Origin of the sequence: Sphingomonas sp. PP-CC-1A-547, from assembly GCF_003610375.1 — a bacterium.
Classification (GTDB): domain Bacteria; phylum Pseudomonadota; class Alphaproteobacteria; order Sphingomonadales; family Sphingomonadaceae; genus Sphingomonas.
Genome location: NZ_RAPZ01000011.1, coordinates 226555 through 283152, shown reverse-complemented (window position 1 = coordinate 283152; position 56598 = coordinate 226555). Strand labels below are relative to the sequence as shown.

Sequence of the window (56598 nt, the reverse complement as noted above, 5' to 3'; positions counted from 1 at the left end):
GCCCGACCGCGACGCTCTCGCCGCCGCGGTTGGCGAACGGCTTCAGATCGGTGATGCTGCCGCCCACGCCGACCAGTCCGCTATAAGTTTTGGCTTCGGAGCCGTTGCTGACGAACACGCGCTCGCCGAGCTTGGCGTTCACGAAGCCGTAGGTGTCGAGTGCGTCCGAGAAGCGCCAGCCGAGATGGTTGGGCGGCCCTTGCTGGACGGTGCGATACGCGGGTAGGACCAGCGAGCCGTCTGGCGAGACATATTCGCGCGGCTTGGGCAGGGCCATGTCGCGCGCGAACATCTCGCCGAGCGTCGTGAACTGGTAGGTCGTCGGATCGATCTGATCCCTGAACTCGCCATTCACCCAGAAATTGCCGGGTAGTGCGACGCTCGCATCGCGGTGCGGGGTGACCGACGTGGGTGGGATCACGGCTATGCTATCGGGGTCGCCGGGCTTGATGCTGTAGACCGTTCCTGCCTCGCCATCGGACGACAGCACCATGAGGTTACCCGAGCGATCGACCGCGAGATTGACCGGATCGACGGGCGCATCGGCGGCGACCGACAGCCCCTCACTCGCCGTCCAGCCATAGATGCGGTGCGTATTATGCTCGACGAAGTAGAGCTTGCCCTTCGCATCCACCGCCGCGCCGGCGATCGAGTAGAACCCGTCTTCCAGCTTGCGGACGGCCGGGCCAGTGGTCGTCGCGACCGGCATGGCGCCGCGCTTCACGTCCAGCACCGCGAACTCGCGTTCGCGCACCTCCGCTCCGTTGGTCATGTCCTGGACCGCGTTCTCGTACGGGAACTTGCTCGCGCGCAGGTCGGTGCCGCAGCCTTCCGCATCGCAGAACGCCAGCCCGCTCTCGCCGTTCACATGCACGTTGCGGAAGCGGATATCGTTGGAATTGTAGATCCGCACCGCCGATGGCGCCGGCTGGAGCGACCGTGTGACCCTGTACGCGTGATAGTTCGCGAACAGGATGTTGCTCGAATTGCGAACCTCGAGCGACAACGCATTGCGGCTCTCGCCCGCCTCTTCCTCGGTCTGCGGCGCGAGGAACTCCCAGTTCTTGACGCCGTCCAGGACGATTTCCGCGCCCGCGTGATGCTCGGCGGACATCTCGTACACATGGCCCGGCGTGCTGGTGTTCGAGACGTGGAGCCCGGCGGCGGCGAAGGTGTTGGGGGTCCACAAATTGTTGAACGTGCCGCCGCCGCCATCGGTGACCGAGAGGCTCGCATATTGCCCGTCCCAGCGCTTGCGCGGATCGGCGTCGCCGGTGTGGTCGGCATTGTACGGATCGATCCGGCTGCCGTCGGCACGGCTGGTGCCGTGGCCACCATGGAAGCGGACGTCGTCGACCAGCGAGTCCGCGCCGGCCTTCCATAGCAACGCCGTCGCGCGCGGGTTGATGCCGCCGGTGGTCAGGCCGATGCCGGAGACGATCGCCGCGCCACCCTTTGCGCTTTCGATCAGCCCCTTGGCGGCACCGATGCCGCGGAAGCTTGGCGTGTCGTCCGCCAGGACGATCTGCGTCATGTCCGGATGCAGGCCGATCAGCACCGTGTCGGACCGCAGCTTCAGCGTAGCGGAAACGCGGTAGAAGCCGGTGGGGAAATAGACCACGCGGTGCGTATCGATCGCGCGCTGGATCGCTGCGGTATCGTCGGTTGCGTCGTCGCCCTTCGCGCCCGCGCTTCGCACGTCGAACCACTGCGCGACGGGCGGCAGCGAGCGGATCGCGGACGGTATCCGCTTGGGCATTGCCCGGATCGTCGCGGCATCGACGCGCGTCTCGTACTTGCCGGTCGCGCCGAGCCCCGGCAGCGTCAGGCCGTAGGTAAACGCCTTGACCCGGTATTTTGCGCCCTGCCCGGCCACGGTCTTCCCGCTGTCACGGAACCGCGCGAAGATCGGCACGGCGCTGGCAGTGGCGTCCTGGAAGCCGATCTGCGTGTAGACATTATCCTCGTTGCTGATGACGACGGCGGCGTCCGAGACGTTCTCGAACCGCACGTCGCGGCCCCATAGCCAGTCGCCATAGCCACGGTCGATCTCGATCCCGACGGGGACGTTGCGGATGCTTGTGTTGACGAGTGTCAGCCCCGCCTCATGCTCACGGATCGCGGCGTCGCGCTGGCCCTCGAACGACGAATCCAGCAAGGTGTACTGCCATGCGGGCGAGGTCTTCTCGCTGAGGATGCCGTAGCGCCCGCCGAAGAAGCGCAGGTCCTGCCCGACATTGCCGACCTGATAGATACCGGCCAACCCGGAGCCGATGTGGAAGTCGACATGGCTCAAATATGCGTGCTGCGCCAAGTGGAACCGGACCGCGGTCGCCGCGGGATTGCCGTCGCCGATCTCGAAATCGACGTTGCTGAGTGCGGAGTAGAATGTCCCCGAATTGGCGTCGGCGATGGTGGCGTCGAACGGTACGCTGGTCGGCGGTGGCACCGGTACCTTTGGCGGTGCGGCGCGGCTGTCGGCACGCGAACCGGTGAAGAACAGCATGTTCGCCACGCCGGTCTGGAACCCTGGGGTCGCAGCGCCGAGCGTGATGACGGGTCGCGTCTTGCCCGTGCCGAACACGCGCACGCCGGGCCAGACGAAGATGGTTCGCGAGATACGATAGCGGCCGGCGGGCAGGAAGACGATGCCCTCGCCGCCTTTCGCGCTCGCCGCGCTGTCGATCGCGGCCTGGATCGCGGCGGTATCGTCGGATCGGCCGTCACCACGGCCGCGAACCGTCACCGCGCGTGGATCTGCCGGTGCGGTGAGAAATACCGATCGAGAGGGAGAGGCCGAACGGGGTGCCGCAAACGCTGGAACGGTCGTCCCCAGAAGCGCGATCGCTAGTGTCAGTTTCACAGGCTCACCCGAGATTGTTGTGGGACGCACCGAACGATGTCCGCCAGTCTGCACTGGAGGTAGTGGCGCATGCGACCATAGGCGATCACGACCAAGGTCGTAGTAGCCGATCCCGCGCGCACGGACGATAGACGGTGACGAACCGACCGCGCGCAGCTTATGGAGAGCCAGTGCCTCCTTCCTTCCAAACGATCCCCAATCCGGCCGACGCGCCACCCTATGCCATCATCGTGATGGGCGTCAGCGGCAGCGGCAAGTCGACACTGGGTGCCGAACTTGCGCGCCATCTGCGCTGCGATTTCCTCGAAGGCGATGATTTCCACAGTGCGGACAGCGTCGCGAAGATGCGGTCTGGCCATCCGCTTGACGATCAGGATCGCTGGCCCTGGCTCGATAGGATCGCCGCCGGGTTGCATGATGCAGCCCTGATGGACGGCACCGCGGTTGCAGCATGTTCCGCGTTGAAGCGCGCCTATCGCGATCGACTGGCGGATGCCGTCGGCATGCCGTTGCTGTTCGTGTTTCTCGATACGAAGGACAGCGGTGAACTCGCCCGACGGCTGGTCCACCGTGCGGACCATTACATGCCGGCCAGCCTGCTCGCGAGTCAGCTCGATACCCTGGAAGAACTGGGTCCCGACGAGCGCGCCGTCACGCTCGATGCGGAACATGCGCCCGATCGGCTTTGCGCCGAAGCGCTCGCGTGGATCGGACGCGAGATGTCCGGCCCGGCCGAGACGGCCGAAGACGCACGACGAAGGTCGTAATAGCCAAGCCGGCCGACATGGCCGACACTCGGTGGCAGTACTCGCGCAGGAGTGCGGTCGAGGGTCGTTGATGTCGCTACGCGTTGCTTTCGCCCTTATGCTGGTTGCAGCGCCCGTCGCGGCGCAACAGGCCCCCGTCGTGGCGCTCTGGCCGAATGGCGCGCCTGGATCGGAAGCGCGCCGGACCGAGGCAGAGACGGTGAAGGACAGCTATGTCAGCAACGTCCACAACCCGACGCTGACGATCCACCGTCCAGCCCCCAGCCATGCCAACGGCGCCGCAGTGATCATCGCGCCCGGTGGCGGTCACCGCATGCTGGTTTTAATCAACGAAGGCGAGGTGCCGGCTAAGGCGCTCAACCGCTACGGCGTCACGACGTTCGTCCTGAAATACCGCCTCGCGCGTGATCCGGGTTCATCGTACGATATCGAGCGCGACGCGGCGGCCGACCTGCGGCGTGCGGTCCGGTGGGTCCGCGCGCATGCGAGCGACTATGCGATCGATCCTGCCCGGATCGGCGTGATGGGCTTTTCGGCAGGCGGCGAACTCGTGTCGCTCGTCGCTGACAACCCCGCGCCGGCCCAGACGCCGGTGGACTCGGTCGACCGCGTGAGTGCACGGCCGGACTTCCAGGTGCTGGTCTATCCGGGGCCGCTCGGCACGCCGGCCAAGGCCGTCGTAAACGCGCCGCCTGCGTTCCTCATCGCGGGCTCGCTCGACCAGTGCTGCGCGACGTCGGCAATGACCCTGTATTCGCAGCTTCGCAACGCGGGCGTTTCGGCGGAGCTGCACCTTTACGCGGACACCGATCATGCGTTCAATCTCGGCACGCGGTCGGAGCGCATCTCGATCCAGCACTGGCCCGATCGACTGGCGGACTGGCTTGCCGATGGCGGCTGGCTCATTCCGCGCGGATCGGCAAAGATGCTTCCAGTTTCTCGAAAGGAACCCTGATGGAATTCGGCAGGCGTGATCTCCTGGTCGCCGCGGCAACGCTGGCCGCCACATCGAGCGGCGTGGCGCGTGCGGCGCCCGACCGGAAGCTTGGCTATGCGATCGTCGGACTCGGCTATTACGGGTTGCAGACGATCATGCCGCAGTTCGTCAATTGCGAGCATTCGCGCGTGACCGCGTTGGTCAGCGGCGACCGGACCAAGGCGCTCGCGACCGCGGCCAAATACGGCGTGCCCGAGCGGTCGATCTATACCTACGCCGATTTCGACCGCATCCGCGACAATCCCGACGTCGACATCGTCTATGTCTGCCTGCCCAACTCGATGCACGCCGAATACACCATTCGCGCGGCAAAGGCCGGCAAGCACGTAATGTGCGAGAAGCCGATGGCGATTTCGGTCGCAGAATGCGAAGCGATGATCCGGGCGTGCAAGACCGCGGGCAAGAAGCTGATGATCGGCTATCGCTGCCATTTCGAGCCGTTCAACCTGGAAGCGATGCGGCTCGCCAAGTCCGGCGCGGCGGGCAAGATCCGCTACGTCCGTTCGGAGCATGGTTTCGTCCAGGGGGACCCAAACAAGTGGCGCCTCAAGCGCGCCTTGTCGGGCGGCGGGTCGCTGATGGACATGGGCATCTACAGTCTTCAGGCCGCGCGCTACATGACCGGCGAGGAGCCGATCGCGGTCACCGCGCGTGAATCCACCGACCGTCGCGACCCGCGGTTTCGCGAGGTCGAGGATATGATCGAATGGACGCTCGAGTTTCCGTCGGGTGCGATCGCCGGATGCCAGTCGATGTATAGCGCCAACCAGAACCATATCCTGCTGATGGGCGACAAGGGCCGCATCGAGCTGGAGCCGGCGACGCGCTATGACGGCAACAAGATGTGGACCGGCCGTGATGGTCGCGAGACCGCGATCACCAGCCCCCCGCCCGGCCCCAGCAAGACGCAGTTCACGGGGCAGCTCGATCATCTGGCGGAATGCATCCTCGACGGGCGCGAGCCTATCGTCTCGGGCGAAGAGGGCCTGCGCGACATGCGGATCGTCGAGGCGATCTATCGGTCCGTACGCGAAGGCCGGACGGTGAAGCTGTGATGCGGCCGTTGCTTGCGGTCGTGCTAGCTATTGGCGCGACCTCCTCCCTGCCCGCACAGACCGCCAGCGATCCGACGAGCTTTGCCGGATCGGCCGACGTACGGGCGCGGATCGTTGCGTTGGAGAAGACGATGAAGCCGGGCCAGGGGTTCGCCATGGCGCCGCTGGTGCAGGCGGACGGGACGAGCGCCGCGCTCGAATATTGGAAGGCGCCGGGCAAACCTGCTGTGCACCCGGACGAGGCTGAATATGCGACCGTGATGGCGGGTTCGGGAACGCTCGTCTCGGGTGGGACGCTGGTCGCGCCAAAGCTGCGTTTTCCGGGGCTGGTCGAAGGCGACCGGATCGAGGGTGGCACGACGCGGAAGCTCGCGGTCGGCGACGTGTTCCTGATCCCGGCAGGCGTGCCGCACTGGTTCGGCATCGATGGCAAGCTGGTCATGCTCGGGACGAAGATCCGGACGTCAGGTCAGCGGAAGCCCAGCCAGTAGAGCAAGCCGATATTGACCGCGAGCAGCGGGAGTGCGGTCGGTATCTGCGCGCGGATGACGGCGTTCTTATCCTTGAGGTCGAGCAAGGCGGCGGGGACAAGATTGAAGTTCGCCGCCATCGGCGTCATCAGCGTGCCGCAGAACCCGCTGAGCATGCCGATCGCCGCGACTACGGCCGGGTCGCCGCCATAGTGGCGGACGAGCAGCGGGATGCCGATAGCCGCGGCCATCACCGGGAACGCCGCAAACGCGTTGCCCATGACCATCGTGAATAGCGCCATGCCGAGCGTATAGGCGAGCACCGCGCCGATCAGGCTGCCCTCCGGGATCGCATGGCCTGCTAAGCCACCGACGACGTCGCCGACGCCGGCAAGCGCGAACACCGCGCCGAGGCTCGCCAGCATCTGGGGGAGCACGGCCGCCCAGCCGATCGCGTCCATCAGCCTCACGCCCTCTGCGAGCGGCGTGGCGATGCGGGGGCGGAACCATAGGTGCATCGCGACCAGCGCGATCAGGACGCCGCAGGTCAGCGCGACGAGGGTTGCCTGCTTGGGGTCGACGAGGCTCGGGATTGTGCGGAACAGGACCGTTCCGCCGAGTGCTGCGGCCGGGATGATCAGTGCGGGGAGGAATATCCGGTTACCGAGCCGCGCGGCTTCGGCGCGGCGCTCGTCGAGTGTGGTAGTGGCACGCCCACCCCGCCCCATCGCGCCCGAGCCGGCGATCGCGACGAGCGCCAGGACGAGAACGCCGTTGCCGACATCACCGAGCTTTCCACCCAGCAGGAAGCTGATCGCCAGCACCGCGTAGAACGCCGCGTTGCCGAAGCGTTTCGGGTTGGTGCGATCGGTCGCGCTCAGGATCGAGAAGGCCGCAAACATCAGGCCGGAGACGCCGTAGATGAAGCCGGTGCCGATCATTGGGCTCGCGCCAGTCGGCGGTCGAGCAGCCAAAGGCGGAAGCCGTGGATCAGGAATGCGGCGATCGCGGTCGGGATCGCCCACATCGAGAAGTGGAGCGGCTGGATGACAATGCCGTAGCCCTCCAGCACGCCCTTCATCAGCAGGATCGATCCGATCGCGATGAAGATATCCTCGCCGAAGAAGAGCCCGATATTGTCGGTTGCCGCGGCCATGGCGGGGATGCGATCGCCGCCGGGTGGCAGGCCTTGCGCTTCGGCGGCGGCTTCGGCCATCGGGGCGACCAGGGGGCGGACGCTTTGTGCGGGGCCGGCGATCGAGGTCAGGCCGAGTGCCGCGGTGAGCTGACGGAACAGGAGGTAGCCAATCAGCAGCCGCCCTACCGTGGCGCCGCGGAGCTTGCCGATCGCGAGCCGGGCCCGTTCCTGGAGACCGTGGCGTTCGAGCATCCCGATCACCGGCAAAACGATGTAGATCACCGTGACGTAGCGGTTCTCGTTGAATGCCTTCCCGAACGCGGCGAGGATCGCGAGGGGTGCTATGCCGGCGGCGAGGCCGGTAACGAGTGCGGAGACCGCTACGACGAGCAGCGGATTGAACCGGAGCAGGAAGCCGGCGACGATCACCGCGATGCCGCACAGGACCAGCATCGCCGCTCAGCGCGCCTGCTTGGCGAGATCGGCGTCGAACGCGACCTTGGCCTTCTTGACGATCTTCGGAAGCAGTGTTGGATCGACGAACGCGGTCGTACCGCCGGCCTTGCGGCGCTGGCCGCGCACGATCACGTCGGCGAGTTCGGGGTGCGACGGGAGGACGATGTCAGCATGCAACGTGCCGAGCATGGCGATGCTGCGGCGGTAGTCGGCGACGATGCCGGGATAGGCGCGGTTGCCGATCAGGCGGTTGCCCGCGACGCTGACGCTGCACGGGAACACGACGTCGAGGGGGCGCGGCTTGGCCGGGATTTGCATCATCCAGGTCGTGCAACCGGGCGTGTGGCCTGGCGTGGCGCGTGCAGTGAGCGTGACGTTGCCGAGCGTAACCTTGTCGCCATCGCGTACCCCGCGATCGACGTGGACGGGCGGGAAGCGAATCACGCCGTAGCTGGTCTCGCCGGGCGGTGTGCCGGTTTCGAGCGCGCGGACGTCGCGAGCGCCGGCGACCACGCGAGCGCCGGTCGCACGCTTCAGCACGGCAACGCCGGCGGCGTGATCGAAGTGTGCGTGCGTGACGAGGATAAGCTTTACGTCGCGGGGACGGACTCCGGCGTTGGCGATGTTGCGTTCGATCATGCCCGCATTCTCTGCGAGCGTACCGTCGATCAGGATCGCGCCGGCGCTGGTCTTGATGAGATAGGCGGCGATACCTTCGCTGCCGACATAGGTGATCCGGCCGGCGATTAGGAACGGGGCTAGCGGCCGGGTCCAGGCTGGAGGGTCCGCCGCGCCAAGGAGCAGCGGTGCGCTGGCGACGATCGCTAGAGCGCCCATCAACAACCGCACGCGGAAGCTCAGCGATCCTCCCCCGCCAGGGGGAGGTGGCAGGCGTAGCCTGACGGAGGGGGCGGTATGCGATGCCATCTGTTTCGTGTCCTCCCCCTCCGTCTGGCAAGAGCCAGCCACCTCCCCCTTGCGGGGGAGGATCGCAAACTTCCTCTTCTAGCTTATTCCCACTCGATCGTGCCGGGAGGCTTCGAGGTATAGTCGTAGGTCACGCGGTTGATGCCCTTGACCTCGTTGATGATGCGGGTCGCGACGCGCGGCAGGAAGTCGCCGGGAAACTGGAACGCCTGCGCGGTCATGCCGTCAGTCGAGGTGACTGCGCGCAACGCCAGCACATTGTCATAGGTGCGGCCGTCGCCCATCACGCCAACGCTGCGGACCGGGAGCAGTACCGCGAACGCCTGCCAGATCGTGTCGTAGAGCCCCGCCGCGCGGATCTCCTCGAGGTAGATCGCGTCGGCTTTCCGCAGGATGTCGCAGCGTTCCTTGGTGACTTCGCCCGGGATGCGGATCGCGAGGCCGGGTCCGGGGAACGGGTGACGGCCGACGAAGATCTCGGGGAGGCCGAGTTCGCGGCCGAGCACGCGGACTTCGTCCTTGAACAGCTCGCGCAGCGGCTCGACGAGCTTCATGTTCATGCGCTCGGGGAGACCCCCGACATTGTGGTGACTCTTGATCGTCACCGACGGCCCGCCGGTGAAGCTGACGCTCTCGATCACGTCCGGGTACAGCGTGCCTTGTGCGAGAAACTCCGCGCCGCCGAGCTTCTTCGCCTCCGTGTCGAACACGTCGATAAAGGTCTTGCCGATGAACTTGCGCTTCAGCTCGGGATCGGTGATCCCGGCGAGGCCGCTGAGGAACAGCTCCTCGACGTTCACATGGATCAGCGGGATGTTGTAGGCGCCGCGGAACAGGCTGACGACCTGCTCGCTCTCGCCCGCGCGCATCAGGCCGTGGTCGACGTACACGCAGGTGAGCTGCTCGCCGATCGCCTCGTGGATCAGCACCGCGGCCACCGCCGAGTCGACGCCGCCCGACAGGCCGCAGATGACGCGGCCCTTGCCGACCTGCGCGCGGATCTCGGCGATCTTGGTCTCGCGGAACTCGGCCATCGTCCAGTCGCCGCTCAGCCCGCAGACGTGGCGCGCGAAGTTGGCGATCAGCTTGCCGCCATCGGGGGTGTGGACGACCTCGGGGTGGAACTGCACGCCGTAGAAGCGCCGCGCCTCGTCGGCGACGATCGCATAGGGCGCGCCGGTCGAGGTGGCGACGGGGGTGAAGCCGGGCGGGATCGCGTCGACCTTGTCGCCGTGGCTCATCCAGACCTGATGACGCTCGCCCTCGGCCCAGAGGCCGTCGAACAGCGCGCAGTTGGACTTGACCTCGATGAAGGCGCTGCCGAACTCGCCGCCGTCGCCCGAGACGATCACGTTGCCGCCGAGCTGTGCGGACATGACCTGCTGGCCGTAGCAGATGCCGAGGATCGGGATGCCCGCCTCGAAGAAGCGCTGCGGCACGCGCGGGGAGTTCTCGGTGGTGACCGAGGCGGGGCCGCCGGAGAGGATGATGCCCTTGGGCTGCATCCGGTCGAATGCGGCTTCGGCGGACTGGAAGGGGGCGATCTCGCTATAGACGCCGGCCTCGCGCACGCGGCGGGCGATCAGCTGGGTTACCTGGCTGCCGAAATCGACGATGAGAATGCTGTCTGGGTGCTCCATGTCGGGCGCATAGCCGGATGAGCCCCGTAACGAAAGAGGCCGCGCCTCCCGGATGGGAAACGCGGCCTGCAATTCGAATACTAGGAGGCGGGGATTATGCCGCTTCGTTGTAATCCTCGTCCGACATCACCGGACCCGAATCCTGGCCCTTCGCCGAGACGTCGCGGTCGACGAACTCGATGACGGCCATCGGCGAGGCGTCCGACATGCGGATGCCGGCCTTGATGACGCGGGTGTAGCCGCCGTTGCGATCCGCGTAACGGGTCGCGAGCGTGTCGAACAACTTGATCAGCTGCGCATCGTCGAGCAGCTTGCCGTGCGCGAGACGACGGTTGGACAGGCCACCCTTCTTCGCGAGCGTGATCAGCTTTTCGACGTAAGGACGCAGTTCCTTCGCCTTGGCAACGGTGGTGGTGATCTGCTCGTGCTTGATGAGCGCGGCGCTCATGTTGCGGAACAGAGCAAGACGGTGGGCCGAGGTCCGCTGAAGCTTACGGCCGCCTACGCGATGGCGCATGTTTAATACCTTTTCGTTCGTTCAGGGGCCGTGTGAGGTACCCGGGAGCTGGTCGCCGTTAAGGCCGCAACCGATCGCCGTAGTTCAAAGGTTAGGATAAGGTTACGCCTGGGACGCTTCCTTAGCTCTTCCTTCCATTGTCTCCCCGCGAAGGCGGGGATCCAGTCTGGGCACCCGCCTTCGCGGGTGAACAAGAGGTCGGGGCCGATCTTACTCGGCCCCGAAACCACTTACCCCATTATCTCTTGTTCAAGCTTCTTGGCCATCTCTTCGATGTTCTCAGGTGGCCAGCCGGGGATTTCCATGCCCAGGCGAAGACCCATCGACGACAGCACTTCCTTGATCTCGTTCAAGGACTTGCGGCCGAAGTTAGGCGTACGCAGCATCTCGGCTTCGGTCTTGCCGACCAGATCGCCGATGTAGATGATGTTGTCGTTCTTGAGGCAGTTCGCCGAGCGCACCGACAGTTCCAACTCGTCGACCTTCTTGAGAAGGTAACGGTTGATCTGCTGCGTGTCGCCTGCCGGCTCCGCACCACCGGCAGCAGGTGCTGCCTGGCCGATCGGGGCCGACGAACGCGTGACCGACGAATCGTCGAAGTGGACGAACAGCGCGAGCTGGTCCTGGAGGATGCGACCGGCATAGCCGACTGCGTCTTCCGGGGTGATCGTGCCGTCGGTTTCGATCGTCAGCGTCAGCTTGTCGTAATCCAGATCCTGACCGACGCGGGTCGGGTCGACCTTGTACGAAACCTGACGTACCGGCGAATACAGCGCATCGACCGGGATCAGACCGATCGGCGCATCGGCCGGGCGGTTTGCGGTCGCGGGCACGTAACCCTTACCGATGTCGGCGGTCAGCTCCATGTTGAGCGTCGCACCCTCATCGAGGTGGCAGATCACGAGATCCTTGTTCATGATCTCGATGTCGCCCGAGACGGCGATGTCGCCGGCCTTGACTTCACCCGGACCCGTTGCCGAGAGCTGGAGGCGCTTGGGCCCCTCGCCCTGCATGCGGATCGCGATCTGCTTTACGTTGAGGACGATGTCGGTCACGTCCTCGCGGACGCCGGCCAGAGACGAGAACTCATGCAGCACGTTCTCGATCTTGATCGAGGTGACGGCCGCGCCCTGCAGCGACGAGAGCAACACGCGACGCAGCGCGTTGCCGAGCGTCAGGCCGAAGCCCCGCTCGAGCGGCTCGGCGATGAAGGTCGCCTTGCGCTTGGTGTCGCCACCGGCCTTTTTCTCCAGGCCGCTGGGCTTCTTGAGTTCCTGCCAGTTCTTTGCGTTGACAGACACATGCTTCCCCTAATTTGGGGGCCGACGGAAAGGACTTCCGCCGGCCATTAAAATGCATCCGCGACGCACGTTCGACCTGATCAGGGACGACCGCGCGCGGACAACGTCGGAGAAATCAGACGCGACGACGCTTCGAAGGGCGCACGCCGTTGTGCGGGATCGAGGTCACGTCGCGGATCGACGTGATCTGGAAACCGACTGCCTGAAGCGCGCGCAGGGCCGATTCGCGACCCGAACCGGGGCCCTTGACCTCGACTTCGATCGTGCGGACGCCGTGCTCGGCGGCCTTCTTGCCGGCGTCTTCCGCGGCGACCTGGGCCGCGTACGGAGTCGACTTGCGCGAGCCCTTGAAGCCCATTGCGCCGGCCGACGACCACGAGATCGCGTTGCCCTGGGCATCGGTGATCGTGATCATGGTGTTGTTGAAGCTGGCATTCACGTGAGCGACGCCAGAGGTGATGTTCTTGCGCTCGCGCCGCTTAATGCGCTGAGGTTCGCGTGCCATGGTGTATTTCCTGACCTGTATCTGCGTGACGCCGGGCGGTCGCTAAGGACCAGCACCGGCGGAGTAATCCATGAAAAAGTGGATTACTTCTTCTTGCCGGCGATCGGCTTGGCCTTGCCCTTGCGGGTGCGCGCATTGGTATGCGTGCGCTGGCCGCGAACCGGGAGGCCCTTGCGATGACGCAGGCCGCGATAGCAGGCGAGATCCATCAGGCGCTTGATGTTCATCGAGGTCTGGCGGCGCAGATCGCCCTCGACGGTGTGATCGGCGTCGATCGTCTCGCGGATGTGCAGGACTTCCTGGTCGGTCAGGTCCTGGACGCGTGCGGTATCTGCGATGCCGAGCTTCGCGACGATTTCCTTGGCCTTGGTCGAACCGATGCCGTGAATATAGGTCAGCGCGATCACCACGCGCTTGTTGGTCGGGATATTAACACCCGCGATACGTGCCATGAACTTGGTTCTCCTGCTCCACGAGGTCCGGCATGGCTGCACAGACCCCATCTCTTAGCGATGAACCGAAACGCACGATAGCGACGAACGCAAACAAGCGCCGCCGGAACCGTCGTGTCGGGGAGAGTTCGAATAGGCGGGCGCTAACGCAGTGTCAAGCGACCGGTTCCGCGTGGGACGGTGCAGCGTGGCGCATCTTGAGCCAGCGGCGGAACGAGACGACCGTCCAGATGAGCTCGACCACCCCGAACGGCCATGCGCCCTGGAGGAAACCGTAGATCGACCCGAGCACGCAGCCGAATGCGAAACCGAGCGTCCACCAGTGCGAGCCGGCTTCCTTGGCGTAGCATAGCAGGGTGAAGGATACCGCGGCTAGGCCGAACAGGGAGAGTGGGTCCATGGGAAGCTTATGCCCCGAACCGGCTCAAGGCACCAGCCTATGCGCGCACCAGAAGCGGTTCTGCGCAACCGCCGGAAACAGTCATGAATACTAGGGATTTGAAGTTTTGCTGACCGACATTCGCTGCGCAAGACGTTTCCACTGATCCCGTGTTCGACACTCACGCTTCTTCGTGGATTTTCGAATGAGACACGTGGTCGGCTCAACCGACGTTCTGTTGAATTCGGAGTTTCTGCCTTCGTAGATGCGTCCCATGTCGATTTGCGATATTCGACCACTATCTACCTGCGATTGCGCATCCGCCGCACCGGTGACTAGCAGACCGATCAAAATAAGTCCCGCGTTCCGCATCGCACTCTCCATGCCAGACGTTTACGAAATTAAACGTAACGTACTGAATAGCCAACGGGCACGCAACGCCCCTAGATATGCTTTGGCTCTCGGCATGATTAATAATCTTACGGCTCTTCGAAAGGTTCTCACTTCCGTCCGAACAGCTTCTCGATATCACCGTGTACGAGTTTCACCCAGGTGGGGCGGCCGTGGTTGCATTGGCCGGAGTGGGGAGTGACTTCCATTTCACGGAGCAGCGCGTTCATTTCAGTTACCGACAATATGCGGCCTGCGCGGACGGAGCCGTGGCAGGCCATCGTACCGGCTACTGCGTCTAGACGCTCTTTCAGGGAGAGGGCTTCGTCGAAGGCGGCGAGTTCGTCGGCTAGGTCGGTTACCAGGCCTTTAGGGTCGCTTTGGCCGAGGAGCGCGGGGGTGGCTCGGACCAGCATGGCGTGGGGGCCGAAGCGTTCGAGGTCTAGACCGAATTCGGAGAGTTCTTCGGCGCGAGATTCCAGGCGGTCGCAGGCGGATTCGTCGAGTTCTACGACTTCGGGGATCAGGAGGGCTTGGCTCGCTATGGTGCCGCCGATCAGGGCTGCGCGCATGCGTTCGAGGACGAGGCGTTCGTGCGCGGCGTGCTGGTCGACGAGGACGAGGCCATCTTCGGCTTCGGCGACTATGTAGGTTTTCGCGACTTGGCCGCGCGCTACGCCCATCGGGAAGGCTGTGGTTTGGGGCGGGGGTGCCCAGGCGGGTTCGGCTCTTGCCTGCGGGGGTGCGGCGAAGAAGGTGGGGCGGGAATCGTTTACCGCGCCGTAGCTTCGGTTTTCCAGCGGGAGCCTTTGGGGCGTGCCCTCACCTTCCCATCCGCTTTGCGGACGGGCCCCTTCCTCTCCCCCGGGGGGAGATGAGTTTTCGGGTTGCCACATCGAGAGGGCGGACTCGCTGGCGCGTTGGCTGCGGTGGCCGGCAGCGTCTAGGGCGCGGCGGAGGCCCGAGACTATGAGGCCTCTTACCATCGCGGGGTCGCGGAAGCGGACTTCGGTCTTGGCGGGGTGGACGTTGACGTCGACCTGGTCGGTGGGGATGTCGAGGAACAGCGCCACCACCGCGTGACGGTCGCGGGGGAGCATCTCGGCATAGGCGCCGCGGATCGCGCCCATCAGGAGGCGGTCCTTTACCGGGCGGCCGTTGACGAAGAGGTACTGGTGGTCGGCGATGCCGCGATTGTAGGTCGGCAGGCTGGCGACGCCGCCCAGGACCAGGCCTTCCCGCTCCAGGTCGATCGCGACCGAATTGTCGGCGAGCGCGCGGTCGGTGAGCGTCGCCACCCGGCCCGGCCGGTCCTCGACCTGCATCGCCGACAGCGCGCGCCGCCCGTCGTGTTCCAGCGTGAAGCCGATGTCGGGCCGCGCCATCGCGAGCCGGCGGACGACGTCGAGGCAAGCGGCGTATTCGGCGCGGGGGGAGCGGAGGAACTTGCGGCGGGCGGGGACGCGGGCGAACAGGTCCTCGACGACGACGCGCGTGCCGGGCGGGAGTGCGGCGGGGCCTTCGCGCTCGACCCGGCCATTGTCGACGGTGCGTGCCCAGCCTTCGGCGCCGCGGATCCGGCTTTCTATGGTGAGGCGCGCGACGCTCGCGATTGAGGGCAACGCCTCGCCTCGAAAACCGAGCGTCACGACCGATTCGATGAACTCGTCGGGCAGCTTGGAGGTGGCGTGGCGTTCGAGCGCCAACGCCATGTCGGCGGGGGTCATCCCGCAGCCGTCGTCGGCGACTTCGATCCGCGACGTGCCGCCCTCAACGAGGAGAATCGCGATGCGTCCTGCCCCTGCGTCGATGGCGTTTTCGACTAACTCCTTCAACGCGCTGGCGGGTCTTTCCACCACTTCACCGGCGGCGATGCGATTGACCAGATGCTCGGGGAGACGCCGTATTGACATGGGTTTGCGTCTAGACCAAGCGACGGCATCCCGCGACCCGCAAACGCAAGCACCCGGTGAGTTAAACACCGGCGGGCCACGCGAGATTTTTGTGCGATGGGCTGCCCGTCCGGCGGCCAAGGATTACGGGACCCTGATTGAATGGCCTTCTACTCGCGTTTCTTCAAGTTCATGTCGCACGACATGGCGATCGACCTCGGCACCGCGAACACCGTCGTCTACGTCCGTGGCCGCGGCATCGTCCTGAACGAGCCGTCGGTGGTCGCGGTCGAGACGATCAACGGCATCAAGCGCGTCAAGGCGGTCGGCGACGACGCCAAGATGATGATGGGCAAGACGCCGGGCAACATCGAGGCGATCCGCCCCCTTCGCGACGGCGTGATCGCGGACATCGACGTCGCCGAGCAGATGATCAAGTATTTCATCCAGAAGGTCCACGGCCCGCGCAAGTTCGCGCGCTGGCCCGAGATCGTGATCTGCGTGCCGTCGGGCTCCACCAAGGTCGAGCGCCGCGCGATCCGCGATGCGGCTTCGAACGCGGGCGCGTCGCAGGTATGGCTGATCGAGGAGCCGATGGCGGCGGCGATCGGCGCCGACATGCCGGTCACCGAGCCGATCGGTTCGATGGTCGTCGACATCGGCGGCGGCACGACCGAAGTCGCGGTGCTGTCGCTGCGTGGTCTCGCCTACACCACCTCGGTACGCGTCGGCGGCGACAAGATGGACGAGGCGATCGTCTCGTATGTGCGCCGCAACCATAACCTGCTGATCGGCGAAGCCACCGCGGAGCGGATCAAGAAGGAGGTCGGCATCGCCAAGCCGCCGGTCGACGGGATCGGCATGATCATCCAGATCAAGGGCCGCGATCTCGTCAACGGCGTGCCCAAGGAGATCCAGATCAACCAGGGCCAGATCGCCGAAGCGCTGAGCGAGCCGGTCGCGACGATCGTCGAGGGCGTCCGCGTCGCGCTCGAGAACACTGCGCCGGAACTGGCCGCGGACATCGTCGACCAGGGCATCGTGCTGACCGGCGGCGGCGCGCTGCTGCAGGGTCTGGACGAGGTGCTGCGCGACGAGACAGGGCTGCCGGTGACGGTCGCCGAGGACCCGCTGACCTGCGTCGCGCTTGGCACCGGTCGCGCGCTCGAGGATCCGTTGTTCCGCGGCGTGCTGATGAGCGGCTAAGGGTTTGTTTTTGCTTTAAGACACGCGGACACGAAATCGCGTCGTCCGAGTCGTGGAGGTTCTGGCCTCCATGCTTCGGCGGCGCCCGAGACAGGGGGACAGGCGCATGGCGCCAGCCCGCGACCGGCGCACGGGGTTTTCCCGGCGTCGGCAATATGGTGTGTTCATGGGCTATGTGCTCGCCGTCGCTGGTGCGGTGGTGGGCCTGGTGCTGCTCGTCGCGTCGACGTTCAATCCGCCCGCCTTTTCCGCGCTGCGGATGGGCGTCGCGGGGGTGACGACGCCGGTGTCGACCGGGCTCGCCACGGTCGGGTCTTCGATCTCGGGCATTCCCGATGCGATCGGCAACTACTTCTTCGTGAAGCAGGAGAACGTCGCGCTGCGGGCGGACCGCGAGCGGACGCGCTCGCTGCTGATGCGCGCGCGGACGATCGCCTATGACAATCGCCGGTTGCGCAGCCTGCTCGCGATCCGCGAACGCTCGACTGTGCCTGTCGTGACCGCGCGGCTGGTGAGTTCGAGCGCGTCGAGCGGGCGGCGCTATGCGTTGCTCAACGCGGGTCGCTGGAACGGCGTGCTGCCCGGCATGCCGGTGCGCGGCCCCGACGGCCTGATCGGTCGCGTGGTCGAGACCGGACCCAACGCGGCGCGCATTCTTTTGCTCAGCGACGGAGACAGCATCGTCCCCGTCCGCCGCACGCGTGACGGCATGCCGGCGATCGCGGCGGGGCGCGGCGACGGTATGATCGACATCCGCTCGGTCAATGCCACCAACGTGCGCTTCAACGCGGGCGACCTGTTCGTGACGACCGGCACCGGCGGGATCTACGCGCCCGGCGTGCCCGTGGCGCGCGTGACCAAGGCGGGCTCGGACTCGGTAATGGCGCGCGCGTTCGCCGATCCCGATACGCTCGACTTCGCGCTGGTCGAGCGGATGTTCATGCCCGTGCCCCCGCCTCGCCCGGTAGCGCAGCAATGAGTCGCGCTCGCGTCGTCGATAGCGTCGACTACAAGCCGTTCGAGACCAAGATCCCGGCGGGCCGGTCGCGTGCGATCCCTTGGGCAACCGTGATGGCGGGATCGCTGATCACGATCATCCCGGTCGTCGCGACGATTCCCCTCCTCCCCCCATTCGGGTTCGTCATGCTGCTCGCGTGGCGCCTGCTCGCACGGTTCGCGTTCAAGCCCTGGGCCGCGGCGCCGCTCGGCTTCTTCGACGACCTCGTCAGCGGCCAGCCGCTCGGTAGCGCGGTGCTCATGTGGTCGCTCGCGTTCGTCGCGATCGACATGATCGAGCAGCGCCTGGCGTTTCGCGACTATTGGCAGGACTGGCTGATCGCCGGCGGGCTGATCGCCGCGTGCATCCTGGTCGGGCGCTTCATCGCGGTGCCGGTCGGCGCGCATGTCGACACCATCCTGATCGCGCAGATCGCGGTCACGATCCTCATGTTCCCGCTGGCGGCCCGCATCGTCGCGGCGATCCAGAACAAGCGCGGCGCCGAATGAGGAATACCCCGCGGATCGTCACCGAGATGTCGCAGGCGTACAGCTTCTCGCGGCGCGCCTGGATGCTGGGCGCGGCGCAAGGCGGCGTCGGGCTGCTGCTCGCCGGACGGATGGCGTGGCTGTCGGTCGCGCAGAACGAACGCTATACGCAAATGTCCGAGAGCAACCGCGTCAACATGACGCTGTTGCCACCGCGCCGGGGCTGGATCGTTGATCGCCACGGCGTGCCGATCGCCAACAACCGCACCGACTTCCGCGTCGACATCATCCCCGACCGCCTCCGCGACAAGGAGCGCGTGCTGCCGCTGCTCGGGCGCATCCTCCAGTTGCCGACCGAGGAAGTCGAGCGGATCGCGATCGATCTCGAACATGCCGCGGGGTTCCAGCCCGTCCAGGTCGCGGAAAATCTCGACTGGGAGCGGTTCGCCGCGGTCAGCGTGCGGTTGCCCGAACTGCCGGGCGTCGCGCCCACGCGGGGGTTCGCGCGCAGCTATCCGGCAGGGGCTGCGGTTGCGCACCTGACCGGGTATGTCGGCGTGCCCAATGCCGAACAGTACAAGAAGACGCACGACCCGCTGCTCGTCACCCCCGGCTTCAAGCTTGGCAAGGACGGGCTCGAGAAGATGCTCGAGACCGAACTCCGCGGCGTCGCCGGCGCCAAGCGCGTCGAGGTCACCGCGCGCGGCAAGCTGGTCGCCGAACTCGCGACCAAGCCCGACGTCCCCGGCAAGACCGCACGGCTGACGATCGACGTGGGGCTTCAGGAATACGCGGCGCGGCGGCTCGGCACGAACTCCGGATCGGTCGTCGTGCTCGACACCCGCACCGGCGAGATGCTCGCGATGGTGTCGATGCCGGCGTACGATCCAAACAGCTTTTCGGACGGGATCAGTCATCTCGAATGGCAGATGCTGAGCGACGACGATCACGTGCCGCTGATGAACAAGGTCACGCAGGGGCTGTATCCGCCGGGCTCGACGGTGAAGCCGATGAACGGCCTCGCGCTGATGAATGCGGGCGTCGATCCGTCGACGCGCGTCAATTGTTCAGGCGCGATGCGGCTCGGGACCAGCGTGTTCCATTGTCACAAGAAAAGCGGTCACGGTCCGCTCGATCTCAAGAACGCGATCATGCAGAGCTGCGACATCTATTTCTACGAGATGGCGCGGCGGGTCGGCTACAACGCGATCGCGCCGATCGCGCGGACGCTGGGGATGGGGCAGAAGTTCGACCTGCCCTTCTCGACGCAACGCTACGGCACGGTGCCCGATCCGGCGTGGAAGCTGAAGAAGTACAAGCACGACTGGACCGTCGCGGATTCGCTGAACGCGTCGATCGGCCAGGGCTATGTGCTGGCGAATCCGTTGCAACTCGCGGTGATGGCGGCGCGGATCGCGTCCGGGCGCGCATTGCAGCCGAGCATCCTCGCCAGTCACGTCCACCGCGACTCCCCTGCCCTCGCGATCGATTCCGAGCATCTCGCGCGCGTCCGTGATGCGATGTTCGGGGTGATCAACCAGGGCGGCACCGGCGGCGCAGCGAAACTGCTGATCCCCGGCGTCGCGATCGCGGGCAAGACCGGCACCGCGCAGGTCCGCCGCATCACGATGGCCGAACGGCGCTCGGGCGTGCTCAAGAACGGGCAGCTGCCGTTCAAGATGCGCGACCACGCGCTGTTCATCGGTTTCGCGCCCGCCGACAACCCGCGCTACGCCCTCGCAGTCGTGCTCGAGCATAACGGCCACACCGTGCGCAATCTCGACACGCCGATGATCGGCCGCGACATCATGACCTACATGCTCGACCGCGAGCGCGCGTTGAAGTCGCTCGCCGAGGTCGAACCGACCTGGGGCGGCGACATCCGCACGCGCATGGCGGCGACCGCGGAGACCTACCGCAAGGCGCAGTCCGCTCCCCCGGCGGCGATCGCCACCAAGACCGACGCGATCGTGCCCAGCGACGCCCCCGCGGTCGAAAACGCCACCGACATGGCCAACGCGACGCAGGAAGCGCTGACGGCACCGGGCGCAACCGTTGCAGAAGACGACTCACGGGACCGCCAGCAATGACCTCAGCCGAGCGCCGCCCATGAACCGTATCGTCCCCGAACCGCTTGCCAAGCTGCCGTGGCGTGTCCTCCTGTTGGTGGTCGCGATCGGCTGTTTTGGCCAAGTCGTGCTGTATTCCGCGGCCGGCGGCTCGCTCAAGCCCTGGGCGCTGTCGCAGGGCATCCGCTTCTTCGTCCTGCTCGCCGGTGCGATCGCCTTGTCCTACGTCCCCGAGCGGACGTGGAAGGCGGGCTCGCTGCCGGCCTATGCGTTGATCGTCGTGTCGCTGGTCGCGGTAGAGATCCTCGGCAAGGTCTCGGGCGGATCGCAGCGCTGGCTCGACCTCGGTTTCATCCGCCTGCAACCGTCCGAATTCATGAAGCCGGCGATCGTGCTCGCCTGCGCCAAATTCTACGACATGCTCCCGCCCGGCGAGACGCGACGGTTCAGCGCGGTCTGGCCCGCGGCACTACTGATCGGCGTCCCCGCAGCGATCGTGATGAAGCAGCCCGATCTCGGTACCGCGCTGATGATCTGCGCGGGCGGCGCGACGGTCATGTTCCTCGCGGGGATCCCGCTACGCCTGTTCGTCGGCGGCGCGATCACCGCCGCAGTGGCGATCCCGCTCGCGATCAACTTCGCGCTGCACGACTACCAGCGCAACCGCATCCTGATCTTCCTCGATCCCGAGAGCGACCCGCTCGGGACCGGCTATCACATCAGCCAGTCGAAGATCGCGATCGGCTCGGGCGGGATCTGGGGCAAGGGCTTCCTCCAGGGCACGCAGAGCCACCTCGACTACCTCCCCGAGGGGCATACCGATTTCGTCTTCGCGACAATGGCGGAGGAATGGGGCCTGGTCGGCGGCTGCCTGCTGATCCTCGCCTTCCTGCTAGTGATCCGCTGGGGCATCGAGGTCGGCCAGCGCGCGCAGACCCGCTTCGGCCGCCTCACTGCTGCCGGGCTGTCGACGACGATCTTCTTCTACGTCGCGATCAACCTGATGATGGTGATGGGCCTCGCCCCCGTCGTCGGGATCCCGCTGCCGCTGGTGAGCTTCGGCAGCTCGGCGCAGATGACGGTGCTGCTGTGCCTCGGCATTTTGATGTCGATCGACCGCCAGAACCGCAAGACGGTCGGCTGGTAGGGCGAAAAACCGAGTTATTTCGCAAAAAATCGACCTGATCGACCAAAACGGACTCGGATCGACGAAAAGGGGGTTGCGGCCCCCGATGAGTCTGCTAACAGCGCGCCTCCAGCAGCGGGGCGCCACACCAGGGCGCCACTCAAAACCGCCCCGGAATGGACGCATAGCTCAGTTGGTAGAGCAGCTGACTCTTAATCAGCGGGTCCTTGGTTCGAGCCCAAGTGCGTCCACCATTTTCTTATAGCGTTAGATACCGGCACCGATTGGTCGCATCGGCGAGTGGCCTGCGTCAGACAACTTCCGCAGAGCGGCACGCCGCGCTATCGGTTGGCATGGCGCGTGTCCAAAAGTTGAAGGTGTACCGGACCGTAGCGGGTTTCTACGATGCGTATGTCGCTGCGCCGAGCCAGAAGGCGGCACTGGCGGCGTGGGGCAGCGACCGCGACTTGTTCGCGCGGGGCATTGCCGAGCAAGTCACGGATCCGGCGTTGATAGCGGAACCGCTGGCCTCCCCTGGTACGGTCGTGAAGCACTCGCGTGGGACGACGGCGGAACAGATTGCGGCACTGCCCGAACAGCGGGCGCCTGCCGCGCCGCGCGATGCCGATGCGGATGCCGATCCGAAACCTACCGCGAAACCACGAGCGAAACCTCAAGCCAAACCCAAGCCAAGGCCGAAACGCGACGAGCTTGATGCGGCTGAGGAGGCTTTGACGTCGTTACGAGCAGACTTTAACCGGAAGAAGAAAGATCTCGCCGAACGGGAGGCTGCGCTTGCGCAGGATCGTCGCGCTTTGGAGCAGGCTCGCTCCTCTAGGATGGAGGCTGCGGAGGACGCGCTGCGCGGGCAAAAGCAGGCGTATGAGGAGGCCGTGCGCCGGTGGCGGGCATCCCAAGACTGAGTCCTGCACGCGGATTTCTGGCTCAGGGCGTCGATGGTTACGTATGTCCGTACGGGAGCCGCCTTAGGGAGCGAATGTCCTTATCGGGTGGACGGCTTTACCGCGATAACGGTCTACGCTTCAGAGGTCTTGTGTAGAGCGCGCGCATTGCCGCCTCCATCTTATCGCGGTCGACACGAAGCACGACGGTCTGCGCGCGTTCGCCGAGATGTGGGCGGTATGAGTCGTGCCACGACAGGGTATCGCCGTATCCCGCGGTCTGGCTCGTGTCGAAATCGATGTAGAGCGCCTCGGCGCGCGTGACGATGGCCGGCTCCAGCCAAGCCATCGCCGCGATCTCGTCCCACATCGGAAACCCCGGTTCGAGCCCGGTCTGTAGTGCATCGGTGAGCGCCGTGTGGGCCGGCTTGAGGCTGTCGAGGAAGGCACGCGTCCACTGCGTGCCCGTCGAGGGATCGATCGGGACCATCGTCACCTTCGGCCACGTGCCGTGCGCCATGATCCGCGCCGCCTCCGGATCCCACCGGATGTTGAACTCGCGGCGCGGCGTGTTGACGAATTCGCGCGCGAACTCTGCAGCTGCCGGCGTGTCGATCGACTGCTGCGGGTTGAGGCTGCCGCCCATGTAGACGAGCTCCTTCACGTTCGCGGCAAAGCTCGGGTCGAGGCTTTGCGCGAGCGCGATGTTGGTCATCGGGCCGGTGGCGAACAGCGTGATCTGGTGCGGGTGCGCACGGACCATCCGGACGAGGAACGCGGCGGCGATCTCGCCGGACGGTTTGGTGACGGGATCGCCGATCGGCAGGCTGGGCACGACCGAAGGCGACGGCGTACCGGGGGTGGACTGGCCCGCGCCGGCGGACGCAGGCTCCGTCCAAGGTCCCTTGAACTCGAGCCGTCCGTAGAGCGCCTCCCACCGCTTGGTCGCCGCCTCGCTGTTCACCAGCGGATAGGTCGCGCCCGGCACCACCGGCACGTCGGTCCGCCCGAGGATCTCGACGGTCCGCAGCGCATAGGCCGTTGCGGTATCGCGCCATACCGAACCACTGGTCGTGGTGATCCCCAGCACTTCGACGCCCGGTGCCTGAAGCAGCAACGCGGGCGCGCCGTTCAGTCCGACGACGTCGTCATCGATCAGGACGAGCCGCTTGGCTGGCGCTCCCTTCGCCGCGATCGCGACGGGCATTGCAAGAGCCAGCAGACCGAGGCCGACCGTAGAGAAGAAACGAAAGGCCATCGCGCAATTTTCCTGCCTGACCGGCTAGCCCGTCGCCTTATGTAAAGGCCGCGCGGAACCGACCGGTCACGCTCTCCGATCAGATCAGCACCTTGTCCAGCGTGATCGGCAGGTCGCGCACGCGCGTTCCCGTGGCGTTGTAGATCGCGTTCGCTACCGCCGCGGCGACGCCGGTGATGCCGATCTCGCCCACGCCGTGCGCGCCCATCGGCGTGTGCGGGTCGGCGATGTCGGTCCAGATCACGTCGATCTCGGGGACGTCGAGGTGCACGGGCACGTGATATTCGGCGAGGCTCGGGTTCATGATGCGACCGTTGCGCTCATCGAACTGCGTCTCCTCCATCAGTGCCATGCCGAGGCCCATGACGATCCCGCCGCGGAACTGGCTGCGCGCCGTTTTCGGATTGAGAATACGACCGCAATCGAACGCGCCGAGGAAACGGCTGACGCGCGTCTCGCCGGTGACCGCGTTGACCCGCACCTCGCAGAACAGCGCGCTGTGCGAATGCATCGACCAGTGCATCAGTTCGAGCGGCTGCGACGCCTCTTCGCTGACGACGACGCTCTCGCGCTGCGCTCGTTCGAGGATCGAGACATAGCTTTCACGGCGCGACGGATCGTCGAGCTTGGCCAGTCCGCCATCCTCGCTTCCGACCTCGTCCGGCGACAGGCCCGCGAGCGGCGAATCGTTGCCCGCGAGTTTCAGCAGTTCGGCGACCAGCGCATGATGCGCGGCGATCACCGCCGCGCCGATCGCCGCGGTCTGCTGCGACCCACCGGCCAGGATCGCGCCGGGAATGATCGAATCGCCATAGCCGACCGAGACGCGTTCAAGCGGGAGTCCGAGGCGATCAGCGGCAACCATCGCGGTCGTCGTGGACGTCCCCATGCCCATCTCATGCGCGGCGATCTCGACGAGGGCATGCCCGTCACGGCGCAGCGTGATGCGTGCGGCGGCGCCCGGCATACGGTAATAGGGATAGGTCCCGGTCGCGCAGCCCATGCCGATCAGCCACTCGCCTTCGCGACGCGTTCCCGGCTCGGCGCTCCGCTTATCCCAGCCGAACTGCTCCGCCCCGCTACGCCACGCCTCGACGATGTGACGTGACGAGAATGGCAAGCCCGTGGTCGGATCCTTGTCCGGCTCGTTCCGGATACGCAGCGCGATCGGATCCATGTCGAGTTCGACCGCCAGCTCGTCGATCGCAGATTCCAGCGCGAACGTGCCGACCGCCTCGCCCGGTGCGCGCATGAAGGTGTTGGCGAGCATGTTCATCGTGACCGTCTCGACCGACAGTTTGAAGCTGTCTGCGGCGTAGCCACCGCGCGTGCCGAGGATGAAGGGCTCGGGCATGTTGTTGTGCGGCGTCATTGCGGCGATGCCGGTGTGGACCAGTGCCTTGAAGCGGCCATCCGCGTCCGCGCCGATCGCGACCCGCTGTTCGGTCAGCGTCCGCCCGCCGACGACGCGGTACACGCCCTCGCGCGACAGCGCGATCCGGACCGGACGCCCAGCGAGCTTGGCAGCCGCGGCGCCGAGGATCTGGTGATCCCACAGGCACTTCCCGCCGAACCCACCGCCGACGAACGGCGATGTTACGCGCACCTGCGCCACCTTCAGGTCGAACACGTCGGCGATCGTCTGCGCCTCCGCGGTGACGAGCTGCGTCGCGTCGTGGACGACCAATTCGTCGCCGACCCACGCGATCGTCGCGGCATGCGGCTCGATCGCGTTGTGGTTGTAGCGCGGCGTGCGATAGACGTTATCGACCTTGTGCGGCGCCGCCGCCAGCATCGCATCCGCATCGCCGGTTTCGTTCAGCAACGGCTGGCCCATGAACAGGCCCTGCTCGGGGCCTTCCGCCTTGGCCGCGGCGAGCGACGTGGTCGAAGGCTCGGCCGCGTAGGTCGCGACGATCAGCGACTTGGCGTGGTCGGCCTGCTCCTGCGTCTTGGCGAGCACTACCGCGATCGGCTGGCCGTTCCAGTGGACGCGGTCGTCCTGCATGATCGGCAGGTCGGCAGGCCCCGCCGCGGTGGGCGAAGAGCCGAACACTGCAGGCGGGTTCATCCGGGGCGCGTTCAGGTGCGTCATCACTACCACGACGCCGGGCGCAGCCTCAGCCGCCGCGGTATCGATAGCCGCGATCCGCCCGCGCGGGATCGTCGCATAGGCGAGCGCGGCGTAGACCATGCCCTCCAGCGGAAACTCGGCCGCGAACGGTGCCGCACCGCGCACCTTGAGCGGGCCATCGAGCCGCGACACCGACGTGCCGATCAGTCCGTGCTGCTGGCGGATCAGCGGATCGGGCACGCCGCCCGGAACCCAGCTGTCGGGCGCCAGCGGCACCAGCTTGCTCATCGCGCCCTGCACCAGGCCCTGCGCGGTTTCCTTCACCGTATCGACGATGCTCATGCTGCTGCTCCGGCAAGGTCGCCAAGCACGGCGACGAGGGTGCGCGTGGTCAGTGCGATCTTGAAACCATTGTCGCGAAGCGGCACGGCGTCGGCCATCTCCGCGACGGCGGCGGCAAGGAATGCCTCTTCGGTCGCCGGACCGCCCCGCAAAGCCGCCTCGGCCTTCGACGCGCGCCACGGCTTGTGCGCGACCCCGCCGAGCGCGATCCGCACGTCCTTGATGATGCCGCCCTCGATCTCAAGCGCTGCTGCGATCGAGACCAGCGCGAAGGCGTAACTCGCCCGGTCGCGCACCTTGCGATAGGTCGAGTTGGCCGCGAAACTCAGCGGTGGCAGTTCGATAGCGGTGATGAGTTCGCCCGGCTCGAGCACGGTATCGAACTCGGGATGATCGCCCGGCAGGCGATGAAGCTCGGTAAACGGTAGCGTCCGCGCCCCGCCCCGCCCGTCCAGATGCACGACCGCATCGAGTGCGGCGAGCGCCACGCACATGTCCGATGGGTGCGTCGCGACGCACGCCGACGACGCACCGAGAATGGCGTGTCCCCGCGTGAAACCCTCGATCGCGTCGCAGCCCGACCCCGGCGCACGCTTGTTGCAGCGCGATCCGTCGGTGTCGTAGAAATAGGTGCACCGGGTCCGCTGGAGCAGGTTGCCGCCGACCGTCGCCATGTTCCGGATCTGCGCCGACGCCCCCGCCAGGATCGCGCGCGACAGTACCGGATAGCGCATCCGCACCGCCAGATGCTCGGCAAGCGCGGTATTGCGCACCGCCGCGCCGATCATCAGCCCGCCGCCCTCGGTCTCCTCGATCTCGTTCGACAGCCCTGTCACGTCGACCAGCGCGCTTGGTCGCGCGACCGTCTCGCGGATCAGGTCGACCAGATTGGTGCCGCCGCCAAGGTATGCCGTCGCGTTCGACTGCCCAAGCCGGAGGGCGTCTGCGGCGTTCTCAGCGCGCGCGTAGGTGAACGGGGTCATGCCGCCATCTCCGCTGCCACGGTTTCGCGGATCGCGTCGATGATCCCGTTATGCGCACCGCAGCGGCATAGATTGCCGCTCATCCGCTCCTGCAGTTCTTCGCGGGTCAGCGTCACGTCGGCGGTGAGATCGGCGCTGACATGGCTTGGCACGCCGCGCTTCGCTTCAGCCGCCATGCCGATCGCCGAACAGATCTGGCCGGGCGTGCAATAGCCGCACTGGAACCCGTCGTGATCGATGAACGCCTGCTGCAACGGATGCAGCGCATCGCCGTCGGCCAAGCCTTCGATCGTCGTGACCTGGCGCCCGTCATACTGCACCGCGAGCGCGAGGCAGGAGACGATCCGCTCGCCATCGACGAGCACCGTGCACGCGCCGCACGCGCCCTGATTACACCCCTTCTTGGTACCGGCCAGATGCAGCCCTTCGCGCAACAGATCGAGCAGCGAGACACGGGGATCGTCGGGCAGCGCCACCGCTGACCCGTTGATAAGTATCGACATCGCCACTCTCCTGTTGAGTCGACGGTGTCGTTGCGACCGCCGAATCCGTATTTCAGTACCGAGCGGTATAGTCGCGATCAGCGGGGTCTGCCAAGCGTCTGGCGGCGCGATCGTGAAGATAGATCGATGCCCTCTTGCCGCCGCGTCGCGCATCGGCGAGCATCACGCATCAAAGGGGGAGAATGTGATGATCAAGGCATGGATGATCGGGCTGACGGCAATCGTCGCGGCACCGGTACTGGCGCAGGGCAAGCCATCGACCACGACCTATATCCAGGCGGGCACGGTGCTCGACCGGCCCGGCCAGGCACCGCGCGGCAACACCACGATCATCGTCCGCGACGGGAAGATCGTCGAACTGCGCGATGGCTTCGTCGCGCCGGAACAGGGGGCGAAGCTGATCGACCTGCGTACCGCGTTCGTACTGCCCGGGATGGTCGACATGCACGTCCATCTCTGGGGCATCGGCGGCGATCCGATGCGCGCGCGGCTGGAGGCGCTCAACCGCGACCGGTTCGACGACGAGATGACCGCGGTCGCCAATGCGCGCACGACGCTGGCGGCAGGCTTCACCTCGGTTCGCGACCTGGGCGGCGACCCGCGCGGTATTCGGGCACTGCGCGATGCGATCGATGCCGGCACCGTCGAGGGGCCGAGCATCACCAACGCCGGCGAGATGATCTCGGTGACGGGCGGGCACGGCGACGGCGGCAACGGGCTCGCGGAAGAGTTCGCGGACATGGTGCACGCGAAGGAAATGAACCTGTGCGACGGCCCCGACGATTGCCGCCGCGCCGTGCGCGCGCAGGTCGCGTTGGGCGCGCGCGTCATCAAGTTCGCGGCGACCGGTGGCGTGCTGTCGAACGTCAGCGGTGGCCTCGGCCGTGCGATGACGCCCGAGGAAATGCGCGCTATCATCGAGACGGCGCACGCGCTCGGCCGCAAGGTCGCCGCGCACAGCCATGCCGCCGAGGGCACGAAGGCCGCGCTGGAGGCCGGTGTGGACTCGATCGAGCACGGCACGTTCCTCGACGACGAGACGATCCGGCTGTTCAAGGCCAAGGGCGCCTATCTGGTGCCGACCGAGATCGCGCCCGTCGCGGCGCTGGCCCAGGCGCGCGGCGGGGCGTTGCCGCCGGCGACGATCGTCAAGGCCGAGGCCGCGGCTGCGGCGATGGCGGCCAGTCACCGCCGCGCCTATGCCGCGGGGGTCAAGGTTGCGTTCGGCACCGATACCGGCGTGTCGAAGCACGGCGACAACGCCACCGAGTTCGCGCTGATGGTCAGGAACGGGCTCACCCCGACCCAGGCGATCGCCGCCGCCACGGTGGGTGCAGCAGACCTGCTTGGGCGCGACGACATCGGCACGCTCGCACCTGGCAAGACCGCGGACATCATCGCCGTGGCGGGGTCTCCGCTGCAGGACGTCACGCGGCTCGAACACGTCGAGTTCGTCATGCACCGCGGGGCGGTCGCGAAGACGCCTGCTGCCGGCATCTGATTGGCTGCCGCTCGGCGCGCGCTCAGCCGATGAGCATGCGCGCGCCGAGCGCGGCGAACAGCGCGGGCGGCATCACCACCGCGCCGACCTTGAGGAACCGCCAGAAGCCGACGTCCTCGCCTTCGCGGCGGATCGCTGTCAGCCACAATATGGTGGCGAGCGAGCCGGTGATAGACAGGTTCGGGCCGAGGTCGACGCCGATCAGCAGGCCGTCGGTGACGATCTGCGGAACGTGGGCCTGCTGGAGCGTCGTGCTCGCGATCAATCCGGCCGGCAGGTTGTTCATAAGGTTCGATCCGAACGCTAGGATCGTCCCCGCAACGCCTGCGGTCGTCGACGGCGAGTTCGCCGCACCGGCTGCGAGCCAGCGCGCCAGCATCGTGATCACGCCGGTGCTCGCCAGTGCCTCGACCAGCACGAACAGGCCCGCGACGAGCGGCAGCACCGCCCAGGATACCGAGCCAAGCGTCGTGAACGGCGACTTGCGCTCCCCGATGCAGATCGCGGCCATCGTCGCGATACCGGCAAGACAGGTCGGCAGTCCGAGGTCGTGCTCCTGCGCCGACGCGGCGATCAGCAGGACCGCGGTCGCGACGATACCACCCAACGCAATCTTGCCGCCGCGAGGAAGCGTGCCGGTTTCGACGACGGTCTCGCACTGGCCACGGAGCCGCTCGCGCTCGACCCAGCGCAGCATGAGGAAGGTAACGCCGATCGACAGCAGCGATGGCAGCGCGAACGACGCCATCCACGCACCGAGCGACGGCATCTGGCCACCGTACAGCACGAGGTTCGCGGGGTTGGAGATCGGCAGCACGAAGCTCGCCGCGTTGGCGATCAGCGCGCAGGCGAACAGCATTGGCAACGGATCCGCCTTCGCCTTCTTCGCCGCGGCGTAGACGGCGGGGGTCAGCACCACTGCGGTCGCGTCGTTCGAGAGGAAGGTCGTGACGACGATGCCGACGCCGAAGACGAGCGCGAACAGGCGGCTGGTCGATCCCTTTGCGAGGCGCACCGCGTGCTCGGCGACCCAGTCGAACAGTCCCTGTTCGCGGGCGACCTCGGACAGCAGCATCATACCGATCAGGAACAGGTAGACGTCGCCACCCTTCAGCACCGCGGCCCATGCTGCACCGGGCGACATCAGCCCGAACACGAGCAACACCGCAGCGCCAGCGACCGCCCAGACCGCTTCGGGCAGCTTGAACGGACGCGTGATCACGCCGAAGGTTGCGACGAAGCAGATTGTCCAGATCGCATAGGTGTGAACCGTCATGCCGCGGGCATCCGCGAGCCGACACGCCGGACCATCGTCATCGTTGCGGTATTCACCAATCGAGTCCGTTCTTGTTGGGGCCGCGCTGAGCGCCGTCGATACCACGCTCGAGCCAGGCACCGATCGCGTTCACATCGCGGCCGAGCGCTATGGGAGGATTGCGCTTCGGTCGCGGGCCGGCGTTGCGGACGAGGATGTCGATCCGGTCCTCGCTCCCGTCACACCGGACGACGAGATGGTGGAGGCCATCGGCGATGCCATCGACCGAAGCGCTCCAGAGCGAAGGCACGCCGTCGACACGCTTCATCGGGATGGCTTGGCCGTCATCGACGTGCAGCGACACCGTGTCTGCGGCGCCGAATACCTTCGCGCGCACGGTGAAGGCGCTGCCGGGCACGTTGTCGGCGCGTGCCGGGTCGGTGATCAGGCGGCGGTCGGCGGGACTGGTGATCTGGACGAGTGGCCAGGGATCATTCACCGCCTGAAACCGCCAGCTCGGCACGCCGTCGTCGAGCGTGACGATCGAGAAACCGGGTGCGCCCTCCTCGATCTGGCCGGTCGAGCGGGTCGCGCCGTAGATCACGCGGCCGTCGTTGAGCAGCTCGTTATAATGCGTGTGGCCGGTGTCGACGAACGCGACGCGGTGCGCGGCGAACAGCCCGGCGATACCGTCGGGATCGTCGCGCAGGTCGCCGGGATAGGCATGCATGAACACCGCCACCGGCTCGCCAGCAACCGCGGCGGTGCTCAGTTCGCGTTCTATCCAGGCGCGCTGGTCGGGGTCGATCCGGAAGTCGGGACCACCCTTCCCCGCCGAGACGATATCGAGGAACAGGCACCGATAGCCCGCGATTGTCTCCGCATAGGGCGCCATCTTCGCCGTGATCGCGCGCATCGCGGTCAGGTCGCTGGGTTCGAAATCATGATCGCCCGCCAAGACGTGCCACGGCAACGACAGCCCCTTCATCGCGTCCGCAATCCGCGCATATTGGTCGTCGGTACTGTGATTGGCATTGTCGCCGGGCAACAGCGCGAAGTCGACCGCACTGCCCAGATGCGCTTCGGCGCTCGCAATCAGCGCGCGAAACCGAGACAGTCCTTCATACCCATCGGCCTCGTCGACATGCAGATCGCCGAAGTGGATCCAGGTCAGGCATCCTGTCATTAAAACTCTTTCAAGTCGTTTGGCAGATGATCCGCCGATGCTGCCCATAGCGAGGCTGAGGGTTCATCGTTCCGTGACAATACCTTCATGATTTGAGACTTAACGGGCTCGTTCAGTTCCGGTTTAGCTTTTGACATCACTGGAGAATATCAAGCCGAACAATATTTCGGCGGTGTGGAAACTTTGCCCGTTGCCGCAGCTTTAGCGATCCGACGGCGCGCGGGTTTCTCAAGCGGCACCCGGTTCGACGACACCGATATTTCAGGGAATTCTCATGGCCACGACGGACACGGCATCCGCCAGCAACGGCAGGGCCAAGGGCGGGTCGGACGCCACGTCCGCGCCGAAGAAGACGCTCGACGCGCTGAACTTCTTCCTTGCCGACGTTCGCGACGGGCTCGGGCCGTACCTCGCCATCTATCTCGTCGCGGTACGTGGGCCGGCGCATGGCTGGAACGAGGCGACGGTGGGCATGATCCTGACGATCGCCGGGATCGTCGGCCTGATCTCGCAGACGCCCGCGGGCGGGTTGATCGATCGCAGCAGGAACAAACCGCGGATCGTGATGATCGCCGCGCTGCTCGTGACGCTCAGCAGCGTCTCGCTGCCGATCGTCAGTGGCTTCACCGCGGTGGCGGTCACCCAGTCGATAGCGGCGGTCGCGGGCGCGGTGTTCGCGCCGGCGATCTCCGCCATCACGCTGGGGCTGGTCGGCCCGAAACTGTTCGCCAAGCGCGTCGGTCGCAACGAGGCGTTCAACCACGCGGGCAACGCCGTGTCGGCGGCGCTCGCGGGCGTGCTCGCGTGGAAGTTCGGACCGGTCGTCGTCTTCTACCTGATGGGCGCGCTGACGGTGGCGAGCATCGCGACCGCGTCGCGGATCAAGAACGACGACATCGACAACGCGGTCGCGCGTGGTCTCGATTGCGAGCCGGAGGACGATTGCGAGGAGCCGAGCGGCTGGAAGGCGCTGGTCGAGAACAAGCCGCTGATGATCTTCGCGGGGACGGCGTTCCTGTTCCACCTCGCCAACGCGGCGATGCTGACGTCGGTCAGCCAGTTGCTCGCGCGCACCGTCGGCAAGGACCAGGCGACGTCGCTGACCGCCGCCTGCATCGTCGCGGCGCAGCTGGTGATGGTACCCGTCGCGATCGTGGTCGGCCGCAACACCGAGAAATGGGGCACCAAGCCGCTGTTCCTCGTTGCGTTCGGGTTCCTCGCGGCACGTGGCGCTTTGTATACCGTGTCGGACAATCCGTGGTGGCTGGTCGGCGTGCAGGCACTGGACGGCATCGGCGCGGGTATCTTCGGCGCGCTGTTCCCGGTCGTGATCGCCGACCTGACCAAGGGGACAGGGCGCTTCAACGTCAGCCAGGGTGCGGTGGCGAGCGCGCAGGGCCTGGGCGCGGCCTTGTCCGCGACACTGGCCGGTGCGATCATCGTCTGGGCGGGCTACAGCGTGAGCTTCCTGACCTTGGCCGTCGTCGCGGGCGCCGGCTTCATGCTCTATTTCTTCGCGATGCCCGAGACGAAGCAGAAGGAGGGGTAAGCCCCCTCGCCTCACCGGTCGACGGCGATGCTCGGCAAGTACCGCGGCGCCGACCGGGCCTTGGCACGCTGTTCATAGGCATAGCCGGCGCGCAGCACGGTCTGGTCGGCGTCCTTCGTAGCGATGAACGACAGGCCGACGGGCAACCCGCGCACGAGGCCCATCGGCACGGTCAGATGCGGATAACCGGCGACCGCGGGCAACGTCGCGGCGGAGGGTCCGGCATAGGTATCGCCATAGACCGGGTCGCTCAGCCACGCCGCGTCATAGGTTGGCTCGACCAGGATCTGCGCACCCGCCGCGCGCAGCATCGCGTCGATCCCCTGCGCACCCGCCAGCCGCAGCGAGGTCGCGCGCGCAGCCTTGTAGGCGGGGTCGTCGAGCCCCTTGGTCTTGTCCGCATCCTCGAACAATTCCTGCGCGAAGAACGGCATCTCGGTCGCGGCGTTCGCGCGGTTGAAGGCGATCACCGCGCCCAGCGTCTTCGTCTGTACTGCCACTGGCGTGGTCGCGAGATAGGTGTTCAGGTCCGCCTTGAGTTCGGTTTTCAGGACCATCAGTTCGGCCTCGCTCAGTCCGTCGAGCTTCGGCGTCTTCACCTCGACCAGCACGGCACCCGCTGCGCGCAGGACGTCCAGCGCCGCCGCGTAGCGGGTGGTAAGATCCGCAGACATGCCGTCGGGCCGGACGACGCCGACCCGCATGCCGGACAACGCACCGGCCGAGAGCCCGGCGGCATAATCCCTGGTCACCGCCGCCGCCGTCACGCGGTCCGCCGGATCCGCACCGACCATGCCCGACAACAGGATCGCGACGTCGGTAACGCTGCGCGCCATCGGTCCCGGCGTATCCTGGCTGTGGCTGATCGGCACGACATGCGTACGACTGACCAGACCGATCGACGGCTTGAAACCGACCAGACCGTTCAACGACGACGGGCACACGACCGAACCGTCGGTCTCGGTGCCGACAGCCGCCGCGGCGAAACTCGCGGCAACCGCGGCGCCCGATCCCGACGAGGAGCCGCACGCGGTCCGGTCCAGCGCGTAAGGGTTGCGCACCAGCCCGCCGACCGCGCTCCAGCCGCTCATCGAATGAGTCGAGCGGATATTCGCCCATTCCGACAAGTTGGTCTTGCCGAGGATCACCGCACCCGCGCGGCGCAGATAGGCGACCATCGGCGCGTCCCGGCGCGTCATATTGTCGCGCAACGCCAGGCTGCCTGCGGTCGTCGGCAGCGGGTCCGCGGTCTCGATATTGTCCTTTATGAGGATCGGGATGCCGTGCAGCGGACCGCGCACATGCCCTGCCTTGCGTTCGGCATCAAGCGTTTTGGCCTGCGCGAGTGCATCGGGATTGACCGCGATGACGCTATGCAGCGCCGGTCCCTTGCGATCCATCGCGGCGATCCGCGCGAGATAGGCCTGGGTGATATCGACGCTGCTGGCCGCGCCGTCGTTCATCAGCGTCCTCAACCGATCGAGCGACACTTCTTCGACAACCACCGTCCTGGCCAGAACGGGCGTGGCGACGCAGGCAAGCAGTACCGCAGTGATGAGACGACGCATGAGACCCCCGATAGACGATGTCGCAGGATGGTCCCGAGCCGCGCACCGATGCAAGCGGCATCTGCTCGACGCGTATCCCGCTGACGGCAAACTATAAATTGCCGCCAGCGGGATGCCCGGTCAGGCGGCGACTAGGCCCGCAGCATAGTCCATCGCTTCTAGATCAGCGATTAGCCCCGGACCGGTCGGGTTCCAGTCGAGTTGCGCGCGCGTCCAGTCGCTGGAGGCGAGCATGTCGAGCGAGGCGAACATGCCGAACCAGCCGAAATGATCGTTCGCCTGCTCCTGAGTCAGCGATAGCGTCGGCAGGCCCAGCCCGGCCGCGACGACTTCGGCGATCGCCCGCGCGCTGACGCCTTCCTCCGCCACGGCATTGTACCGTGCGCCCTTCTCGCCCTTGTCGAGCACGAGCGCGTAGAGTTTCGCCACGTCCAGCACGTGCGCCGCGGGCCAGCGATTGTCGCCCTCACCGACATAGGCGACCACGCCCTTCTCGCGTGCGATATCGACGTATGGCGTGATCAGCCCCTGCTTGACGGTATCGTGGACCTGCGGAAGCCGCATGACGCGGACGTCTACGCCCGCCTCCAGAAGCACCTGCCCCGCCTTTTCCGATGCAATCCGCGGATTGGGGTAGTCGGGGTTGAACGCGGACTCGAGCGCAGGCTTGCCCGGGCCAGTATCGCCGATCCCGGTACCCGACGTGATGATCATGGGACGATCGCTCCCCTTGAGCACCTCCCCCATCGCGCCGATCACGCGGCGGTCCTTTTCACAGTTTGCGACGAAGTTGGTGAACTCATGATCGAACGCGGTGTGGATCACCGCATCGGCCTGCTCTGCTCCGCTGCGCAGGCTGTCGAGATCGACGAGATCACCGCAATGTACGTCGGCGCCAGCCTCTACCAGCGACCGCGCGCCGGCATCCGACCGGGTAAGACCCAAGACCTCATGTCCGGCACTCAGCAGTTCCGGCACGATACGCGACCCGATGAAGCCCGTCGCACCCGTCAAAAATACACGCATCCAAACTCTCCGATATTGTCCGGAGCAAGACTTGGGCGTACTTCGACACCTGTAAAAGTAGTGACCTTATCATGGTATAATCTTCAACAGGATGGCGATGTCTATCGAGACTGACAATGCACTCGGCACGTTCCTGCGCGATCGCCGGGCACGTATGGACGCCGCGGCGTTCGGGTTCAGTGGCGGCCGGCGCCGGACGCCCGGCCTGCGCCGCGAGGAAGTCGCCCAGCGCGCTAACATCTCGGCGACTTGGTACACCTGGCTCGAACAGGGCCGCGGCGGCGCGCCGTCGGCCGACGTCCTCAACCGCATCGCCGGCGGCCTGATGCTGACCGAGCCCGAGCGCGAGCACCTGTTCGTGCTTGGTCTCGGCCATCCGCCCGAAGCGACCTATCGCGCCTCCGACGAAGTCACGCCGCGGCTGCAGCGCGTACTGGATGCGCTCGAATTCAGCCCGGCGATCGTCAAGACGCCGACCTGGGACGTGGTCGCGTGGAACGCGGCGGCGGCGACCCTGCTGACGGACTATGCGACGTTGCCCCGCGACCAGCGCAACATCCTGCGCCTGATGTTCACCAATGCGAGCATCAAGGCGGCGCAGGAGGACTGGCTCAACGTCGCCCGCTATGTCGTCGGTACGTTTCGCGCGGATGCCGCGCGTGCAGGTGCGGGTGCGGAGATCAGCCAACTGGTCGAGGAACTGTCGCGGCTCAGTCCCGAGTTCGATGCGTTGTGGCGCGACAACAACGTTGCCCGGCACGCGGACGGGCTGAAGCGGCTTCACCATCCGGTACACGGCCTGCTCGAGCTCGAATTCTCGGCGTTCGCCGTCGACGGTCGGCCGGAACTCGGGATGATCGTCTACAATCCGGCTACCGCGGAAACGGCGCAGCGGATCCGGTCCTTGATGGCGCCGACCGCCTGAGCCTTTCGCGCGCGGATCGGCAGCCTCTCCGTTATTCCGCCGAGCCGTCCGAACTTCTATCGGCGCTTCCCCAGCCCGCCGCCTTGCGCAGCACGCGCGACAATTGCTCGACCGAATACGGCTTGTGGAGCAGCTCGAACCCGTGCGTACCGTCCTGCGCGAGGATGTTGCTGTATCCCGACGTCAGCACGACCGGCAGGCTCGGATGGTCCGCGCGAATCGCCTTGCCGAGTTCGATGCCGTTCATCCCTGGCATGACCACGTCCGAAAAGACGATGTCAAAGCGCGAGGCATCCTTGCCCAGCTCCGCCAGCGCCTCCTGCGCATTGGCCGCCCACACCGTCACATAGCCGAGCTCGGCCAGCGACTGCGTGGTGAACGTCCCGACTTCCCTGTTGTCCTCGACGACCAGCACGCAGGTTCCATGACCGTCGGCCAGCGTCTGGACGGTGTCGTCCTCGACCGGACGGTCGCTCTCGTCGACCTGTGGCAGGTACAGGGTGAAGGTCGCGCCCTCGCCCGGCGGGCTTTCGACGACGATGTCGCCCTCGGACTGCTTGGCGAACCCGAACACCTGGCTGAGCCCGAGGCCGGTCCCCTGCCCGACCCCCTTGGTTGTGAAGAACGGCTCGAAGATCCGTTCCAGTTTCTCGGGTTCGATGCCCGTGCCGCTGTCGGTCATCGAGATTGCTACATAGCGTCCCGGCACGGCCGGATGCGACCGGACGGCCGGGATGAACGATGCCGGTCGTACCGCGATCAGGATATGACCCGCGCCGTCCATCGCGTCGCGCGCGTTGACAGCCATATTCACGAGCGCGGTATCGAGCTGGCTCGGATCGACGTTGGTGAACAGCGGCGTCTCGGGCACGTCGATGTCGATGACGATCCGCGAGCCCGTCAGCGTGCCCAGCATATCGGCGATGACGCGCAGGCTTTGTCCCACGTCGATCACCTCGGGCTGGAGCGCTTGCCGCCGCGCGAAGGCGAGCAGCTGCCCCGTCAGTTTCGCGGCACGATCGGCGGTGTCGGAGATCGCGTCGATATAGCGTTCGCGCCGTTCCGCGCTGAGGTCCGGACGCTTCAGCAAGTCGGTCGCCGAGCGGATGACGGTGAGCAGATTGTTGAAATCATGCGCGACGCCGCCGGTAAGCTGGCCGACCGCTTCCATCTTCTGCGACTGGCGCAGCGCGTCCTCGGCATGCTGGAGCTCGCCGGTCCGCGCCGCGACCTGCTGTTCGAGCGACGCCGCGAGGGCCGCGAGCTCCTGCTCCGTGCGCCGCCGTTCGGTCGCGATCCGGGTGCGCTCGGCGACTTCGCGCACGAACGCCACCTCGTCCGCGCGCCACTGCCGTGCACGGCCGCTGCCAAGATAGAGCATCGCGACCAGCCGTCCGTTTTCCATGATCGGCATGTTGACGATCGCGCGGACGGAAATCGCCTCGAGCGCGGCGACCGTCGACCGCGTCCGCGGATCGGTGTGCGCGTCTTCGATACACACTTCGTCGCCATTTTTCAGATCGTCGATGTACGTTCCGAAGCTGCGTAGATCGAAGCTGCCGAAAAGGGGCGCGACGCGCGGCGCACTCCAGTCGCGCATGATCGTGAGCGTGTCGGCGTCGATCTCGCCATACCCCGCCCGATCCGCCCCAACCGTTTGGCCGATGATCCGCGCAGCCGCGAACGAGATATCATCCGGTTCGTCCGTGTCGCGAAACACGTCGCCCAGTTCGACGAGCGCCGCGCGCATGATCTCGCTGCGACGCTGGTCGGTGATGTCGGTCGAGACGCCGGCGATCCGCAACGCCTCGCCCTCGGTGTTGAAGAAGGGCTGGCCGCGCGAGGCGAGCCAGCGCAGTTCTCCATCCCGGCGATAGATGCGGTAGATCACGTCATAGTCGGTACCCTCCGCGACGCAGCGACGGACCTCGGCAACGCTTTTCGCCCTATCCTCGGGATGGATCGCCTCGAGCCGGTCCTCGTAGGTGAAGGGCTCGTGGCTGGGGCGGCCGAATATTTCCTTGCACGTATCGGAGGCAGTCAGCTGCTTGCTGGCGATCTCCAGGCTCCAGGTTCCAAAGCGGGCAGCCTTCAGCGTGAAGGCCAGCTCGCGCTCCTGCTCCTGCTGCATCCGCAATCGGTCGGTCAGCTCGGCCAGAAGCGCGGCATTGCTCGATTCCAGACCCTGCAGCCGTTCGCGCTCGAGCGTCACGTCGACCTGGCTGGCGAAGAAATAGGCAAGCACGCCTTCGGTGTCGTAGACCGGCGCCAGCAACAGGCGGTTCCAGAACAGCTCGCCGTCCTTGCGGTGGTTCTGGATGTCGATCTCGATCGGCCGGACCTGCCGCACCGCCTCGCGAATTTTGACGACAGTCGCGGGATCGGTCTCCGGCCCCTGCAGGAACCGACAATTCCGGCCAAGGATTTCCGCCCGACTATAGCCGCTCAACCGGCAGAACGCGTCGTTGGTGAACACGACAGGATTGTCGGGTAATCGCGGATTGGTGATGATCATCGGCATCCGCGTGGCCCGCACGGCCGCGACGAACGGATCGGTGCCGACGTCCTGCGCGATCAGCTCGGCCGCGATCCGCTCTGCGTCCGCCGTCATTTTCGGGGCGCTTTCGACGGCGCTGTCGATGATATCAGTCAAAACAGTCTACTCGTCGATGCTCACCAATCCCGGTATTTAGGGTAGAGACCAAATCATCGCAACGCCGACCATTAGATACTGAGCCAAATCAGCCGCATAGGTGGCAATCGAAATTTCGGTTTTACCTTTTCGACAGGGCTCGAAGCAAGGTTTGGCACGTTCGATCCGGTAGGAAAGCCGAGAGGATGACATGCTTTTCAAATATTCGGCCGCAATCCTGGCACTCTCGCTGGTCGCCGCGCCCGCCGCGGCACGAACCCCGCCGCCCGCCGGGATCTGGGCCAACCCGCACAACACGGTCCACGTGACCTTCAAGCGCTGTCGCGATGCGATCTGCGGGACGGTCGTGTGGGCGAGCCGCACTGCGATCGAGGACGCGCAGCGCGGCGGCGTCGACCAGCTCGTCGGCGAGGAACTGTTCCGCGATTTCGTCGAGGACGAGCCAGGACGATGGAGCGGCGAGGTCTTCATTCCCGATGTCGGCCAGACCGTGTCCGGTACGATCACGCAGATCGATGCCCGCACGTTGGTCGGCGAAGGCTGCATGTTCGCGGGGTTCGGCTGCAAGACGCAGTCGTGGAAGCGCATCAAGTAGCGAATTGCAGCCGCTCGCGACCGGAGCAAAAAATTTCATTCGGAAATCTTGACGCCTTCGGACGCGAAATTATTTCCCCGGTCGCCGGACGCGTCGATCGGTCCGGCGACTGAGGGCATCGGCTTTACCGGTGCTCCTCGTGCTCAGATTGCTCATGAGGAGGATTTGGATATGAGGACGAACTTCGACTTTACGCCTTACCGTCGTTCCACGGTTGGTTTCGACCGGCTGTTCGACTTGCTGGAAGCGACCGCGCGGACCGAAACGGTCGATGGCTACCCGCCATTCGATATCGAACGCGAGAGTGAGGACAGCTATCAGATCACGCTCGCCGTCGCCGGGTTTCGCCCCGACGACATCGAGATCGTCGCGCAGAACAACCAGTTGACGGTCAGCGGGCGCAAGCCCGACGAACGCGACGATGGCCGCTTCGTCCACCGCGGGATCGCAACCCGTGCGTTCGAGCGCCGCTTCCAGCTTGCCGATTTCGTGCAGGTCCAGAATGCAAGCTTCGACAACGGCCTGCTGCGCATCGCGCTGAAGCGCGAAATCCCCGAGGCGATGAAGCCGCGCCGGATCGAGATCACCGGCGCCGCAGCCAATGATCGCAGCGGCGATCGTCTCCAAGACAAGCAGGCGGAACGCTCCGCCGCGTAACAGGAATTACGACTGCCAGCCCAAATGCTGGCAGTCGTTCTTTTATTTGGGCGCTAGTTATTCGACGCGCCCGGTTTTAGCGCGGCGGCGGCATCTGGACGTGAATATCGGCCGCCGAGGGCACGACATGGTTCGGTCGAGCGGTCATCCGCAGCCATCCGCTGCGGACCATGACGAGTGCTACGCCTGCAGCGATCACCGCCAGCCCGAACTCGATCTTGCGGAGCGTATCGCGGTTGCGATCGTCGGTATTCCAGACCTTGTCCCAGTCGTCGTCGGATCGCTGCTCGCGGTGTCCCACGACGAGGTTGGAATCGTAATCGGTTTCGTAATCCGTATGATCCGTCATGCGGGTCTCCTCTCCGACGTCCGATCGACATAGGTCGTCGGCAGCGCGACCGTGGATCACGGTCCGCAATTGCAGCGAATTGATGTTGCGTGGTTCACGATGAGGTCGTCGGATGTTCGATCGACCAGGCGCGGCTTGTTTATCAGTAGCGCAACGATCGAGTGCGCTTGGCGTCGTACGTCTTCGGTAACGCGAGTAACGGTATTGCGGCGGGAGCTATCATGCGCCCCCGCCGCGACACGCCGAGGCTTACTTGCCGCGGAGCGTGTTGATCAGGGCGATACCCAGTACACCGGCAACCGCTGCGGCGGTGAACGGACGCTCCTTCGAGAACTGGCGGACATAGTCGACCAGCGGACGGATGTTCTCTTCGACCACGTCCTTGGCCTGGCCGACCGTCTTCTGGACGGTACCGGTCAGCTGATCCGCTGCGCCTTCGCTCTGCAGCGACTTGTCGCCGATCGCGCCGCCGAGGGTTTCCTTGACCTTGCCGCTGACGTCCGTTGCTGCGCCGCTGAGGGTGTCGGTGTTCATGAATGATCTCCTTCGATACGTGGATGATGGGGCTTCAAACGACGAAGCCGGCGGGAATATCCCGCGCTGCTCCGCGCTGGTGAAAACGATGGGGTCGCACGGGCAAGGGAGTTCGCGCTCCGGCAGACCCGAAACTCATATTGCCCAGAGACATAACCCATCGGACCGCGGATGTTTCCGCAGTATTCCTGCACCCGAATCAGGTACTAAACTACTATCCCGGTGTTCACGGCCGGGCGTTGAAGGCCAGTCAGGATGAAAGCCGATCCCGCCGCATCGTCAGCGTGATGATCACCCCGCCCGTCGACCATTCATAGGCGATCGAGCCCCCCAGCTGCCCGGCAACGGTACGGCGGACGAGCTTGCTGCCAAAGCCTTCCCCGGCATTCGGGCTTTCGACTTCCGGACCGCCGCGTTCGAGCCAGGTCAGGATCACTTCGTCGTCGGTCGCGGTGCTGGACAGGTCGAGCGTTCCGGTCGGTGCCGACAACGCGCCGTATTTCATCGAGTTGGTCGCCAGTTCGTGGATGATCAGCCCTAGTCCGGTCGCAGCATTCTCGCCGACGCCCATGCGTTCGACCGCGACGCGAATGCGGCCCTTGAAGGCGCCCATGTCGTCATAGGGGGCCAGCAACACCGAGAGCAGGTCACCGAGCAACGCCGCGTCGCCTTGCCCACCCGGCAATGGTCGGACGAGATCGTGCGCCCGCCCCAGCGCGCTCAACCGCTCCGTCAGTTCGCGTGCCATGTCTTGCGTATTGGGTGCGGTGCGCGAGGTTATCGCGGTCAGGCCGCTCGCGATCGCCAGCAGGTTCTTGACGCGGTGGCTCATTTCGCCGGCGAGCAGTTCGTTGCCTTCCTCCGCCTGCTTGCGGCCGGTGACGTCGAGGAAGATGCCGAACATCGTCCGTCCGACGATCCCGACATCCTCGCCCTGCCCGCGCGCCGAGATCCAGCGGACCTCCTCACCGATCATGATCCGGAAGTCGGTCTCGTAGCTGCCGAGCACCGCGCGGGTGGCGGCGAAGGCGGAGCGGACGCGGTCGCGATCGGACGGATGGATATGCGCCGACAATTCCTCGAACGTGACTTCGGCGCGCCACGGGAGGCCCCACAGTTCGAAGCCATGCTCGTCCATCGTGAAGGCGTCGGTGTCGACGTTCCATGCCCACAGGGCGACACCCGCGGCGGTGACCGCAAGCCGCAGATGGTCGGGGTCCCACGCATGGGCCTTGGGTATTTCGGCAGTTCCGTCCGCAATCACTTCGGCAATCCCCCGTCCGAGCGCAGAGCCCGGCCACGACGCCTAATACATATCGCGCGCGCTTTACGTTAACTTCGCACAAGTGGCGGTGTTCACTGCACTGGCGGATCGCCGGCTACAGTTGAGGTCGTGCGACATCGCCAATAGGAATGCGGACCACGAGGGCGGAGCGGCGTGCTACTCGACAGGGCACCAGGTGGACGAGGGTAGCGAAATGGACAGCATGACAGGCGATGCGCGACGGGACGCGACGGTGTTCGCCGATGTCGTCATCGTCGGCGGCGGGCACGGCGGTGCGGCGTGTGCGATCGCGTTGCGCAAGACCGGCTTCGAGGGATCGATCCTGATCGTCGGCAAGGAGCCCGAGCTTCCCTATGAACGGCCGCCCTTGTCGAAAGAATATCTGTCGGGCGAAAAGGTCTTCGGCCGTATCCTGATCCGACAGGCGACGTTCTGGACCGAGCAGCGCATCGATCTGCGGCTCGGATCGCGTATCGTATCGGTCGATCCGGTCGAACACAGCGCGACGACGGAGGACGGTACGACGATCGGCTATGGGCGACTGGTCTGGGCGACCGGCGGGACGCCCAGACGACTGACCTGCGCTGGCCATCATCTTACCGGCGTCCACACCGTGCGCGACCGCGCCGACGCCGACCGGATGATCGCCGAACTGCCGGATGTCGGGACCGCGGTCGTGATCGGCGGCGGGTATGTCGGGCTCGAAGCCGCCGCGGTGCTGCGCAAGTTCGGCAAGTCCGTCATCCTGCTCGAGGCCCTCGACCGGGTACTTGCGCGCGTCGCGGGCGAAGACCTGTCGCGCTTCTTCGAGGCGGAGCACCGTGCACACGGCGTCGACGTGCGGCTGGGGCAGTCGGTCGACTGCATCCTGGGCGATGACCGCGTCACCGGGGTCCGGCTGGGGGACGGCACCGTCATCGCCGCCGACATGGTGATCGTCGGCATCGGCATCCTTCCCGAAGTCGCGCCCCTGATCGACGCGGGTGCGGCGGGCGGCAACGGCGTCGCCGTCGATGGCGCATGCCGGACGAGCGTGCCGGACGTGTATGCGATCGGCGACTGCGCGTTGCACGCCAACCGGTTTGCCGGCGGCGCGGCGGTGCGTGTCGAATCGGTGCAGAACGCGAACGACCAGGCGACCGTCGTGGCGAAGGACATCGTTGGCCAGCCGGCGGTGTATGACGCGGTGCCGTGGTTCTGGTCGAACCAGTATGACCTGAAGCTGCAGACCGTCGGACTGTCGATCGGCTATGACGACACGGTCCTGCGCGGCGATCCGGCGACGCGCAAATTCTCGGTCGTGTACCTGCGCGACCGCCGCGTCATCGCGCTGGACTGCGTGGGTGCGGTCAAGGATTACGTCCAAGGGCGCAAGCTGGTGGAAGCCGGCGCTGTGATCGACCGGACCATCCTCGCCGACCCCGGCATCATGCTGAAGGACATGGTGCCGCTGGACTCGCCGACGCTTTCTTGACTCCGGTTCGGCATCGGTCGCACCTTGCAGCCAAACAGCGCGGATATCGGATCGCATGGCAATGATGAGTATCGGCGCATGACCGCGCTGGCGGGCCTGCGGGTCGTCGAGTTCGCCAGCATCGGGCCGGGCCCGCATGCGGTGATGCTGTTGTCGGATCTTGGTGCGGAGGTACTGCGGATCGAGCGGGTCGGCGGCGGATTTCGCAATCCCGTGCTGGACCGTGGCCGCGCGCGGCTCGCGCTCGACATTCGCACGCTTGAGGGGCGCGAGCAGGCGCTTGCGATCACGGACCGCGCCGATGTCGTGATCGAGGGGCTGCGACCGGGCGTGATGGAGCGGCTCGGCCTCGGTCCCCACGTGATGCTCAAGCGCAACCCGCGGCTCATCTATGGGCGGATGACCGGGTGGGGACAGACCGGCCCGCTCGCACAGGTGGCGGGCCACGATCTCAATTACATCGCACTCAGCGGCGTACTCGCGGCAATCGGCACGCCGGGAACACCGCCGCCGCCGCCGCTCAACCTGATCGGCGATTTCGGGGGCGGGTCGCTCTATCTCGTCACTGGTATCCTCGCGGCATTGCTCGAACGCGCGCGATCCGGGCTCGGCCAAGTCGTCGATGCGGCGATCGTCGACGGGGTTTCGTCGATGATGGCGCTGTTCGCAGGGATGGTCCCGGCCGGGGTGATGTCGATGGACCGCGACCGCAATCTGCTTGGCGGCGCGGCGCCGTTCTACCGGTGTTACACCTGCGCCGATGGGCGGTACGTCTCGGTCGGCGCGATCGAGCCGAAATTCTATGCCGAGTTGCTCGATCGGCTAGGGCTTCCCGCCGACCTCGCGGCGGACCAGATGGTCGTCAAGCGCTGGCCCGAAACCGCGCGACGCTTCGCCGCAGTGTTCGTGACCCGGTCGAGGAACGACTGGTGCGACGCGCTGGAGGGCACCGACACCTGCTTCGCGCCGGTGCTCGAACTCGACGAGGTACCGACGCATCGCCACATGGCCGATCGCGGTGTGGTCATCGACGGCATCTGGCAGGCGGCCCCTGCCCCGCGCCTGTCCCGCACGCCGGGCCGGATCGCCCCCACGTCCGATGGCACGGCGCTGCTGACGGAATGGGGCGTCGGCTAGGACGCCCGGATCACGCGCGCCCGACTTGCCGCAACAGATGCTCCGCGCGCGACAGATACGGTCGGTCGAGCATGCCGCCCTTGTAGCCGATCGTGCCGACGCCGGGGTTCGCCGCGAACAGATCGACGATCGCCTGCGCCTCGGCAATCTCCGGCTCGGTCGGCGTGAACGCGTCGTTGATCACGTCGACCTGCGCCGGGTGGATCGCGAGCATCCCGCGATAACCGTCACGCCGGACCTGCTCTGCGCGCGTCTTCAGCGTGTCGAGGTCTCGGAAGTCGCCCTGGATCGTCTCGATCGCGGTAACCCCTGCCGCCGCGGCACCCAGCAGGCACATCGACCGCGCCAGTTCATAGGTGAAGCGGTAGCTGCCATCGGGATTGCAGTTCGCGCTCGCGCCGATCGAGTCCGCCAGATCCTCCGCGCCCCAGGTCAGCGCGACCACCCGAGGCGCGCCCTTATAGTCGCCCGTGTGGAACATCGCTTCCGCCGTCTCGGTGATCAGGACGATGACCGGGGTCGAGCCGATCGCGATGCCGTTCGCCGCCTCGAACGCGGACAGATAATGGTCGAGCCGGTCGACGTCCTGCCGCCCCACGACCTTGGGCAGCATGATCCCGCCCGGCCGCGCGGGCATGATCGCCGCGAGATCGGTCAGCGTATACGGCCCGTCGAGCGGATTGACCCTCACCCACATTCGCGCGCGGTGCGCGACATGCGCGGTCAGCATGTCGTGGACGGTCTGGCGCGCGAGCGGCTTGTTCTCGGTCGTCACCGCGTCTTCGAGATCGAACAGGACGATGTCGGCGCTGCCCTCTACCGCCTTGGTCATCTTGCGTTCGCTGTCCCCCGGCGCGAACAACCAGGAGCGCATTTTCAACGAAGCAACGGACATGGCGGCATGGTCCCAGACGGATCGAAACAGGCGCGTTGCGTACGGCGTCGATCGCGGGCGGGCAACTGCGGCGCAGGGTTCGCCGCGAAATCGTGCATGGTGCGCAGTGCCGTCATTCGCGGCATGAGATAGCGAAGCGTTCCCCGACCGAAGAATGCATTGATTGCCGACACCGCCCTGCGCCGGGCAAACGGCGCCGCGGAGACACATCATGGCGAAGACACTCACCCATCTGGAACGGCTCGAGGCGGAGGCGATCCACATCCTGCGCGAAGTCGTCGCCGAAGCCGACAAGCCGGTGATGCTGTATTCGGTCGGCAAGGACTCGGCGGTGATGCTGCACCTCGCGCGGAAGGCCTTCTATCCGTCGCCCCCGCCTTTCCCGCTGCTGCACGTCGATACGACCTGGAAATTCCAGGAAATGTACAAGCTGCGCGACCGGATGGCGGCGGAGAGCGGCATGGAGTTGCTGGTCTACCAGAACCCCGAAGCCGCCGCGCGCGGGATCAATCCGTTCGATCACGGCGCACTCCACACCGACATGTGGAAGACGGAGGGCTTGAAGCAGGCGCTCAACCTGCACGGGTTCGATGCGGCGTTCGGTGGCGCGCGGCGTGACGAGGAGAAATCGCGCGCGAAGGAACGCATCATCTCGTTCCGCACCGCGACGCATGGCTGGGATCCGAAGAACCAGCGCCCCGAATTGTGGAACCTCTACAACGCCCGGAAATCGAAGGGCGAGAGCATCCGTGTGTTCCCGATCTCGAACTGGACCGAACTCGACGTCTGGCAATATATTCAGCTCAACGACGTCCCGATCGTCCCGCTCTACTACGCCGGCGTACGCCCCACCGTCGAGCGCGACGGCATGCTCCTCATGGTCGACGACGATCGCTTCCGTCTCGAACCCGGCGAGGTCCCGGTCGACCGCTCGATCCGTTTCCGCACGCTCGGTTGCTATCCGCTGACCGGCGCGGTCGAGAGCACGGCCTCGACGCTGTCCGACATCATCCAGGAAACGCTGCTGACCACGACCAGTGAGCGCCAGGGCCGCGCGATCGACAAGGATGCCGGCGGCGCAGGCATGGAGAAAAAGAAGCAGGAGGGGTATTTCTGATGAGCGACATCGCAATCCAGGAATCGGCCTACCAGACCGACGCACTGATCGCCGAGGATATCGACGCGTATCTCGACCAGCATCGCAACAAGACGATGCTGCGCTTCATCACCTGCGGATCGGTCGACGACGGCAAGTCGACGCTGATCGGCCGATTGCTGTACGATTCGAAGATGATCTTCGAGGATCAACTCGCGGCGCTCGAGGCGGACAGCAAGCGGGTCGGCACGCAAGGGCAGGAGATCGACTTCGCGCTGCTCGTCGACGGGCTTGCCGCCGAGCGCGAACAGGGCATCACGATCGACGTCGCCTATCGCTTCTTCTCGACGGAAAAACGCAAGTTCATCGTCGCGGATACGCCGGGTCATGAACAATATACCCGCAACATGGTGACCGGCGCCTCGACCGCCGATCTGGCCGTGATCCTGGTCGACGCGCGCAAGGGCGTGCTGACGCAGACCAAGCGCCACAGCTATCTGGCGCACCTGATCGGCATCCGGAACCTCGTGCTCGCCGTCAACAAGATGGACCTGATCGGCTACGATCAGGCGCGCTATGACGAGATCGTCGCGGACTATGCGGCGTTCGCGACCAGCATCGGCATCACCGCGTTCACGCCGATGCCGATCTCGGGCTTCAAGGGCGACAACATCTCGATCGCCTCCGATACCATGCCCTGGTATTCCGGCCCGACGCTGATGGAGCATCTCGAAGCGGTCGATGTCGATGTCGACGACGACCAGGCCAAACCGTTCCGGATGAGCGTACAGTGGGTCAACCGCCCCAACCTCGATTTCCGCGGCTTCTCGGGCCAGATTGCCGCCGGTACGGTCAAGCCCGGCGACGCGATCCGCGTCCTGCCCGGCGGCAAGACCTCGACGATCAGCCGGATCACGACGCTAGACGGCGATCTCGACGAGGCGGTCGCGGGGCAGTCGGTCACGCTGTCGTTCGCCGACGAGATCGACTGCTCGCGCGGTAACGTCATCGCCGCGTCGGATGCGCCGCCCGAGACTGCGGACCAGTTCGAAACGACGATCGTCTGGATGGACGACGAGCCGCTGATCGTCGGCCGCTCCTACTGGTTGAAGCTCGGCACGCAGATGGTGTCGGCGACGGTGCGCGAGCCGAAATACCAGGTCAACGTCAACACGATGGAGCGGCTCGCGACCAAGACGCTCGAGCTGAACGCGATCGGCGTGGCGGAGATCACCACCGATCGCGCGATCGTGTTCGAGGCTTATGCGCAGGAGGGTGCTGCGCCGAACAAGGTGCTCGGCGGGTTCATCCTGATCGACAAGATCACCAACGCAACCGTCGCGGCGGGGATGGTCCATTTCAGCCTGCGCCGCTCGCAGAACGTCCACTGGCAGGCGACCGATATCGGCCGCGAGGCGCATGCCGGGCTGAAGAACCAGAAACAGGCGGTGCTGTGGTTCACCGGGCTGTCGGGTGCGGGCAAGTCGACGATCGCCAACGAGGTCGAGAAACAGCTTAACCTGATGAACCGGCACACCTTTCTGCTGGATGGCGACAACATCCGTCACGGCCTGAACAAGGATCTGGGGTTCACCGAGGCCGACCGGATCGAGAATATCCGGCGCGTCGGCGAGGTGGCGAAACTCATGGCGGACGCGGGGCTGATCGTGCTCACTGCGTTCATCTCGCCGTTCCGTGCCGAGCGTGACATGGTGCGCGCGATGCTGCCGGCGGGCGAGTTCATCGAGATCTTCGTCGACACGCCGCTCGATGTGGCGGAAGGTCGAGACGTGAAGGGCCTCTACAAGAAAGCACGGGCGGGCGATTTGAAGAACTTTACCGGGATCGACAGCCCTTACGAGGCCCCGCTCAACGCAGAGATCCGCGTCAACACGGTGGAAATGACTCCGGCCGAAGCCGCCGCGTTCATCGTCCACCAGATCATGCCACTCAAGTGACGGTCATAGAAAGCGACGTCCGTCTCGCCGAACGCCTCGCCACCGAGGCGGGCGAGATATTGCTCGCGTTGCAGAAAAGCAGTGGGCTGACCGGCAAGGATCTCGGCAAGGCGGGCGACGAACAGGCCAACAGGTTCCTCATGCGCATGCTGCGCGCCGCGCGGCCCGACGACGCGATCCTGTCCGAGGAGGAGAAGGACACCGGCGATCGGTGTTCGGTGCGGCGCGCGTGGATCGTCGATCCGCTCGACGGCACGCGCGAATATGGCGAAGGGCGGACCGACTGGGCGGTGCACGTCGCGCTTGCGATCGACGGCGTCGCCGTCGTGGGCGCCGTGGCGCTGCCGGGGCTCGGGATGACGCTGACCTCGGGTTCGCCGAAGCCGTTGGAACCCGCGGGCGATCCGCTACGCATGCTGGTCAGTCGCAGCCGGCCCGCACGCGAGGCGGTGGCGGTCGCCGAGACGTTGGGGGCGACGCTCGTGCCGATGGGCTCGGCGGGGGCGAAGGCGATGGCGGTGGTGCGCGGCCAGGCCGACATCTACCTCCACACCGGCGGGCAATATGAATGGGACAATTGCGCACCGATCGCGGTCGCGCAGGCGGCCGGGCTCCACGTCAGCCGCGTCGACGGATCGCCGCTCGTTTATAACTGCGCGGATCCGTATCTGCCCGACCTGCTGATCTGTCGGACGGAACTGGCGGCGCGCGTGCTCGACCTGGTGAAGGCGTTACCGCCCGCCTGAGGGGGTGGGCGGTATCAACCGTCGGAGGCTACCAGCTCGACGAATTCGAAGTCGTAGCGCTGCCACCCGCGTTGCGCCGCGGCCTCGGCAAGTGCGTTGCGCTTCTTCTTCGCCTCGACGAGCGACTTGGTGTGGCCCCAGAAGATCTCCGTCTTGCCGTTGGCCAGCACCGCGACGATCCGCCAGTAATGCGTGAACGGCGTCGCGGTCGGGCCGATCGTCTTCACATAACCGTCGGGCAGCGTCGCGGTGAGGTAGCGTTTCTTGGCCATGACGATGCCGTTAGCCGTCCGCTGCCTGGACGGAAATGCTTAGTCGAGCGCAGCGTCCGTGCCGATCCGATCGAGCGTGGCGATCGCGTCGGCAGGCAGCACGATGTCCCCCGCCGCGAAGTTCTCGCGCAGATGACCGACCGACGACGTGCCGGGGATCAGCAGGATGTTCGGCGAACGCTGCAACAGCCAGGCGAGCGCGACCTGCATCGGCGTCGCGTCCAGATCCCGCGCGACGTCCGACAGCGCGGTCGACTGCAACGGCGAGAACCCACCGAGCGGGAAGAACGGCACATACGCGATCCCCGCCTCCGCCAAATCGTCGATCAGCGCATCGTCGTCGCGGTGCGCTAGATTATACTGGTTCTGTACGCAGGCGATCGTCGCCATAGCGCGCCCTTCCGCGACCTGCGTCGGCGTAACGTTGCTGAGCCCGATATGGCGGACCAGACCCTGGCGCTGGAGATCGACGAGCGTCGCAAGCGGCTCGGCGATCGACCCCTCGGCCGGGCCATGCACATCGAACATCGCGCGCAGATTGACGATATCGAGCGCCTCCAGCCCCAGGTTGCGCAAATTGTCGTGGACCGCGCTGGTAAGCTCCGCGGCGGAAAAAGCCCGGTCCCATGAGCCTTCAGGTCCCCGCCGCGCACCGATCTTCGTGACGATCACGAGGTCGTCGGGATACGGATGCAGCGCCTCGCGGATCAGGCGATTGGTGACATGAGGGCCGTAAAAATCGCTCGTGTCGATGTGATTTACGCCTGCCGCTACCGCCGCACGCAGGACCGCAAGCGCCGCGTCATGATCCTTGGGCGGCCCGAACACGCCCGGGCCGGCGAGCTGCATGGCGCCGTAGCCGAGACGGTTGACGGTACGCCCTGCGAGCGGGGCGGTGGTGGTGATGCCGTGCGTGTTCATGATCCGGTCCTCCAAAGTGTGACCTTCATATGGACCGCGTTGGCTGTTACGATAACGCGGCAGTATCGGCACGGGCTGTACGGGAGCACGCACAATGGCAGTGGACGCAGGCGATCTCTCCGCGTTCGTGACGGTCGCTCGGGCGGGCGGATTTCGCGACGGCGCACGAATCAGCGGCGGCAGCGCGTCGGGGCTGAGCGAAGCGGTACGCCGGCTGGAGGCGAAGCTCGGCGTACGGTTGCTCAACCGGACGACACGGAGCGTGGCGCCGACCGAAGCCGGTGCGCGCCTGCTCGACCGGCTCGGCCCCGCGCTCGCCGAAGTCGAGGCGGCTTTGGACGTCGTCAACGGCTATCGCGATTTGCCGGCGGGACCGTTGCGGCTGAACGTGCCGGTCAGCGCCGCGCGGCTGGTGCTACCCGCGATCGTCCCCGCATTCCTCGCCGCCTATCCCGATATCCGGCTGGAGGTGATCGCGGAGGACAGCTTCGTCGACATGCTCGCGGCGGGCTGCGATGCCGGCATCCGCTACGACGAACGGCTCGAACTGGACATGATAGCGATACCGATCGGTCCGCGCGAGCAACGGTTCGCGACCGCGGCGTCACCCGACTATCTCGCGCGCCGTGGCACGCCCGTGCATCCCCGCGACCTGCTCGACCACGCCTGTATCCGCGGCCAGTTCTCCAGCGGCTCGATGATGCCCTGGGAGTTCGAGCGCGACGCCGAGATCGTCAAGGTCGAGCCCGGCGGACCGCTAATCGTCCGCGTCGGCGCGGCCACCGATCTCGCGGTCGATGCGGCGCTGGCGGGGACCGGAATCATCCACCTGTTCGAGGATTGGCTGAAGCCGCATCTCGACAGCGGTGCGCTGGTGCCGGTGCTGGAACCGTGGTGGCAGCGCTTCTCGGGTCCGTTCCTCTATTATTCGGGACGGCGGTATCTGCCGGCACCATTGCGCGCGTTCATCGATTTCGTTGCAGCCAGGCGCTCCGAAAAATGACCCACGTCCGTTCTTCCGCGGAAATATGTCGAACACACTCGTGCGGCAGGACCGGCGAATGATCCCACGTCCCGTGCCCGACCTTGCGAAACCCGTGCTGCTGGTGGTCGACGACGACCACATGATCCGTACTCTGCTGGCGGAGAGCCTCGGCATGCACGGCTACCAGGTCGAGACCGCGACCAACGCGAAGGAGATGGACGGCGTGCTCGCCCGGTGTGCGGTGTCGCTGATCCTGCTCGACGTGATGATGCCCGGCGAGGACGGGCTGTCGGTGTGCCGTCGCTTGGCGGGGAAGGCTGCACCGCCGGTGGTGATGTTGAGCGCGCTGGGCGACGAGCCCGACCGCGTCCTGGGGCTGGAAATCGGTGCGAGCCATTACCTGTCAAAACCGTGCAGCCCGCGCGAGATCCTGGCGACCGTCCGTGCCGCGCTGCGCGCGCGCGCGATGCAGGATGCGGGCGACAGCCGCGCGTTCGGTTTTCTCGGCTGGCGCGTCGACTTCGCGGCGCACGAACTGTTCGATCCCGACGGCACGCTGATCGACCTGACCGATGGCGAGTTCGCGGTGCTGCGCGCGTTCGTCGAGCGACCACGACGCGTGCTGGCGCGCGATGCGTTGCTGGAGGCGGCGCGAGGGCCGGACACCGACGCGTTCGATCGCGCGATCGACGTGCAGGTCAGCCGTTTGCGCCGGAAACTGCGCTCGCACGACGACGAGATCATCCGGACGATCCGCAACGAGGGCTATTTCTTCGTCCCCCGCGTGGTGCGCCTGTGATGCGCCACCAGACGATTACGGTCGGCAAGATCGACCAGCCGATCCGGCGCAACCCGCAGCGATCCTGGCCGATGTTCCTGCGCATCTTCGTGCTGGGGCTGACCACCGTTCTGCTCGTCCAGATCCTGAACTTCGCGATCGTGTTGCTGATGCCGCCACCGCGCCCGCAGATCTTCACCGCCAACCGGGTCGCCGCGGTCGCGCGGACCGGACGCGATCCGACCGGGCAGTTGAAGGTCGAGATAGCGACCGGGTCGCCCCACCCGACCGACAATCCGCGCGACGCTCGGCTCGCCGAATCGATCGCCGCCGATCTCGGTCTTACGCGGACCAAGGTGACCGTCGAGACCGAGCGATCGGCGATGCCGCTGTTCGCGGGCGCGCTTCGGCCTCCGCTGCCGATGGGCATGGGCCGTTCGGCGCACTTGCCGCAATCCTTCGACAACGCGCTGTTCGGCCCGTTCGTCGTGTCGATCGAGACGCCGAGCGGCCGGTGGCGCGTGATCCGGCCGACGCACACCACGATCGGCCCCTGGCGGATGCGGATCGTGCTGTGGTTCCTGGTCGCGATGGTGGTCGCCGCGGCGGTGGCGTGGGTGATGGCGCGGCGCGTGGTGAAGCCGATCGCGCTGTTCGCCGCCGCCGCCGAGCGTCTCGGTCGCGATCCGCGTGCCGAACCGCTGCCGATCGTCGGCCCGCCCGAGATCGCCGAGGCGGCGACTGCGTTCAACCTGATGCAGGAACGGCTGAACCGCTATGTCGAGGATCGGACGACTCTGATCGCCGCGGTTGCACATGATTTGCGGACGCCATTGATGCGGCTATCGCTGCGGCTTGAAAAGGCGCCCGACGATATCCGCGCGGCGAGCGAAGGCGATATCAAGGAGATGAGCCAGCGGATCGGTTCGGCGATGGCGTTCGTTCGCGACATGACTCGCCACGTCCGCCGCCAGCGGCTCGATCTCCGGTCGCTGGCCGAAAGCGTCGCGGATGATTTTGCCGATCGCGGCGATGCCGTCGCGTTGCTTCCGGGCGACCCGCTCGCGCTGGAGGGCGATGCGCCGTCGTTGAAGGCGCTGATCGCGAACCTGGTCGGCAACGCCGTCAAATACGCCGGCCATGCCGAGGTGGAAGTGCGCCGCGAGGGTAGCGTGGCGATCGTCGAGGTGTGCGACTCGGGACCGGGCATGGCGCCAGCGGATCTTGCCCGCGCGTTCGAGCCGTTCTTCCGTGCCGAGCAATCGCGCAACCGCGATACCGGCGGCAGCGGGCTTGGTCTGGCCAGCGTCCGCGCGGTGGCGCGCGCGCACGGCGGCGATGCGACGATCGAGAACCGCCCCGGCGTCGGGTTGCTCGCGCGGGTGACGTTGCCGATCTGAACTGCGCCAGCGGTCAGCCCAAACATCACGGCAACGATCGCCGTGTCAGACGAATATCACGGCATTTCGGGAGATTGCATGCGTATCCTTTACCTCGGCATCGCCGCCGCGCTGGCCGGATGCTCGGCTCAGCCGCACCCTCAGGGCGGACACGGTCCGGCTCGCGGCCGCGGCCAGTTATTCATCAGTCCGATGGGCGAACCGTTCCGCGCTTCACTCAAGCCGGGTGCGGCGCAGGACCTGTGGTTTGCCGGCGCCGATACCGATGGCGACGGGCGGATCACGATGGCCGAATTCCAGCATGACGCCGCGCGCTTCTTCGCTGTGCTCGATCGCCGCAAGGACGGCGAGATCGATCCCGACGACATCGCCTATTACGAGAACGTCATGGTGCCGGAAATCCGCGTGGCGTCGGGCGGCCGTGGGCCAAGGTCCGAAGGTGGCGAGCGAGGCCGTGGCGGACGCGGACGAGGTGGCGGCGGGTCTGGCGGCCAGGGCATGCAGTTCGGCAACGGCGACAGCAAGAAGGGCGCCACCGTCCACGAACGCATCGGCGCCGCGCGCTACGGCTTCTTCGACCTGCCGGAGCCGGTAATCGCCGCCGATGCGAACCTTAACCGCGGCATCGATTCAGGCGAGTTTGCCAAGGCTGCGGCAACGCGCTTCGCCGCGCTCGACCGGAACCATGACGGCACGCTGACCCGCGGCGAACTGCCACGCGCGGGCGGCGAGACGTGGCGGAACGGCTCGGACGAACCGACCGCCCCGCCTCCGGAACGTCGCGACCGCTGACGCTAAGGGCGACGTCTAATCAGCCGAGCATGCCCGACACGATCCAGCGGCGACTGACCGCGGACTTGACGATCGCCGCGCCGCAACACCTGCAGGCGGACCGCTGGATCGGCTCGCCCTTCACGTCGCGGTGCCGGGATCGCGGCATGTGGCGGCCGATCGCACAATTGCCGGGTCGTGATGGTTGAGCTTGCATACCGCTTCCTTCGTGCACCGGTCGTCGAATGATCGAACTGGTGGTGTGACAGACGAAGTTTTCCGCGGTGTTTCGGCAGCCGCGCGTGACGGGGAATTCATGTAGCCAAGGCGGCGGTTTCGGCGTTCAGTGCTGGGCACCCCTCGCAGTGTCGTGGCGTCCGTTTCGACGCGACGGCGGCGCGTCACTTGGAGCCGACCATGGCCGAAGCCGAACTCGTCGCCTTTTCCAATATCCAGTTGCGGCCAGACCCATCGCGGACCGTCATCCGGCCGTTCAACATCGAATATCCCGGCGCGTTCAAGGTCGATGGCCACCCCCGCGCCGTCCGCGTGATCGACCGCGTGCTGTCGTTGTCGCCCGACGAACTCCGCGCCGAACGTCGCCGCGTGATGGAGTCGCTCGACGAACGCCACCGCGATGTCGACGAGCTTCTCCTGCACCGGTTCGGCGAGATCATGGCGGTATTGAAGGACCCGCGCGAGATCGACACCGACCAGAAACTGCTGATCGGCGCGTATCTCAGCGGCGAATATTCGTTCGAGGCCGCCGCGCTGTTCAATCCGAGCATGGTCCTCGACCCCGACCAGGCCAAGGCACCCGAGGGCGGCCTGTGCTTCATCCTGTCGCTACGCGGCATCGGCGAAGGCCATGTCTCGTCGGTCACGTTCCGCACCGGGAGCTGGTCGCCCGACGACGGTTTCTCGGTCGATCCCGCGAGCCAGACCGCGGTGCCACCGCGGGTCACACCGACCGATCAGGGCGCAACCGATGGCGGTCCCACCCGGCTGGAATGCGGTGGCAGTCGCGAATTGTCGGAGACGGTGATCTTTCCGATCCTGCCGAGCCAGCACCAGGGGATCGAGGACCTGCGGCTCGTCCGTTTCGAGGACGCTGGCAAGGTGCAGTATCTCGGCACCTATACCGCGTTCAGCGGCTCGGAAGCGCGGTGCGAACTGCTGCGCGGCGAGGACTTCAAGACGTTCGAGATGCAGCCGATGCGCGGCGCGGTCTCGGCGACCAAGGGCATGGCGCTGTTCCCGCGTAAGATCGGCGGACAGTATGCGATGCTCGGACGGCAGGACAACGAGAATATCTGGTACCTGACCTCGGACGACCTGCTGACCTGGGACGGCGGCACCAGGATCGTCGAGCCGAAATGGCCATG

General features: G+C 66.1%; 52 protein-coding genes and 1 tRNA gene (2 of these 53 cut by a window edge). 27 read left to right on the top strand and 26 right to left on the bottom strand.

The window, feature by feature from the left end:
• Positions 1 to 2863, bottom strand: partial view of a glycosyl hydrolase family 28-related protein gene (locus C8J39_RS07545; RefSeq protein WP_120299940.1) — the 5' portion only. Its footprint begins 173 nt before the window's first position; only the first 2863 of its 3036 coding nucleotides appear in the window; its start codon is at positions 2861 to 2863; the stop codon falls past the left edge of the window.
• Between the two features lie 170 nt (positions 2864 to 3033).
• Here C8J39_RS07545 and C8J39_RS07540 point away from each other — a divergent pair, with 170 nt between their 5' ends.
• The 4 genes from C8J39_RS07540 to C8J39_RS07525 all read left to right on the top strand — a co-directional run bounded on the left by C8J39_RS07540 (position 3034) and on the right by C8J39_RS07525 (position 6173).
• On the top strand, positions 3034 to 3630 hold the full coding sequence (locus C8J39_RS07540; RefSeq protein WP_404969321.1) for a gluconokinase: 597 nt from the start codon (positions 3034 to 3036) through the stop codon (positions 3628 to 3630).
• A gap of 97 nt (positions 3631 to 3727) precedes the next feature.
• Entirely contained in the window at positions 3728 to 4585 is an 858-nt protein-coding gene (locus C8J39_RS07535; RefSeq protein ID WP_259457514.1) for an alpha/beta hydrolase, read from the top strand.
• On the top strand, positions 4585 to 5682 hold the full coding sequence (locus C8J39_RS07530) for a Gfo/Idh/MocA family protein (protein ID WP_120299937.1): 1098 nt from the start codon (positions 4585 to 4587) through the stop codon (positions 5680 to 5682). Before C8J39_RS07535 ends, C8J39_RS07530 begins: the two co-directional genes overlap by 1 nt.
• Entirely contained in the window at positions 5682 to 6173 is a 492-nt protein-coding gene (locus C8J39_RS07525) for a cupin domain-containing protein (protein WP_120299936.1), read from the top strand. The genes C8J39_RS07530 and C8J39_RS07525 overlap by 1 nt, the downstream gene beginning before the upstream one ends.
• On the opposite strand, the gene C8J39_RS07520 is transcribed toward C8J39_RS07525, so the two are convergent.
• The 10 genes from C8J39_RS07520 to mutL form a co-directional block, all read right to left on the bottom strand.
• Entirely contained in the window at positions 6152 to 7093 is a 942-nt protein-coding gene (locus C8J39_RS07520; RefSeq protein WP_120299935.1) for a DUF979 domain-containing protein, read from the bottom strand. The genes C8J39_RS07525 and C8J39_RS07520 overlap by 22 nt on opposite strands.
• Complete coding sequence (locus C8J39_RS07515; protein WP_120299934.1) at positions 7090 to 7743, bottom strand: DUF969 domain-containing protein; 654 nt, start codon at positions 7741 to 7743, stop codon at positions 7090 to 7092. The genes C8J39_RS07520 and C8J39_RS07515 overlap by 4 nt, the downstream gene beginning before the upstream one ends.
• A 6-nt stretch (positions 7744 to 7749) precedes the next feature.
• Positions 7750 to 8673 (bottom strand): subclass B3 metallo-beta-lactamase, encoded by a 924-nt coding sequence (gene bla, locus C8J39_RS07510; protein ID WP_243649770.1) that lies wholly within the window; start codon positions 8671 to 8673, stop codon positions 7750 to 7752.
• A gap of 83 nt (positions 8674 to 8756) precedes the next feature.
• On the bottom strand, positions 8757 to 10313 hold the full coding sequence (guaA, locus tag C8J39_RS07505; protein WP_056482672.1) for a glutamine-hydrolyzing GMP synthase: 1557 nt from the start codon (positions 10311 to 10313) through the stop codon (positions 8757 to 8759).
• Between the two features lie 94 nt (positions 10314 to 10407).
• Complete coding sequence (rplQ, locus tag C8J39_RS07500) at positions 10408 to 10830, bottom strand: 50S ribosomal protein L17 (RefSeq protein ID WP_056047937.1); 423 nt, start codon at positions 10828 to 10830, stop codon at positions 10408 to 10410.
• Between the two features lie 230 nt (positions 10831 to 11060).
• Positions 11061 to 12131 (bottom strand): DNA-directed RNA polymerase subunit alpha, encoded by a 1071-nt coding sequence (locus C8J39_RS07495; protein WP_031395236.1) that lies wholly within the window; start codon positions 12129 to 12131, stop codon positions 11061 to 11063.
• Positions 12132 to 12246: 115 nt separating this feature from the next.
• Complete coding sequence (gene rpsK / locus C8J39_RS07490; RefSeq protein WP_031395237.1) at positions 12247 to 12636, bottom strand: 30S ribosomal protein S11; 390 nt, start codon at positions 12634 to 12636, stop codon at positions 12247 to 12249.
• A gap of 83 nt (positions 12637 to 12719) precedes the next feature.
• On the bottom strand, positions 12720 to 13088 hold the full coding sequence (gene rpsM / locus C8J39_RS07485) for a 30S ribosomal protein S13 (protein WP_056015521.1): 369 nt from the start codon (positions 13086 to 13088) through the stop codon (positions 12720 to 12722).
• A gap of 154 nt (positions 13089 to 13242) precedes the next feature.
• Entirely contained in the window at positions 13243 to 13488 is a 246-nt protein-coding gene (locus tag C8J39_RS07480; RefSeq protein ID WP_120299932.1) for a hypothetical protein, read from the bottom strand.
• Between the two features lie 479 nt (positions 13489 to 13967).
• Positions 13968 to 15770: a DNA mismatch repair endonuclease MutL gene (mutL, locus tag C8J39_RS07475; protein ID WP_120299931.1), complete on the bottom strand. Its 1803-nt coding sequence runs from the start codon at positions 15768 to 15770 to the stop codon at positions 13968 to 13970.
• Between the two features lie 141 nt (positions 15771 to 15911).
• Here mutL and C8J39_RS07470 point away from each other — a divergent pair, with 141 nt between their 5' ends.
• The 7 genes from C8J39_RS07470 (at position 15912) to C8J39_RS07440 (ending at position 22558) form a co-directional block, all read left to right on the top strand.
• Positions 15912 to 16955, top strand: a complete 1044-nt coding sequence (locus C8J39_RS07470; RefSeq protein ID WP_055878614.1) for a rod shape-determining protein — start codon at positions 15912 to 15914, stop codon at positions 16953 to 16955.
• Positions 16956 to 17061: 106 nt separating this feature from the next.
• Positions 17062 to 17934 carry a rod shape-determining protein MreC gene (gene mreC, locus C8J39_RS07465; protein WP_120299930.1) on the top strand — a complete coding sequence of 291 codons (873 nt, stop codon included), beginning with the start codon at positions 17062 to 17064 and terminating at the stop codon, positions 17932 to 17934.
• Positions 17931 to 18461 (top strand): rod shape-determining protein MreD, encoded by a 531-nt coding sequence (gene mreD / locus C8J39_RS07460; protein WP_082440961.1) that lies wholly within the window; start codon positions 17931 to 17933, stop codon positions 18459 to 18461. Before mreC ends, mreD begins: the two co-directional genes overlap by 4 nt.
• Positions 18458 to 20530, top strand: a complete 2073-nt coding sequence (gene mrdA / locus C8J39_RS07455) for a penicillin-binding protein 2 (RefSeq protein ID WP_120299929.1) — start codon at positions 18458 to 18460, stop codon at positions 20528 to 20530. Before mreD ends, mrdA begins: the two co-directional genes overlap by 4 nt.
• Positions 20531 to 20549: 19 nt before the next feature.
• Positions 20550 to 21656, top strand: coding sequence for a rod shape-determining protein RodA (gene rodA, locus C8J39_RS07450; protein WP_107953933.1), 1107 nt, complete (start codon positions 20550 to 20552; stop codon positions 21654 to 21656).
• Between the two features lie 157 nt (positions 21657 to 21813).
• Positions 21814 to 21889 (top strand) — tRNA-Lys (locus tag C8J39_RS07445).
• A gap of 99 nt (positions 21890 to 21988) precedes the next feature.
• Complete coding sequence (locus C8J39_RS07440; RefSeq protein ID WP_120299928.1) at positions 21989 to 22558, top strand: hypothetical protein; 570 nt, start codon at positions 21989 to 21991, stop codon at positions 22556 to 22558.
• 97 nt (positions 22559 to 22655) lie between these two features.
• Here the strand turns inward: C8J39_RS07440 and C8J39_RS07435 are convergent, their stop codons facing one another.
• The 4 genes from C8J39_RS07435 to C8J39_RS07420 all read right to left on the bottom strand — a co-directional run bounded on the left by C8J39_RS07435 (position 22656) and on the right by C8J39_RS07420 (position 27697).
• Positions 22656 to 23795 carry a nucleoside hydrolase gene (locus C8J39_RS07435; protein WP_120299927.1) on the bottom strand — a complete coding sequence of 380 codons (1140 nt, stop codon included), beginning with the start codon at positions 23793 to 23795 and terminating at the stop codon, positions 22656 to 22658.
• A gap of 79 nt (positions 23796 to 23874) precedes the next feature.
• Complete coding sequence (locus tag C8J39_RS07430) at positions 23875 to 26211, bottom strand: xanthine dehydrogenase family protein molybdopterin-binding subunit (protein ID WP_120299926.1); 2337 nt, start codon at positions 26209 to 26211, stop codon at positions 23875 to 23877.
• Complete coding sequence (locus C8J39_RS07425) at positions 26208 to 27194, bottom strand: xanthine dehydrogenase family protein subunit M (protein ID WP_120299925.1); 987 nt, start codon at positions 27192 to 27194, stop codon at positions 26208 to 26210. Before C8J39_RS07425 ends, C8J39_RS07430 begins: the two co-directional genes overlap by 4 nt.
• Positions 27191 to 27697, bottom strand: a complete 507-nt coding sequence (locus C8J39_RS07420) for a 2Fe-2S iron-sulfur cluster-binding protein (RefSeq protein WP_056489337.1) — start codon at positions 27695 to 27697, stop codon at positions 27191 to 27193. Before C8J39_RS07420 ends, C8J39_RS07425 begins: the two co-directional genes overlap by 4 nt.
• A gap of 187 nt (positions 27698 to 27884) precedes the next feature.
• Here C8J39_RS07420 and C8J39_RS07415 point away from each other — a divergent pair, with 187 nt between their 5' ends.
• Positions 27885 to 29198: an amidohydrolase family protein gene (locus C8J39_RS07415; RefSeq protein WP_243649769.1), complete on the top strand. Its 1314-nt coding sequence runs from the start codon at positions 27885 to 27887 to the stop codon at positions 29196 to 29198.
• 22 nt (positions 29199 to 29220) lie between these two features.
• Here the strand turns inward: C8J39_RS07415 and C8J39_RS07410 are convergent, their stop codons facing one another.
• Entirely contained in the window at positions 29221 to 30474 is a 1254-nt protein-coding gene (locus C8J39_RS07410) for an arsenic transporter (RefSeq protein ID WP_120299924.1), read from the bottom strand.
• Between the two features lie 52 nt (positions 30475 to 30526).
• Complete coding sequence (locus C8J39_RS07405; RefSeq protein WP_120299923.1) at positions 30527 to 31639, bottom strand: metallophosphoesterase; 1113 nt, start codon at positions 31637 to 31639, stop codon at positions 30527 to 30529.
• 274 nt (positions 31640 to 31913) lie between these two features.
• Between C8J39_RS07405 and C8J39_RS07400 the strand changes: the two genes are divergently transcribed.
• Positions 31914 to 33188 (top strand): MFS transporter, encoded by a 1275-nt coding sequence (locus tag C8J39_RS07400; RefSeq protein WP_120299922.1) that lies wholly within the window; start codon positions 31914 to 31916, stop codon positions 33186 to 33188.
• A gap of 11 nt (positions 33189 to 33199) precedes the next feature.
• Here the strand turns inward: C8J39_RS07400 and C8J39_RS07395 are convergent, their stop codons facing one another.
• Together C8J39_RS07395 and C8J39_RS07390 are read right to left on the bottom strand one after the other, a co-directional pair.
• Positions 33200 to 34756 carry an amidase gene (locus tag C8J39_RS07395; protein WP_120299921.1) on the bottom strand — a complete coding sequence of 519 codons (1557 nt, stop codon included), beginning with the start codon at positions 34754 to 34756 and terminating at the stop codon, positions 33200 to 33202.
• A gap of 120 nt (positions 34757 to 34876) precedes the next feature.
• On the bottom strand, positions 34877 to 35782 hold the full coding sequence (locus C8J39_RS07390; RefSeq protein ID WP_120299920.1) for an SDR family oxidoreductase: 906 nt from the start codon (positions 35780 to 35782) through the stop codon (positions 34877 to 34879).
• A gap of 97 nt (positions 35783 to 35879) precedes the next feature.
• Between C8J39_RS07390 and C8J39_RS07385 the strand changes: the two genes are divergently transcribed.
• Positions 35880 to 36707: a helix-turn-helix transcriptional regulator gene (locus C8J39_RS07385; protein ID WP_120300459.1), complete on the top strand. Its 828-nt coding sequence runs from the start codon at positions 35880 to 35882 to the stop codon at positions 36705 to 36707.
• 31 nt (positions 36708 to 36738) lie between these two features.
• Here the strand turns inward: C8J39_RS07385 and C8J39_RS07380 are convergent, their stop codons facing one another.
• Complete coding sequence (locus C8J39_RS07380; RefSeq protein ID WP_120300458.1) at positions 36739 to 39318, bottom strand: PAS domain-containing protein; 2580 nt, start codon at positions 39316 to 39318, stop codon at positions 36739 to 36741.
• Positions 39319 to 39550: 232 nt separating this feature from the next.
• On the opposite strand from C8J39_RS07380, the gene C8J39_RS07375 reads away from it, so the two are divergent.
• Together C8J39_RS07375 and C8J39_RS07370 are read left to right on the top strand one after the other, a co-directional pair.
• Positions 39551 to 39955, top strand: a complete 405-nt coding sequence (locus C8J39_RS07375) for a DUF2147 domain-containing protein (RefSeq protein ID WP_183037953.1) — start codon at positions 39551 to 39553, stop codon at positions 39953 to 39955.
• A gap of 171 nt (positions 39956 to 40126) precedes the next feature.
• A complete protein-coding gene (locus C8J39_RS07370; protein WP_120299919.1) occupies positions 40127 to 40612 on the top strand; it encodes an Hsp20 family protein in 486 nt (161 codons plus the stop codon).
• A gap of 76 nt (positions 40613 to 40688) precedes the next feature.
• On the opposite strand, the gene C8J39_RS07365 is transcribed toward C8J39_RS07370, so the two are convergent.
• From C8J39_RS07365 to C8J39_RS07355, 3 genes are all read right to left on the bottom strand, one after another.
• Positions 40689 to 40961: a hypothetical protein gene (locus C8J39_RS07365; RefSeq protein ID WP_120299918.1), complete on the bottom strand. Its 273-nt coding sequence runs from the start codon at positions 40959 to 40961 to the stop codon at positions 40689 to 40691.
• A gap of 249 nt (positions 40962 to 41210) precedes the next feature.
• Positions 41211 to 41495, bottom strand: a complete 285-nt coding sequence (locus C8J39_RS07360; protein ID WP_056057800.1) for a CsbD family protein — start codon at positions 41493 to 41495, stop codon at positions 41211 to 41213.
• Between the two features lie 250 nt (positions 41496 to 41745).
• On the bottom strand, positions 41746 to 42759 hold the full coding sequence (locus C8J39_RS07355; protein ID WP_220669827.1) for a sensor histidine kinase: 1014 nt from the start codon (positions 42757 to 42759) through the stop codon (positions 41746 to 41748).
• 214 nt (positions 42760 to 42973) lie between these two features.
• On the opposite strand from C8J39_RS07355, the gene C8J39_RS07350 reads away from it, so the two are divergent.
• A complete protein-coding gene (locus tag C8J39_RS07350) occupies positions 42974 to 44254 on the top strand; it encodes an NAD(P)/FAD-dependent oxidoreductase (RefSeq protein WP_243649767.1) in 1281 nt (426 codons plus the stop codon).
• Between the two features lie 78 nt (positions 44255 to 44332).
• On the top strand, positions 44333 to 45391 hold the full coding sequence (locus C8J39_RS07345) for a CaiB/BaiF CoA-transferase family protein (RefSeq protein WP_120299917.1): 1059 nt from the start codon (positions 44333 to 44335) through the stop codon (positions 45389 to 45391).
• A gap of 10 nt (positions 45392 to 45401) precedes the next feature.
• Here C8J39_RS07345 and C8J39_RS07340 read toward each other — a convergent pair whose 3' ends face one another.
• Positions 45402 to 46286: a CoA ester lyase gene (locus tag C8J39_RS07340; RefSeq protein WP_120299916.1), complete on the bottom strand. Its 885-nt coding sequence runs from the start codon at positions 46284 to 46286 to the stop codon at positions 45402 to 45404.
• Between the two features lie 211 nt (positions 46287 to 46497).
• On the opposite strand from C8J39_RS07340, the gene cysD reads away from it, so the two are divergent.
• The 3 genes from cysD to C8J39_RS07325 are packed head-to-tail and all read left to right on the top strand — an operon-like array spanning position 46498 to position 50086.
• Positions 46498 to 47403, top strand: a complete 906-nt coding sequence (gene cysD, locus C8J39_RS07335) for a sulfate adenylyltransferase subunit CysD (RefSeq protein ID WP_120299915.1) — start codon at positions 46498 to 46500, stop codon at positions 47401 to 47403.
• Positions 47403 to 49340: a sulfate adenylyltransferase subunit CysN gene (cysN, locus tag C8J39_RS07330; protein WP_120299914.1), complete on the top strand. Its 1938-nt coding sequence runs from the start codon at positions 47403 to 47405 to the stop codon at positions 49338 to 49340. The genes cysD and cysN overlap by 1 nt, the downstream gene beginning before the upstream one ends.
• Positions 49337 to 50086, top strand: a complete 750-nt coding sequence (locus tag C8J39_RS07325) for a 3'(2'),5'-bisphosphate nucleotidase CysQ (protein ID WP_120299913.1) — start codon at positions 49337 to 49339, stop codon at positions 50084 to 50086. Before cysN ends, C8J39_RS07325 begins: the two co-directional genes overlap by 4 nt.
• A 14-nt stretch (positions 50087 to 50100) precedes the next feature.
• Here C8J39_RS07325 and C8J39_RS07320 read toward each other — a convergent pair whose 3' ends face one another.
• Together C8J39_RS07320 and C8J39_RS07315 are read right to left on the bottom strand one after the other, a co-directional pair.
• Positions 50101 to 50358: a hypothetical protein gene (locus C8J39_RS07320; protein WP_056489311.1), complete on the bottom strand. Its 258-nt coding sequence runs from the start codon at positions 50356 to 50358 to the stop codon at positions 50101 to 50103.
• Between the two features lie 39 nt (positions 50359 to 50397).
• Positions 50398 to 51279: an aldo/keto reductase family oxidoreductase gene (locus C8J39_RS07315; protein ID WP_120300454.1), complete on the bottom strand. Its 882-nt coding sequence runs from the start codon at positions 51277 to 51279 to the stop codon at positions 50398 to 50400.
• 94 nt (positions 51280 to 51373) lie between these two features.
• Between C8J39_RS07315 and C8J39_RS07310 the strand changes: the two genes are divergently transcribed.
• From C8J39_RS07310 to C8J39_RS07290, 6 genes are all read left to right on the top strand, one after another.
• Complete coding sequence (locus tag C8J39_RS07310) at positions 51374 to 52282, top strand: LysR family transcriptional regulator (protein ID WP_120299912.1); 909 nt, start codon at positions 51374 to 51376, stop codon at positions 52280 to 52282.
• 58 nt (positions 52283 to 52340) lie between these two features.
• Positions 52341 to 53063, top strand: coding sequence for a response regulator (locus C8J39_RS07305; RefSeq protein ID WP_183037952.1), 723 nt, complete (start codon positions 52341 to 52343; stop codon positions 53061 to 53063).
• Entirely contained in the window at positions 53063 to 54442 is a 1380-nt protein-coding gene (locus C8J39_RS07300; protein ID WP_120299910.1) for a HAMP domain-containing sensor histidine kinase, read from the top strand. The genes C8J39_RS07305 and C8J39_RS07300 overlap by 1 nt, the downstream gene beginning before the upstream one ends.
• Before the next feature lie 78 nt (positions 54443 to 54520).
• Positions 54521 to 55234, top strand: coding sequence for an EF-hand domain-containing protein (locus tag C8J39_RS07295; RefSeq protein ID WP_120299909.1), 714 nt, complete (start codon positions 54521 to 54523; stop codon positions 55232 to 55234).
• Positions 55235 to 55263: 29 nt separating this feature from the next.
• The gene (locus C8J39_RS18720; RefSeq protein WP_165895159.1) at positions 55264 to 55422 is read left to right on the top strand and encodes a hypothetical protein; all 159 of its coding nucleotides are present in this window, start codon (positions 55264 to 55266) and stop codon (positions 55420 to 55422) included.
• A 208-nt stretch (positions 55423 to 55630) separates the two neighbouring features.
• Positions 55631 to 56598 carry the 5' portion of a glycoside hydrolase family 130 protein gene (locus tag C8J39_RS07290; RefSeq protein WP_120299908.1) on the top strand. It continues 328 nt past the right edge of the window, so only the first 968 of its 1296 coding nucleotides appear in the window; it begins with the start codon at positions 55631 to 55633; the stop codon falls past the right edge of the window.

What these genes read in the sequence shown, in the direction of transcription:
- C8J39_RS07295 (WP_120299909.1), top strand. Translation starts at nt 54,521, where the DNA reads ATGCGTATCCTTTACCTCGGCATCGCCGCCGCGCTGGCCGGATGCTCG.
- C8J39_RS07320 (WP_056489311.1), bottom strand. Translation starts at nt 50,358, where the DNA reads ATGGCCAAGAAACGCTACCTCACCGCGACGCTGCCCGACGGTTATGTG.
- C8J39_RS07300 (WP_120299910.1), top strand. Translation starts at nt 53,063, where the DNA reads ATGCGCCACCAGACGATTACGGTCGGCAAGATCGACCAGCCGATCCGG.
- rodA (WP_107953933.1), top strand. Translation starts at nt 20,550, where the DNA reads ATGAACCGTATCGTCCCCGAACCGCTTGCCAAGCTGCCGTGGCGTGTC.
- C8J39_RS07315 (WP_120300454.1), bottom strand. Translation starts at nt 51,279, where the DNA reads ATGAACACGCACGGCATCACCACCACCGCCCCGCTCGCAGGGCGTACC.
- rpsK (WP_031395237.1), bottom strand. Translation starts at nt 12,636, where the DNA reads ATGGCACGCGAACCTCAGCGCATTAAGCGGCGCGAGCGCAAGAACATC.
- C8J39_RS07410 (WP_120299924.1), bottom strand. Translation starts at nt 30,474, where the DNA reads ATGACGGTTCACACCTATGCGATCTGGACAATCTGCTTCGTCGCAACC.
- C8J39_RS07365 (WP_120299918.1), bottom strand. Translation starts at nt 40,961, where the DNA reads ATGACGGATCATACGGATTACGAAACCGATTACGATTCCAACCTCGTC.
- C8J39_RS07480 (WP_120299932.1), bottom strand. Translation starts at nt 13,488, where the DNA reads ATGGACCCACTCTCCCTGTTCGGCCTAGCCGCGGTATCCTTCACCCTG.
- C8J39_RS07525 (WP_120299936.1), top strand. Translation starts at nt 5,682, where the DNA reads ATGCGGCCGTTGCTTGCGGTCGTGCTAGCTATTGGCGCGACCTCCTCC.
- C8J39_RS07470 (WP_055878614.1), top strand. Translation starts at nt 15,912, where the DNA reads ATGGCCTTCTACTCGCGTTTCTTCAAGTTCATGTCGCACGACATGGCG.
- C8J39_RS07380 (WP_120300458.1), bottom strand. Translation starts at nt 39,318, where the DNA reads ATGACGGCGGACGCAGAGCGGATCGCGGCCGAGCTGATCGCGCAGGAC.
- C8J39_RS07435 (WP_120299927.1), bottom strand. Translation starts at nt 23,795, where the DNA reads ATGGCCTTTCGTTTCTTCTCTACGGTCGGCCTCGGTCTGCTGGCTCTT.
- C8J39_RS07430 (WP_120299926.1), bottom strand. Translation starts at nt 26,211, where the DNA reads ATGAGCATCGTCGATACGGTGAAGGAAACCGCGCAGGGCCTGGTGCAG.
- guaA (WP_056482672.1), bottom strand. Translation starts at nt 10,313, where the DNA reads ATGGAGCACCCAGACAGCATTCTCATCGTCGATTTCGGCAGCCAGGTA.
- C8J39_RS07385 (WP_120300459.1), top strand. Translation starts at nt 35,880, where the DNA reads ATGTCTATCGAGACTGACAATGCACTCGGCACGTTCCTGCGCGATCGC.
- C8J39_RS07405 (WP_120299923.1), bottom strand. Translation starts at nt 31,639, where the DNA reads ATGACAGGATGCCTGACCTGGATCCACTTCGGCGATCTGCATGTCGAC.
- rpsM (WP_056015521.1), bottom strand. Translation starts at nt 13,088, where the DNA reads ATGGCACGTATCGCGGGTGTTAATATCCCGACCAACAAGCGCGTGGTG.
- cysD (WP_120299915.1), top strand. Translation starts at nt 46,498, where the DNA reads ATGGCGAAGACACTCACCCATCTGGAACGGCTCGAGGCGGAGGCGATC.
- bla (WP_243649770.1), bottom strand. Translation starts at nt 8,673, where the DNA reads ATGGCATCGCATACCGCCCCCTCCGTCAGGCTACGCCTGCCACCTCCC.
- C8J39_RS07370 (WP_120299919.1), top strand. Translation starts at nt 40,127, where the DNA reads ATGAGGACGAACTTCGACTTTACGCCTTACCGTCGTTCCACGGTTGGT.
- mreC (WP_120299930.1), top strand. Translation starts at nt 17,062, where the DNA reads ATGGCGCCAGCCCGCGACCGGCGCACGGGGTTTTCCCGGCGTCGGCAA.
- C8J39_RS07440 (WP_120299928.1), top strand. Translation starts at nt 21,989, where the DNA reads ATGGCGCGTGTCCAAAAGTTGAAGGTGTACCGGACCGTAGCGGGTTTC.
- C8J39_RS18720 (WP_165895159.1), top strand. Translation starts at nt 55,264, where the DNA reads ATGCCCGACACGATCCAGCGGCGACTGACCGCGGACTTGACGATCGCC.
- C8J39_RS07345 (WP_120299917.1), top strand. Translation starts at nt 44,333, where the DNA reads ATGACCGCGCTGGCGGGCCTGCGGGTCGTCGAGTTCGCCAGCATCGGG.
- C8J39_RS07305 (WP_183037952.1), top strand. Translation starts at nt 52,341, where the DNA reads ATGATCCCACGTCCCGTGCCCGACCTTGCGAAACCCGTGCTGCTGGTG.
- mreD (WP_082440961.1), top strand. Translation starts at nt 17,931, where the DNA reads ATGAGTCGCGCTCGCGTCGTCGATAGCGTCGACTACAAGCCGTTCGAG.
- cysN (WP_120299914.1), top strand. Translation starts at nt 47,403, where the DNA reads ATGAGCGACATCGCAATCCAGGAATCGGCCTACCAGACCGACGCACTG.
- mutL (WP_120299931.1), bottom strand. Translation starts at nt 15,770, where the DNA reads ATGTCAATACGGCGTCTCCCCGAGCATCTGGTCAATCGCATCGCCGCC.
- C8J39_RS07360 (WP_056057800.1), bottom strand. Translation starts at nt 41,495, where the DNA reads ATGAACACCGACACCCTCAGCGGCGCAGCAACGGACGTCAGCGGCAAG.
- rplQ (WP_056047937.1), bottom strand. Translation starts at nt 10,830, where the DNA reads ATGCGCCATCGCGTAGGCGGCCGTAAGCTTCAGCGGACCTCGGCCCAC.
- C8J39_RS07400 (WP_120299922.1), top strand. Translation starts at nt 31,914, where the DNA reads ATGGCCACGACGGACACGGCATCCGCCAGCAACGGCAGGGCCAAGGGC.
- C8J39_RS07535 (WP_259457514.1), top strand. Translation starts at nt 3,728, where the DNA reads ATGCTGGTTGCAGCGCCCGTCGCGGCGCAACAGGCCCCCGTCGTGGCG.
- C8J39_RS07425 (WP_120299925.1), bottom strand. Translation starts at nt 27,194, where the DNA reads ATGACCCCGTTCACCTACGCGCGCGCTGAGAACGCCGCAGACGCCCTC.
- C8J39_RS07515 (WP_120299934.1), bottom strand. Translation starts at nt 7,743, where the DNA reads ATGCTGGTCCTGTGCGGCATCGCGGTGATCGTCGCCGGCTTCCTGCTC.
- C8J39_RS07375 (WP_183037953.1), top strand. Translation starts at nt 39,551, where the DNA reads ATGCTTTTCAAATATTCGGCCGCAATCCTGGCACTCTCGCTGGTCGCC.
- C8J39_RS07420 (WP_056489337.1), bottom strand. Translation starts at nt 27,697, where the DNA reads ATGTCGATACTTATCAACGGGTCAGCGGTGGCGCTGCCCGACGATCCC.
- mrdA (WP_120299929.1), top strand. Translation starts at nt 18,458, where the DNA reads ATGAGGAATACCCCGCGGATCGTCACCGAGATGTCGCAGGCGTACAGC.
- C8J39_RS07310 (WP_120299912.1), top strand. Translation starts at nt 51,374, where the DNA reads ATGGCAGTGGACGCAGGCGATCTCTCCGCGTTCGTGACGGTCGCTCGG.
- C8J39_RS07415 (WP_243649769.1), top strand. Translation starts at nt 27,885, where the DNA reads ATGATCAAGGCATGGATGATCGGGCTGACGGCAATCGTCGCGGCACCG.
- C8J39_RS07520 (WP_120299935.1), bottom strand. Translation starts at nt 7,093, where the DNA reads ATGATCGGCACCGGCTTCATCTACGGCGTCTCCGGCCTGATGTTTGCG.
- C8J39_RS07340 (WP_120299916.1), bottom strand. Translation starts at nt 46,286, where the DNA reads ATGTCCGTTGCTTCGTTGAAAATGCGCTCCTGGTTGTTCGCGCCGGGG.
- C8J39_RS07530 (WP_120299937.1), top strand. Translation starts at nt 4,585, where the DNA reads ATGGAATTCGGCAGGCGTGATCTCCTGGTCGCCGCGGCAACGCTGGCC.
- C8J39_RS07395 (WP_120299921.1), bottom strand. Translation starts at nt 34,756, where the DNA reads ATGCGTCGTCTCATCACTGCGGTACTGCTTGCCTGCGTCGCCACGCCC.
- C8J39_RS07350 (WP_243649767.1), top strand. Translation starts at nt 42,974, where the DNA reads ATGGACAGCATGACAGGCGATGCGCGACGGGACGCGACGGTGTTCGCC.
- C8J39_RS07390 (WP_120299920.1), bottom strand. Translation starts at nt 35,782, where the DNA reads ATGCGTGTATTTTTGACGGGTGCGACGGGCTTCATCGGGTCGCGTATC.